The organism is Actinacidiphila sp. bgisy167, from assembly GCF_057707665.1.
Genome location: NZ_JBYIQP010000062.1, coordinates 1 through 43526 on the forward strand (window position 1 = coordinate 1; position 43526 = coordinate 43526).

Below are 43526 nucleotides of genomic sequence, written 5' to 3' on the forward strand. Positions count from 1 at the left end.
CCGGAGCTGCACGACGATCACTCTACCATTGGCCTATGTCACCACGATGGGAACCGAATCCCGATATTCGCAGGGGTCGAACGGTCGTATACCACCTGCATGCGCACTTGGTCTTTGTCACGTACCGGCGCGGCGTCCTCGACGACGAGATGCTGACGAGCTGCGAAGAGGTCATGCGCAAGGTCTGCGAGGACTTCGGAGCGGAGCTGAAGGAGTTCAACGGCGAGGCAGACCACGTCCACCTGCTCGTGCACTACCCGCCGAAGGTCGCACTCGCCAGCCTGGTCAACAGCCTCAAGGGCGTCTCCTCCCGCCGCCTGCGCGCGGAGTTCACCGGCCGGGTCAACCAGGCGATCACGCACGGCCGGTTCTGGTCGCCCTCATATTTCGCCGGCTCGTGCGGCGGTGCGCCGCTCCAAATGGTCAAGGACTACATCGCGCAGCAGAAGCGCCCGGACTGAGCGCGGCCAAGCGTGGGCCCGGGTAGACCGTGCGGACCCGCGCCCACGGTTGAGGTCAGAGCAGTTCTGAGATGCGATTCACCCCCGGCCTGAAGGCCGGGGCGCTCTCGCAAGATCAGCGGTAGGGGCCGCCACGGCCCGCCCGTCCGCCCGGGCGCGGACGGTGCGGGCGCGCCGTTGACCTTGACGACCCTCCGGGCCGGGCAGGACAGCGTGCGGTCAGCGGGCTGCAGGGTCCCGGGAAGGCCCCTTGGGGACGGGGTCTGACGGTAGATCAACAGCCGATCGGGCGCGTGAAAGGCTCCCTGGCGTGGACCGACTCCGTCACGCCGACAGCCTTCTGCTCGGAACAGAGCCGTGACGTGTCAGCCGTTCCAACGGGAGTTGAGCCGGGCGGCCTGTCGGGTGAGGTGGTCGCGCTCGGCGAGGTTGGGTGCCTTTCGGGCCGCCTCCGCGTACAGCGTCGCCGCTGTCGCCAGGTCCCCGTCACGCTCGTGGAGGTACGCGGCAACCGCGGCGTACCGGGGCAGCGAGTCGTCCAGCGCCGCGAGCGCCGCCAGGCCGGCGCGCGCCCCGTCGGCTTCTCCGACGGCGACCGCGCGGTTGAGCCGGACGACCGGGCTGTTGGTCAGTCGTGCCAGCTCGTCGTACCACTCGATGATCTGCACCCAGTCGGTCTCCTCGGCGGTGGGCGCGTCGGCGTGGAGCGCGGCTATCGCGGCCTGTGCCTGGAACTCGCCCAGCCGGTCGTGGGCGAGAGCCGCTTGCAGGATCTCGACGCCCTCGGCGATCGCCCGGGTGTCCCAACGGCCGCGGTCCTGCTCGGCGAGCGGTACCAGGCTGCCGTCCGACGCCATCCGGGCGGCCCTCCGGGCGTGGTGGAGCAGCATGAGGGCGAGCAGTCCTGCCACCTCGGGGTGGTCGATCGCAGCCGCGAGCCGGCGGGTGAGGCGGATGGCCTCGGCGGCGAGGTCGACGTCGCCGGAGTAGCCCTCGTTGAAGACCAGGTAGAGGACGCGCAGCACGGTGGCGACGTCACCCGGCCGGTCGAGCCGCACGCCGGAGACGGTGCGCTTGGCCCGGCTGATGCGCTGCGCCATGGTCGCCTCGGGCACCAAGTAGGCCTGGGCGATCTGGCGGGTGGTCAGCCCGCCCACGGCGCGCAGCGTGAGGGCGACCGCGGACGATGGCGTCAGCGTCGGGTGGGCGCACAGGAAGTACAGCTGGAGTGTGTCGTCCGCCGAAGGCGCGGGCCCGGGGGCCGGTTCCTGGCTGAGGAGGTCCTCGCGTCGGCGGCGGGCGGTGTCCGACCGCGTCGCGTCCAGGAACCGGCGCCAGGCCACGGTGACCAGCCAGCCCTTCGGGTCCCTGGGCGGGTCGGCAGGCCAGACGCGGACCGCCTCGACCAGGGCGTCCTGCACGGCGTCCTCGGCCGCCGCGAAGTCTGCTCCGCGGCGGACGAGGATGGCGAGGACCGCGGGTGTGAGGCTGCGGAGCTGGGCCTCGTTCATGGGAGCGGTCATTCGGTGATGGTGGGCGGGGCGGTGAGGAAGGGGCGGACCTCGAGCCATTCGTGGATGGGCTTGCCGCCGGCGCCTGGGGCGGCGGAGAGTTCGCCGGCGAGTTCGAGGGCGCGGTCGTAGGTGTCGACGTCGATGATCATCCAGCCGGCGATGAGGTCCTTGGTCTCGGCGAACGGGCCGTCGGTGACGGGTGGCCGCCCTTCGCCGTCGTAGCGGACCCAGGCGCCTTCGGGGGCGAGGGCCTGGCCGTCGACGAATTCCCCGGTCTTCTCCAGGCGGGCGGCGAAGTCCTGCATGTACTGGACGTGGTCGGAGATCTCCTGGGGCGTCCACTGGGTCATCGGTACGTCGTTCACCGCGGCCGGTGCGCCGCGGTAGTGCTTGAGCAGCAGATACTTGGCCATCGTGGTTCTCCTCGGTGCTGGTGCGGCCCATTGTGGTCGCCTTCACCACGGGGACGGAGCCAGCCGCGGGTTCTCGACATCACCGCCCCAAGATTTTTCGAGGCCGCGTCGATGAGCCGGTACGCCGGAGTGGGCTTTGGCGTGCTCCCTGGCCTGAAGTCCAGGGAGCACGCCAACGGGGCCGACCTTCGGTCCCAGTGGTGGACAGCGGCGAAGTCTTCGTAGAGCCGCGTGGTCCAGCGGTCCAAAGCCTCACGTGCGAGGTTTGGTCTCCCGGCCGGGCCCGGCGCGCGCTAGGGTCCCCGCTCGGAGCGTCCCGGCACGGACTCGTGCAAGCGTCAGAGCCGACCGAGGGGCCCCGCCACGACGACCGTCAGAACTCAAGGACGCCGTGGCGGGGCCTCGGCCCTGGGCGTTCCGGACGGGCGGCCGGCTGTGTCTTTCGCTCCCGTCCGGCGGATTCCCCCAGCGCGTCTGGCCTCACCGTGTCTCCGGCCCCGGACTCCCCCGTTGTGGGCAGTGACGCGCATCATGGGCATGGCCGGGCATGGATGCCGCGCGGCGGCCGCTGTTGTCTGTCGGTATGAACGAAACCCCCGATGTTCCCTTCCCGGCCCCGTCCCACTGGATCGGCGGCCGCGCGGTCCCCGGTTCCGGTCCTCTGATCGACGTCATCAACCCGGCCGACGACTCCGTGGTCGCCACCGTCGCCCAGGGCACTTCCGAGGACGTCGACAAGGCCGTGGACGCGGCGCTCGCCGCCTTCCCCACCTGGTCGGCGACCGCGCCCGAGGACCGCATCGCCGTGATCCGGCGCGTGGCCGAAAGGATGCAGAAGCACTCCGAGGAGATCGCCGCAACGATCACCCTGGAAATGGGCGCACCGATCACGTTCTCGCGTCAGGCGCAGGCCGGCTTCCCGGTGGCGTCGACCCTTGCCGCGATCGTGACGGCCGAGCGGTTCGAGTGGACCGAGACGGTGGAGAACTCGCTGATCATCCGCGAGCCCATCGGAGTGGTGGGCGCCATCACCCCCTGGAACTTCCCCCTCCAGCAGCTCGTGACCAAGGTCGTCCCGGCTCTGCTGGCCGGCAACACCGTGGTCCTCAAGCCGTCGGAGCTCTCGCCGCTGAGCGCCCGGATGTTCGCGGAGATCGCCTCCGAGGCCGGTCTGCCGGCCGGTGTGCTGAACGTCGTGCAGGGCACCGGTCCGGTGGTCGGCGAGGCCATCTCGCGGCACCCGAAGATCGACATGGTGTCCTTCACCGGGTCCACGGCCGCCGGCAGGCGTGTCTCGGCCGCCGCCTCCGAGACCGTCAAGCGCGTCGCACTGGAGCTCGGCGGCAAGGCCGCTCACATCATCCTTCCCAACGCCGACCTCGACTTCGCCGTCAACCGCGGACTGGCCTACGCCTGGGCCAACGGCGGTCAGGCCTGCGGCGCCTACACGCGGATGCTCGTACCCGGCCACCTGCAGGAGACCGTCGTCGAGAAGCTGCGCGCCGCCGCCGCCGCTTACACCGTCGGCGACCCCGCCGACGAGGGCACCCGTATCGGCCCGCTCGCCTCACAGGCCCAGCGCCAGCGCGTGGACGGCTACATCCGTCGCGGCATCGCCGACGGCGCCACGCTCGTCGTCGGCGGCGCCGGCCGCCCCGAGGGCTTCGAGACCGGCGCGTACGTCAAGCCCACGATCTTCGCCGATGTCGACCCCGACTCCGCCATTGCCCAGGAGGAGATCTTCGGCCCCGTCCTGGTGGTGATCCCCTACATCGACGACGACCACGCGGTCGAGATCGCCAACAACACGGTCTACGGACTCAACGGCGCCGTCACCGGCGACGAGGAGCACGCCATGGCGATCGCCCGGCGTCTTCGGGTCGGGCAGGTCGACGTGAACGGCGGGCCCCACAACTTCCAGGCGCCGTTCGGCGGTTACAAGCAGTCCGGCAACGGCCGGGAAATGGGCCGGGCCGGGCTCGAGGAGTTCCTCGAGACCAAGGCGATCACCCGCTGACCGACGCCGCCGATTGCCGCGGACGCTCACCGGAACGTCCGCGGCCCGGCGGCCGCCACCGGGGAGGGCCGGCGGCGCCGGGTTACCCTGCGCTGTGGGCGGCCCGTACCCCACGGACGATGAAGGACGGGAGGGCCACATGACGGACCGAGCCGGGCTGGCGGCGTTCCTGCGGGCACGCCGTGAAGCCCTGCAACCCGAGGACATCGGGCTGCCGCGCGGCCGGCGCAGGCGCACCGGCGGGTTGCGCCGCGAGGAGGTGGCAGCCCTGTGCGACATGTCGGTCGACTACTACAGCCGGCTGGAGCAGCCGCGCGGCCCCCACCCCTCGGAGCAGATGCTCGCCGCGATCGCCCGCGGGCTGCACCTGTCGCTCGAGGAGCACGACCACCTGTTCCGGCTCGCCGGCCACGCCCTGCCGCGCAGGGTGCGCCGCGGCGACCACCTCAACCCGGGCATGATGCGCATCCTTGACCGCTTGGAGGACACTCCGGCCCAGGTGATGAACCACCTGGGCGAGACCTTGAAACAGACCCGCCTGGCCGTCGCGCTGCTCGGCGACCAGACGGTCTACACCGGCTGGTCCCGCAGCGCGCACTACCGCTGGTTCACCGATCCGTCCTCGCGCCTGGTGCCCGAGATCGACGTTCCCGAGCAGAGCCGGCTGATGGCGGCGGACCTGTACGGCGCGTACACCCGCGACGGCGGCGACTCTCCGGTCGGCGAACTCGTCGACGCGCTCCACCAGGCCAGCCCGGAGTTCGCCGCACTGTGGCGCGAGCATCCCGTGCTGGGTCCCTCCTGCGCGGCGAAACGCTTCCAGCACCCGCAGGTCGGACTCCTGGAACTGCACTGCCAGACGCTCGTCGACCCCGACCAGTCGCAAAGGCTCCTGGTGTACACCGCGGTGCCAGGCACGGAAAGCCACACCAATCTCCAGTTGCTCTCCGTGCTCGGCCAGCGACCGCCCGGCCAGGCGGTCCTGGAGCGTCACGCCCCCGGCACCCATTGACGGCTCACCGCGATCGGGTGGGGCGGATGAGCGGCGTTCGACGCCCCTCGGACGTCGGGCCCATGCCGGCGAACCGCGTGACCAGCCTGGTCAGAGGGGGGACGGCCGTGAGAGCGCGGCGGCCGCTGTGGCACCCTGAAGCCCGCGCAACGACGAATTCGACTGGTCCGTGCCGCCATGTCCCTCTCCCTCATCGCCGTGGTGGCGGTGGTGACATCGCTGGCACTGGTGATGTCGGCGGCCACCAGGGGCGCCGACGGGGCGGGATCGGGCATCGGCCCTTCCCCTCCCCCGGATTTCGTCGACATCCACGACGTGCCCCGCAACGCACCGCCCGTTCCGGGACCGGGCGCCTCCACCGGCACCTTCACGGAGGACTGCGGCCGCAACGCGGAAGGGCACCGCAACGCGGACAACCTCGTAACCGGCCGCCTGCGCCGCCGGGCCCGTGCCCAGCAGGGCACACAGGCCCAGCAGCACGAGCACCACGGCCCGTACCACCCGGCGGCCATCGTGCCGGGTGTCGCCGCCCGTGGCCCCATTCCGAGGTGTGACCTCGGTGCCTTCCCTCATCTGTCCCACCTGTGAAAGTCGTGATGCCCGGTCCGTCCGCCGCCCGCCGGCGTCCGCGCGGGATCACCCGGCGGGCGGTGGCTCACCCTTCACACGGCACCGTCCCGGAAAGAGTTCGACGATCGGTTGAACGGTGCCCGCACCCCGGCACGTGTGGGACGTGGATGCAACGCACCGGGGGAAGCCGGGCAGGTCGAGACCGGCCGCGGCGACGCGATGGACAAGCTGCGCAGCCGTATCAACGACCTGCCCGACCTCGTCGAGGAGGGTGCGGTCATCGGGGGCAAGGTGGGCGCGACAGCGGCCCAGGGCGGCGACGTCCAGGGCGCGTTCACCGTGGAGGCCACCAACTCGGCGGGGAAACTCGCGGTGGGCCCGGTGGGCAAGGCGCATGCCAACAGCGCGTTGGGCGGCCTGGCGGACAAGATCCCGATCAAGGGCTCCGGGGGCGGCGCGTCGGCGGGAGGCGCATACCCGAGCCCGCCGGCCTCACCCGCCACCGGATCGCCCCGCCCGACAGACCCGGCCGACGTCCCGCTGCCCCCGTCGCCCACCACCTCCACCGGCTCCCACTCAGCCAACGACCCGGCCGACGTCCCACTGCCCCCCTCCCCCACATCCCCCACCAGCACCCACACAGCCAACGACCCGGCCAACGTCCCACTGCCCCCCTCCCCCACAACCCCCACCGGCGCCGGTGACGGGCCCGCACCCCAGCGGCCGGAGACCACCAGCGAGTGACAGGCCCCGTGACAGGGCACCGCCAGGTGCCGCGCGCCCGTCGCCCGCAGCACCCCACCGCACACCACACACGAAGAAGGACACCAAGCCGTGCGATTGAACGTCAGCGTCCTTGATCCGCTGGTCGATCAGGCGCCCACCACTGTCGTCGTCGACACCGAACCCGCTGTGCAGGCGGGCCGGTTCGCGGCTGAAGTGGCGCGTGCCGTCGGCCACGCGGGCGACGGCGGCGCGGGGGCACCGACCCTTTACATAGGTCCGGACCCCGTCGACGCCGAGGCCACCATCCAGTCCGCCGGGGTGCGCGACGGCATGACCCTCGGGCTCGGCACACCGCTGCCGCACGTGCCCGAGCCCGAGGGCAGGACCGAGCTGAAGGTGGTGTCGGGCCCCGGCGCGGCCATCGTGTTCCGGCTGGTACCGGGCGACTACGACGTCGGCAGTGACGGCACCTGCCGCATCAGGCTGGCCGGGGACGCGCCGCCGGTCGCGGCCCGGGTCCGGGTGCGCCTGGACGGCACGGCGGAACTGATCCCCGACGTGCTGGAGTGGGAGCCCGCGGCGGCGCCCAAGCCGTCCGCCGAACGCGAGGCGGCCCTGCCCGCCGTCGCGTACGGCATGGTCGACCTGCCCGCCCAGCAGAGCCGCTCGGCCCTCACCTTCGACCTCGACCGGGCCGGCCACCTGCACATCATCGGCTCGCCCCGCAGCGGCAGGTCGCAGGCACTGCGCACCTTGGCCGCCGCGCTCGCCCAGGCCCACGGCGCCGACGACGTCCACCTCTACGGCATCGACTGCGGCAACGGGGCGCTGAACGCGCTGACGGCACTGCCCCACTGCGGGGCCGTCGTCGACCGCAACCAGACCGAACGCCTCGGCCGCCTCCTGGACCGGCTCTCCGCGGAACTCACCTTCCGTCAGGGTGTGCTGGGATCCCGCGGCACCGCCGATCTGGCCGAACTGCGCCGCATGTCCGAGCCGGGTGAGCGGCTTGCGCACATCGTGCTCATGGTCGACCGGTTCGAGGTCTTCGACCGCGAGTACGCCGCCTTCGACAACGGCAGCTACCTGGAGCGCATGATCAGGCTGCTGCGCGACGGCGCGGGCGTCGGCATCCACGTGGTCCTCGCGGGAGACCGCGTCCTCGGCAACAGCCGCTTCGCGGGCACCACCGAGGACAAACTCGTCCTGCGGCTGAACGACAAGGCCGACTACTCCTCGGTGGGCGTCCCCACCAGGTCCGCCCCCGGCGACCCGGCCCCCGGCCGCGCCCCTGCGCACCCAGGACCTCAGCGAGGTCCAGCTCGCGGTGCTCGATCCCGACCTTTCCGGCACCGCGCAGGCTGCGGCGCTGGCGGCGCTCGGCGAGGAGATCACCCGGCGCGAGGCCGCGGTGCCGGCAGAGCGCCGCGCCGCACGCCTGGACGTCCTGCCCGAAAGGATCGGTTACGAGCAGGCGGTCGCCCTGCGCCCGCAGGCGGGGCCCATGCGCCCGCTGGTGGGGGTCGGCGGCGACACCCTGGGGGGCCTTGCCCCCGACCTGTCCGAAGTGCCCACCTTCGTCATCGCGGGGCCGCCTCGCACAGGGCGCAGCACGGCGCTGCTGAGCGCCGCCCGTTCGGTGCTCGACGCGGGGGCGGGCCTGATCGTCCTGGCGCCGCGCAGGTCGCCCCTGCGGCGGTCGTTCGAGGGACGGCCGGGCGTCGCCGCGGTCATCACCGACGCCGACGTGTCGGTGGCGGACTTCCGCCAGGTGCTGGGCAGCGTCCCCGAGGACAACGCGGTCATCGTGATCGACGACGCCGAGCTGTTCATGGCAGTTCCACGTCGATGTCCGCGGTCACCCGGGTCACCTCGGTGCCGGTGACCCGGGCGACGGTGCCCACCTCGGGGATCCGCACCGAGGTGACCGCCCTGTCCTTCGGCGCCTTCCCGCTCGCCGACGCCACCCCCATCTGCGCCGAGATCAGCGGCAGGGTCAGCTCCACACCGTCGGGCGTCGACACGGCGAAGACCATCGCGTAGGCCATGAACAGGCCCTCGTCGTACTGCGTGACGGTGCCCGCCGACAGCAGCGCCCCGTGGTTGCGGGCGGACCTGAGCAGGTCGCGCCCCTGACGGAACATGTCGTTCACCTGCGCCCGGGCCACCGGGTCGTCGATGCGGGACAGAGCCTCGGCGCGGGCGGCCGCCATGGCGCCGCCGCTCATGTCGACCTCGCCCCACAGGTCGGGGACGTCCAGCAGGAAACGCTGCGCGGTGCTCACTGGCCGCCCCCCGATCCGCTGTCGAGGTTGGACACGGCGTCGTCGTCCGTCTTGGTGAAACTGTCCATGATGCTGTCCATGGCCTTCTTCAGGTCCGCGACCTGTTTGCGTAGCTGCTTCTTGCCGTCGTTCCACTTGTTCTCGAAGTTCTGGGCGGCGCCGTGTCCGGACAGCTCGGGGCCGAAGGCCTTCTCGAAGTCGAACGTGTGATGCCCGATGTCGATGTTGTCCTCCACGAACCCGAGGGCCTTGCGCGCCGCGTCCAGCTCGTCTCCGGGAATGAAAATGTCTCCGGACACCTGACTCCCCACATGGTTGACGGTCGTTGCGAACGGTTTCCATGACGCACACGTGGGGGGTCCGCCGTTCGTTCAGCCCGGGGCGGTTCCGCCGTGTCCGCCGGCGTGATCGAGCTCACTTCCCGATCTGCGTGAACGATTCCGGATCTGCTGTCGTGTGGAGGATGTGACTCTCCTCCCCATCTCGCAGCGGACGGCCTCTTCCGTCCGGCGGCACGGCGGTGCCGCCCTGGTCGCCGCCCTCGTCCTGTGCGGTGCCGTCGGGCTGACGGCCTGCGGCAAGACCTTCTCGGTGAGCGACAGCCCCCGCAGCGCCCCGTCGGACGGCGTGCCCGCCCCCGCGGCCTCCGCGCCCGCGCAGGCCCCGAGCCGGCCTTCGAGCAACGCCACATAGCAGGTCGTGGACAGCACCGCCGCCCAGGCGGGCAGGACGGGCACCGGCGGCACCGTGATCGGGGCCGCGGTCCAGGAGCAACCGCCGCAGTGGGTCCAGCTCTCCGCGGTGACCTCCGCGCCGCTCACCTCACCCCACCTGATCAACATCAACCAGGCGGCGCTGTACCGCTTCGACAACGACACCCCTGGTTCGGGCCAGTCCGCCTGCAACGGCCGGTGCGCGCAGCAGTGGCCGCCGGTGACCATCAAGGAAGGCGGCAATGTCTACCTCGCGGGTGTGGACCAGAAGCAGGTCGGCGCGATCCGGCGGCAGGACGGCACGGTCCAGATCACGGTGGGCGGTATGCCGCTGTACCGCTTCGCGGGCGACTCCAAGCCGGGAGACCTGAACGGTCAGGGCGTACAGGGCACGTGGTTCGCGGCCGGTCCGGCGGGCGAGAAGGCCCTGCAGTGAGTGTGCCGGTGACGAGCGGCGCGCGGGCGTCCCGCCGTGGCCTGGACGGCCGTCACAGCAACGGCGATCACCCGGCTGCCACATCGCGGCGTGGGTCGAGGCCGAACCGGCGCGGGATGCGCCGGGCCGCCACGTCCACCGTGAGCCGTGCCGTCTCATGGCCGTCCTGCGCCGCCATCCGGTCGGCCGAGGGGTGAGGACCACCCGGCGCTGCGGGCGGTCCGGAGGCGGACCTCAGCCGGTGCGCGTCCTGGACCCGCAGTTCGGTTGAGGTCGCCCTATTCGGCGCGGCGCGCTTTGTGCCGGTCGACGTCGAAGCGCGCCCGGGTGGGCAGTTCGGTCAACCCGGTGCACTCGCGTGCGTGCGCCACAGGGCCGCGACACAGCGCCTGCAGGGCTGGGGCGGGTGTGGCGTGATCCGTCAGCGTGACAGCGACGTCGAGCCGCGGGTGCGCCGGGCGTCCGGTCATATGGGCGCCCGCCCGCGCGACGCCCGGCAGAGCGCCTGCTTCGGCCGCGACGGCTTCACCGAGTGCGCTGCCCCGCAGTTCGACACCATCGGGCGGAGGCGTTCCGCCCAGGTGCACCGAGCCGGCACGATGGCGACGGAACTGAGCGAGCAGCCACAGGAGAGCCAGGACGGTCGCCAGGGTGAGGGCGGCGATGACGGCGGGCCACCACCACCAGCCCTGGTCGCTCCAGCGGGTCCGGTCGGCGTTGCTGAGCAGGACGTCGTCGGACGTGGTCAGCGGCCAGCCGGCGGGCAAAGCCACGTGGAGCCGGCGGTAGACGTCAAGGCCGGCGGTGAGGATCAGCAGCCCGCCACCCAGCAGCACCAGGCCGCTGATGGCCAGGAGGAGGCGGTTGAGTGTGGATCGGCCGTTCATGGCGCACTCCCGGGGCGTCAACGGGTGTGGTGTCGCAGGCGGATCGCCAGCCGTGGGGCGTGTGCCAGGGCGAGCTGGCGGCACTGGTCCCGCAGAGCCTGGGTGAGGTCCTCGCGGACGGTCTCCGGGTCGCGGAAGCGGACCTCCGCCCAGGCGATGATGCGGCGGCGTCCGACCCGGACCTTGGCTCGGGCTATGCCGGGGACCCGCATCGCGGCATCGCGTAGCACCAGTTCGGCTCCCCGGCGGTCCAGCCAGGCCTGCAGTCCGGAACAGCCGTCGGGGGCCCGTAGCGGCAGCATTCGACGCAGGCCTGGGGTGAGTGCGAGGAAGAGCAGCCACAGACCGAGGAGGACGGCGACGGCGGCGCCGAGCAGCATCCACAGGTCGTCGATCGGGCGGCTGGCCAACTCGTCGGCGAGACCGGTGCGCCACGCCCCGGCGGGCTGCCCGGCGCGCACTGCGATCACGTCGTACAGCGTCACCCCGAAGGCGCAGGCTGCCACCAGAGCCAGCACGGTGGCCGGGATGCGGCGTGCCGACCACAGGCGAGGTGATTTCACCCCTCGGCTGTCGCGCGCCGGCGACCTCGCCGCGGGAGCACGGATGCCGGGTCGGCCCGAGTCCGCGTCTTGTTCGGTCGTGGGCCGCGGTGCATGGCGACCGGGCGGTGCGGTGCGGGAGGGGAGAGTCATGGGGGGTTCCTTGATCGGTGCGTGACGATCGGCTGGTTGCGTGCGGCGATGAGGCGGCTGGGGTCACTGAACGCGCCCGGGGCCGCCGAAAGTGGCCAGGCGCCGGATGGTCAGCGTGACGTCGCGGACGTCCAGCCCCGTCAGTCGGGCCACCCCTTCGGCGACCTCGTGCTGCAGCCGCCGGCAGGTGACAGCGATGTCAGCGGGGTAGGGGAGGTCCACCGTCAACGCCAGTTGTGCCGTCTCGCCGTACGTGGTCGCGCGGGCACTGGGTGCGGACAGATCCGCGCCCGCCCGTCGGGGGCCGATGAGCCGGTGGAGCGTTTCGCTTGTGACGCGAGTGGCGATGCGGGCTACGACCCGGTCGGGTATCGCCGTCGCGCCACGCACGGCAGGCGGCGGGAGGCTCTGGCCGTCGTCCGTAGACCCTTCACGCGGGCGCTCGGGTGATTCGGCGGGACCAGCGGTGCTGCTCACGGTGACCGCCGTCCGGCCACGTCCCGCCGCCGGGTGAAGACATCGGCATCGCCCTGCAGGACGAGGCCTGCGGCCAAACCGATCGCGCCCAAGGCCGCCACCAGGAGGAAAGCCCAGAAGCCGCCGAAGTAGCCGGCGAATCCCAGTGCCATGCCGGCCGCCAGCCCTACTGTTGCTGCATTCATTCTCCCTCACCTGTCCTACGCTGACGTTCGCCATCGCTTCAGGGCGTGTGCTTCGTTCCCGGCCGGGGCGGCCGGGAAGGCAGACGTCACGTGTCGCCGGACGTCATCGGACGCGGCCTTCGGCCGGTTCGCCCTCGGCTTCCTCGTCGGGCAGCTTCACGTCGTCGACGACGAGGTTCACCTCGACGACCTGCAGTCCGGTCATGCGCTCCACGGCGGAGATGACGTTGACACGGACCTCACCGGCCACCTCGACGATGGGGTATCCGTACTCGACGACGACATCGAGGTCCAGTGCGGCCTGGCTCTCGCCGACCTCCACGCTGACGCCCTGGGTGATGCTGGTGCTCCCGGCTCCGGGGACGCGTTCGCGCATGGCGCCGATCGCGCGGGCCATGCCCGCACCGAGCTTGTGGATACCGGGCACCTCGCGGGCAGCGGTTCCCGCGATCTTCGCGACCACGTTGTCGGCGATGGTGGTCTTGCCCCGCGTTTCGGGGGACGCGTCGGTGCCGGTGGGTCCCTTGAGCTTGCTACCGGTCCTGGGGGAGCCGTCCTGCCCATTGGTGGGACGGCGATCGGTGGTCTCCGTCATGGCTATCGCCTCGATCAATCGCTGCGGACACCGGTGCGGCGCCTGTCAACAGATTGGACACACCCCAAAGGCAAAACGTCACACATCAGGAGAACCGACATCAAGCATCAAAAGTCGGGCACGTGTAACACCGCAGGGAGGAGGTGCGGTCATGAGGCACGGCGGCCCCGGCGCTCCCTCGAGCCAAGCAGCAGCCGGCTCCGGCCCCTCCGTGCAGCCGCTCGCCCAGGCCAGGGCCGACACCTTGCAGTACGCACCGGACGATCTTCTGGCGACGCGCGCCGGGGAAGGCGATGACGAGGCCTTCGCGATCCTGGTGCAGCGCCACAGCCGGCCCTTGCTCGCCTTGGCATTCCACACCCTGGGCAACGCCCAGGACGCCGAGGACGCCGTCCAGGACGCATTCGTCAGCGCCTGGAGACGCCTGCCCGAGTTCCGCCACGCCTCGGCGTTCAGTACCTGGATGTACCGCATCACCGTCAACCGCTGCTTGAACGCCCTGCGCCGCCGCCCGGTCCCGGTACCGTTGAACTCGGTGGCCGAACCCGCCGCCCCCGGCGTGCGCAATTCACCCGCGCGGGCCGCGGAACAAGACGCCCTCACCGACGCGCTGGTGAACGCTCTTGCCGCGCTGGAACCGAGGCAGCGGATCTGCTGGATCATGCGGGAACTCCATGGCCTGTCCTATGCGCAGATCGCCCACGCGACCGGCACCTCCCAGCAGACGGTCCGCGGGCGGCTGTATCGATCTCGGACAGCCCTGAAGGAGGCGCTGGGCCCATGGCAGTAGACGACCAGCCTCCCCCGCCGCCGCAAGAGCCGGCAGAGAACTCGGCTCTCGACGAGGTCCGGCTGCGCACCGGTGACGAGGTGCTCACGTGTGGGCGAACCCTCCGCCACGCCTGGGAGCAGGCCAGGGACACCAGCCACCCCGCCGATCCCCACATCGCCGGCTGCCCTTACTGCCGCGACGCGATCGAAGGGCTCGCGGCATTGGACCAGGCGACCAGAGCGCTACGAGACCAGGAACCACCCAGCACTCACAGACTCGTCTCCCGCATCATGGACATCGTTCGTGACGAAGTGCGACGAGGACCCCTGCTTCGCCTCGACGACCCCACACGCACTCTGCAGATCGCGGAGCAGACCGCCGCCGCCGCTCTGCGGCGCGCAGCAGATCAGGTTCCCGGCGTCACCACAGCCAGTTGCCACCTCGCCCCTGCCGAACCAGGAGAAGGCGTGCACGCGAACATGACCATAGCCGCCGGTTTGAACCGCCCTCTTCCGGAGACGGCCGAACACGTACGCCGTGCGGTAGCAGAAGCCGCCGACCACGAACTGGGGCTGGTGCTGGCATCCATCGACATCAAGGTGATCGAGGTTGCCCCCACGCCCGAAACGCCGTACTTCCCGGGCCCCGCCCACCATGCATCGGACGAGAACCCATGACCGCCTGCAGCCCTGCACGCATTCGCCACGCCACCGCTGAGGCCGCACTGGCCGTCAACGGCGTCCTCGCCCTACAGCCCAGCCTCGCGAGCCGTCTCGCCCATGCCGCCTCACGCGCGATCCCGGGAACCACGGACGACGGCATCACCTCACCCTCGTCAGGGGTCCTCGTCCACCATGACCCGGACCACTCCGTCTGGCAGGTGGAGATACGTTGCGTTCTCGCCAAGGGGCACCGAGCCGTTGACGTCGCCCGCACGGTCCACGACCGGGCCCGTACCTCCCTGGCCCCTCTCCTTGCACCTCACGACACCGCAAACGCCCTCCGTGTGACCGTGACCGTCACTCAGATCACCAAAGCACCAGCTGACACAAGACCCCGTGATGACGACGTCAAAGGCTCCCGCCTCGAGATGCCGCCTACTCCCTTTCCGCGATGACGTACATCCGGCAACGGCCGGTACCGTCCGGCAGGTCCACCATCGAGCTGCTTGCGTTCTTTGGCCGGCTCGGCGCGTTCGGCGGTCTTTCCGACGTCGTGGTGCGTGGCGCCGTGCCCGTTCTCGGAGCCAGGCGGTCGTCCAGGGCCGTCCCGTGTGGGTTTCGGTGCGGCCGCGGAGCCGACCGGTCGGCGAATTCCTGGAGTCGGCCGGCCGATGACCTGGGGGGCGTCGTCCGCCCGGCCCAGCCGGACCGCGTCCAGGAGAGCGACCCCGACGCTTCACGTCCCGGCACATCGACGGGCAAACGCATGGGCAGCGGCCGCTCTCCTGTACTTCGTGAGTCGACCTCTCGAAGCGTGGAGAACGGCCGTTCCCGCTGCCCCGGGGAAAGTCCGCAGGACGGGTGACCCGCGAGGGTGAGCGTCGAGCTCAGGCAGCTGAGGGCTTGCCAAGCCGGTCCGTCGGCAGGTGACGGGTGGACGGGAAACCGGCGAGCGCGATGCCGGCGGTGGCGAGGACGGCGGCTTTGAGGCTGCCGAGCTGCGCGTCGGCGTACTCGGCCACGAGAGCGTCGATCTCAGGCTTGGCCAGACCGGTGCGCTCTGCCGCGGCTCGCACCTGGTCGGTGCCGACGAAGCTGACGCCCGTCTCGATGGTGATGCCGACCTGCTGACGTGCCGCGCTGGAGATCTCCGGGTTGCCTTCGATCCGCGCAGTGAACACGTGCACGAGTGACCCGATGAGAAGCGAGCCGATGAGGGCGGTTCCCAGGGAGGAACCCAGGTTCTGAGCGGTGTACTGCAGACCGCCGACCTCGCTGCGCTCCGACTCGCCGACGCTGGATTGGACGACGTTGCCGAGCTGGGAGGCGAGCAGGCCCATACCCGTGCCGAGCAAGGCCATCGCCCATGCGAACGAAAGGTCTTTGAGGGATGGGGTGATGGTGGCCAGCAGCCAGAGAATCGCCGCGATGAGAACCAGCAGAGCAGTACGGACCACCGTGCGGGGCGAGGCGATCCTGCCGAGCAGGGGGCCGCTCATGGAGACCACGAGCATGCTGATCGACACGGGTAGCAGCCGCAGCCCGGTCTCGAAGGCGCTGAGTCCCTGGACGATCTGAAGGTACAGAGGGATGACGAAAAACAGGCCCAGCAGGACGAGGTTCTGACTGAGCAACGCGGCAAGACCGGCCCGCAGAGCGGGCACGCCGAACAACGAGAAGCGCACGAGGGGCTCATGCTCATGTGCCTCCCGCTGTCGCTCCCACCACCGGAACAACCACAGCACGACGGCGCCGGCAGCGATGACGAAGACGGTGAGGGAGAAGCCGAAGACGGTCACGGGGGAGTTGCGGGGCCGCAACCAACCCCAGTTGCTGCTTTGCAGGACGCCCAGCACCACCAAGGCCAGGCCGACGGTGGACAGCACGGCCCCGACCTTGTCGAGATGCGGTCTGGAGCCGCGGTGGGGTTGTTCCTCGATCCAGCGCATTCCCCAGAGGATGGCCGCCACCAGCACGACCTCGGCCGCGAAGACCAGACGCCAGGTCAGGTAGGTGGTGACCCAGCCGCCGACCAAAGGCCCGACTGCGATACCGGCTCCGGCCAGGCCGCCCACGACCCCGTAGGCGACGGCCCGGTCCCGGCCCTGGTATGTTCCGGCCACGAGGGCGGCAAGTGCCGGAAGGACGAGCGCCGCGCCGAGTCCCTCGATCACGGACCAGCCGACGGTGAGCACCCACAGGACCGGGGCCACAGCCGTGAGGGCGGAGCCCGTGGCATACACGATCAGGCCGACGCCGAACACCCTGCGGCGTCCGAGCATGTCCCCGAGTTTCCCGCCCGTGATCATGAGGGCTGCCATGACCAGGGTGTAGAGGGTGATGACGGCCTGGATCGAGGTGACGTCGGTGTCGAAGTCCTCCACCAACTGGCTGATCGAGACGTTCATGACGGAGGTGTCGAGAACCATCAGGAACTGCGCGGTACCGAGGATGATCAGAGCCCGCCATCGCCTCACCGCTTACACCTCCAGAGCCTCCGGTGTGCGTCACGGCTTGTCCGCGCGACCCCTCCGGTCACCATGAAGCAGACATATACCTGATTCGGTGCAGCGGAAAACGGATGTCCCGCCGGACCGCCCCCGAGCCGCCGGAATCTGCTTCCGTCCAACCCGAGTCGCTCAGCGCAGGATCTTCTCCTTGGCACGCCGGAATTCCTCGTCCGTGAGGTCGCCCTGGGCCCTGATCTCGGAGAGCCTCGCGAGTTCGTCCATCGTGCTCGGCTTGGCGGCGCCGGCGGTCTCGCGGATGTAGCTGTCGAAGGCCTGCTGCTTGGCCTTCGCCTGCTCCGCCTCACGAAGACCCATGCCCTTGCCGCGGGCGATGAGATACGCGAAGACGCCGAGGAAGGGCAGAACAAGCACGAAAATGGACCACCCCGCCTTGGCCCACCCGTTCAAGGAGTCGTCACGGAAGATGTCCATCCAGATCCGGACGAGAAGGAAGATCCATACGACCCACAGGAAGACCCACAGCATGGTCCAGAAAGCGCCGAGCAGTGGATAGTCGTAGGCCAGGTTCACATGACCAGTCATGTCGCTTCTCCTCTTGCATGCCGGAGCTCATCACGGTCAGCACCCGGCACCCCACGACAACGCGGGGGCGTCCGAGGTCGGATGAGCAGGCGCCGAGGGGCGAGGCCCCGAGCATCGCACCCGAGGCCTCCACGGCGCCGTCCCTCTGCCGGCTGCCGCCGGTGTCAGATCTCCGTCTCGCTCACGAGGTCGGCGAAGCCGAGTGCGCGCAGCACGCTGCCTGCCGCGTCCACCACTCGCGCACTGCCGACGATCGGCGCGATGGCCACACACACGGCCTTGGCATCCTCGACGGTCAGTCCGGCCTCCTTCGCCACGCTGAGATTCGCCACGTACGAAGCCGGGGCCGCATCCATCGCTACGAGCGCAGCGAGCCGGACAAGGTGGTACGTACGTTCGTCGAGGCCAGAGTTCGGCAGCGTCTCGATGTTCATGCGCGCGATCTGCTCGAAGACTGGCCACTCACCATGCGCCATCGCACCCAGGGTGCGCTCGGGGGCTTCTGCTGTCATGATCGGCGACCTTCTCGTTCGGTGCGTCATTGGACACACATGTGGGGTCATCCGCAGCACTTTGGGCCCATGCATCACAGATGTCCCATCTAGTACCTTCTGAGTGATTCCTCCCTGTTGTGGTCGTAAACCCCAGGGGGTGAACCGCCGGTGGGCCCTCGTGCACGACCGCCGGCGGTCCTCGCACAGCACAGGATGCCGATGCGTGGTGGGATCGGGGTGGTCTCGGGCGGCTCCCCGGCGGCCGTCGGGGAACTTCGCCCCCCCAGTCCGAGCAGATCGGGCGCCTGGCCCTGGCGCTCGGCCTCGCGTTGCTGCTCGGCCTGGTGCCGGGCGCGGCGTGGGCGGCGTCCTTGCGGGGGGTGCCGCCCGCGTCGGTGAGGGTCTGCATCCGGTCGCGGCCGAAGCGCCGGAAGACGGCTCCGGCCGGGCCGCTCCGAGGGCAGTGGAGCCGGGAGCGGCATCGGCGAACGTTACCCCGCGCAGCCGCCGGCTCAGGTGGGAATCAGCTCCGTGGTCGTCACCGATACCGCGCGCCGTCTGTCACCAGCGGCAGGCGGAGCGGAGTCGATGCCACCGCCTCCGCGTCCCGTGGCAGGAGCCCGGCTCAGTGGCCGTCACAGGGCTCCGGCATCCCGTGCCGTCCAGACGCTCGGGTAGATCGGCCGGAAGCCGAGTTCCCGGCGGATCCGCTGGTTGGACGTGATCCCGAACCACGGGTCGGGGTCCGCAAGCTCGTGGATCGCGGCGGGCACGTCGACGCCGTTGAGCTGGTACAGCTCGACCGTCGTGACGGGAGCGTCATCGGCGATGTTGTAGATCCGGCCGGCGATACCCGGCGCGTACAGCAGACGCATCAGTCCCTGGGCGACGTCCGCGTGGTGGGCCATCTGCAGGCGCTGGTGCGGTGCCCAACGGGCGGCCCAGGTCAGGACGTTGGCGAGGTGCGGGTCGCCCTCGCCGTAGACGAAGGGGAGCCGCCCGATGCGTACGTCCAGGTCCTCGAGTGCGAGCAGTTCGCGCTCGGCCTCGGCCTTGGACGCGGGGTAGGCGCCCCACATCGCGCCGCCCGGCCGGCTCTCGTCCTCCTCGGTCAGCGGGCGGCCCCGCCCGACGCCGTACACATTGTTCGTGCTGACCTGCACGAACCGCTGCACGCCGGCGGCCTGCGCGGCGCGGCCCAGAGCCACCGCGGCGTCCCGGTTGACGGCCCACGCCTCCTCGTCCGGTACCCCGCGGAAGGAGGCGGCGACGTTCACGACGGCGTCCACGCCGGCGAGCGCCTTGCCGAGGGTCTCCTCGTCGCGCATGTCCCCTACGGCGAGCTGGGCGCCCAGCTCCGCGAAGCGCTCGCCGCGGGCGGCGTACCGCACCAGGACTCGCACCTGCTCGCCCGGCTGTCGCTGGGCCAGCAGCCTCGGCACGAAGCGGCGTCCAACCTGTCCCGTCGTGCCGGTCACCAAGGTCAGCATGATGTGCTCCTCACGCACTGTGTCACCTGTCGTCGACGACCACCCTCGGCGGATGCGGAAGCGACCGGGAGAGACCTTTCGATCAGGGGATCGGGAGTCCCTGGATGAGCCGGACGGCGTCCCGCACCCTGGAGAGGTGAACCGACCCGAACTCGCCGACTTCCTGCGCCGCGCCCGCGCCCGCCTGGACCCCTCCGACGTGGGTCTCACGGCAGGCGCCCGCCGCCGTACGCCGGGGCTGCGCCGCGAGGAGGTCGCCCAGCTGGCCGGCATGTCCGTGGACTACTACACGCGGCTGGAACAGTCCCGGGGCCCGCGCCCGTCCCGCCAGATGCTCACCGCGCTGGCCCGCGCCCTGCGCCTGACGGAGGACGAACGCGACCACCTCTTCCACCTCACCGGTGAAGAGCCGCCGCGCCGGGAGGCGACCAGCACGCACGTGCGCCCGGGCCTGCTCCTGGTGCTGGACCGTCTGCACGACACCCCGGCGATGGTGGTGACCGACTGCGGCGAGGTCCTGGCCCAGAACGCGCTGTCGCGGGCGCTGAGCGGAGACGTCCTCGCCCGTCCGCCCCGAGAACGCAACATGATCCGCCGTTTCTTCCTGGACCCGGCGACCCAGGAGCTGTTCCCGCCCGAGGACCGCCCGGAGCGTGCCCGCGAGCAGGTCGCCGGTCTGCGAGCGGTGGCCTCGGCCCGCCCCACGGACCTTGAACCTGCCTCCCTCGTCGCAGAACTGTGCGCCGCCAGCAAGGAGTTCGCCGACCTCTGGGACGAACACGAGGTCGCCGTACGTCGCGCCGCCACGAAACGCTTCCGGCACCCGGCGATCGGCATCCTCGAACTCGACTGCGAGATCCTCGTCACCTCCGACCACAACCAGCAGCTCGTCATCCACACGGCCCGCCCGGGCACGGAGTCGTACGAGCGCTTGCGGTTGCTGCGGGTGGTGGGCTTGCAGGACCTGACGCCGACGAGTTCCTGACCGTGTGCGCGCCAGCCTGCCCGGCCTTGTTCCGGTAGCGTCGCGCCCGTTGGCCTGGTGCCGTCCGGGTGCCGCTGCCTCCGGGCTGTCCTGCCTTCGGCCAGGTACCCGCCTGCTCTCTGAGAGGGTGCGCGCAAGCCCTTGCACGCGGGACGGCGACGTGGTCCTGGCTCGGGCGCGAGCGGGCCGGTGGGCGGTCGGGCCTGCTCAATCGGTGAGGGGGGTCCAACCGTCGCGCGCGTACCAGTAGCGCGGCAGGCCCCCGATGCCGCTGGTGCGGAACGCATGGCCGTGGTCGTCGATGCGTTCGGTGCCGGTGCGGCCTTGCGAGGACCAGTCGAGTTCCAGGTACCAGCGGCAGTCGCACGCGGCGGTTCGGGCGTCGACCAGCAGTACCTCCGGGTCCTTCGAGGACACCCGGTAGGGCATGCGCATTGCCGGGGTGCTCGCTTCGTGCTCACTTCCCTGGACCGGGTGGGCGATCGGCCGGCGCATGTCCAGGTCCACGGCGAACGAGCGGGGGGTGATGTCGCTGCCACAGCCCTGGCCTGTGGAATAGACGGTGCCCTTCACCGGGTCGGCCCGTCCCACGACGCGGACCCGCAGCGCTTCCAGGACGACGGCCGCCTCGGTGCGCCCCTGCACGGAAATGCCCACGAGTGTGTGGCCGCCGTGCACCGCGCCTTGTGTACGTGCCCATGGGGCGGCGTCTTGTGGGGCCGGGGGTGGCGGCACCTGCCCGGGCGCCTTGTCGATGACGTAGTCGTGCTGGCAACCGAGTTCCCAGAGCTGGGAGTCGGCGGTCCAGGTGAGGGGCGGGGCGGCGGGCACGGCCGTGGCGGAGGGGTTCGTGGACGGGCCCGGCGAAGGGTCACCCGCAGCAGCGGGCGCCTCCGGCGAGGGCGCACCGGTCGATCGGCGCCGCGTGGCGGAGGCGGGTACGGACGGTGTCGTGGAGGTCTGCCGTGCGCCCGCGGTCTTCGCGGTGGCCGTGCCGGACGCCTGGTTGTCACCGGTGGTCCAGGGGAGCCCGGACGGCAGGGCGGACAGGCTGACCAGGGCGGCGATCAGTGCGGTCACGGCGGCTGCGGTGACCGCCATGCGGCGCCAGGGCCAGGGCTGTCGCGCGGCGGGGCGTGACGCTGCCACGGGCGCCGGGTCGGCGGCTGCCGCAGGCAGCGGGCCGGCGGCTGCCGCGGGAGCAGGTTCGGCCGCCCCACCGGCCGAGAGGGCCTCGCCGCCGGCCTGGCGGGCTCCGGCGTCTTCCGGCAAGGACGTGGCCGCAGTCCGGGACCGTTGCCGTGCCGCCACCGCCAGGACCCACCGCCGGTGCAGCTCGATCCGTTCGGCCGTACTGGCCTGGCACATCGCGGCGAACCGTTCCACAGGTGCGAAGCCGAGCGGTACGGCGTCCCCCGCGCAGTACCGGTGAAGCGTCGAGGCGTTCATGTCGAGGCGGCGGGCGAGTGCCGCGTAACTGCGGCCCGTGCGGGCCTTCAGCTGCCGCAGCAGCGCCGCGAATTCCTCCACCTCGTCCTGGGCCGGCACCGCTTCCCCTCCCCGCCACGCGCCCCAGGACGGCATCCCAGGCACTCCCTGTAAGGAGAGGTCAACAGGCCTGGGACGGTTCCACCGTTGCGGATGGTGCGCCGTCCGTTGTGCCCGGACGGTGCTGCCGCCGACGCTCGTGGTGTCGCCGGAGCCGCCCCGCACCACGAGGGTCGAGGAGGCCGCCCGCACTGCGACGCACATCCGAACCCATCGAATCGGGGGAGCTCACCGATGAACAGCAACACGACCGCCCGCAAGCACGTCCGCCGCACCGCTTTGATCGCCGGGCTGGTCGCCGCCGTGGCCCTCCCGCTGGGGCTCACCGCGTCGGCACGGGCGTCCGTCCCTGCCCCCGGCAAGGCAGCCGCCGTCGCGCCGCGGTCGGTCAGCGGCACGCCCGGCCAAGCGATGACCCGGGTCGCCGACTTCTACGGCGCGTACATCGACGCGAAGGGCGACTACGAGGACCCGGACGCCGCCCTGGCCACGGTGCTTCGCACGCACTACCTGACGGTCGACTTCGCCCAGCGGCTGACGGCCTGGGAGGAGGAGAACGGGACGGACGGCGTCCTGCGTGCCCAGAACGTGCCGGCGCGCTGGACGGTGACCGACAACGGCGCTGTCGGCAACGGCCACGAGGTCATCGTCACACTGACCTTCGGCAGCGAGGGGACGACGCAGAGGACCAGGCTCTTCGTGCTGCTGGAGCGATACGACCGCATCGCCGACATCAGCACCGCGAGCAGCCGCTGACGGCACGGCATCGATGAGCCGCGGGCATGTGCCCTCACCGGTCGCCACCGCAGGACCTCTGCGCCGATCGACGAGGCGGTGCCCCGCACCAGCTGATCGACACCCGGGTCTGGGCCTGCTTCCGCGGCTCGGACGGTCGAGGTCGCCCGCCACCGGTCCGGGGCCCCGCCCCATGGGGCCCCGAACCGGCCGGTGCGCCGAGGCGGCCGGACCGAGGCATCGGCTCAGCGCCGGGGGCGGGCGCGAACAGAGCCGGGCGACCGGTGGGATCAGCGGGCCGCCCAGGCCTCCACCGCGGTCGTCACCGGCGCCCCCGTCAGCGCCGACTCGTCGACGGCCAAGGCGAGCAGATGGTCCTGGCAGCCCTCGGCCAGCGGATACGGTTCCGGGCCGGCGTCCCGGACCCATGCGCCCGTACGGCACAGCAGGTCCACCACGGCGAGGTCGTCCTCGGACAGGCTCGCGCCCAGATAGTCGTTGCGCCACACAACCCGTCCGTCGAACGAGATGTGGTGCATCTCCGCCCCTTCGAGGTTGAGGTCGGTGCCGGTGCGGCGACGCACCAGCGGGGACTCCACCGGTGTGCGCGGATCGGCCATCCGCACCACCGTGTCGTCCACGATCTCGCCGAGCGAGCCGCGCACCACGATCCGGCGGGCGCGCAGCGGATTCCACCACTGGTTGTCCGTGAAGTCGTACAGGCCCGTGCGGGCCCCGCCGAAGTCCAGGAGAGCGAGAGTGGTGACGGCGTCCTTGGGCGTGAGGTCGTCCGACCAACCGCCGGGGGACAGCGGGTCGGCGAGCGGGGCGGTGAAGGCGCGGGCCGTCACCGTCACGGGCCCGCAACCGACATCCAGCGTGTGCCGGATCAGCGACATCGCGTGATACATGTGGGTCGAGGACACCTGGACGGACGTGACCTCGCCGATCACCCCTTCTTGTACGAGGGCGATCCGAGCGGCGTGGCCGGGCATCCGTGTGTACTGCTCCGCGACCTGGACGAGTCCTCCGCCCCCGGCGCGCGTCGCGCCTCCCACGGCATCCCACAGGTTGCGAAGCCCGTTCACGTCGGGCGCCGGCGGTGTCTCCGCGAGGACGGGCACCTCGTGCCCGACGAGTTCCCGCACGACCTGGGGCGTCACCTCCCACGGCACCGACGGGATCACGAACTCCGGCTTCCTGTCGCACAGTTCACCGACCGTCCGGAAGGCGGGAACCCCCCACTCCGTCTCCACCCGGGCGGCTCGTTCGGCTGAGCGCGTCACCACGCCGGCCACCGCCAGCCGTTCGGGCAGTGCCCTCGCCAGCCGGGCGAAGAACTCGGCCCGCCAGCCAGTGCCCACGATGCCGAACCGTATGGGTGTCGCGCTCACGTGTCCGCTCCTTCCGCGTCCGGGGCGCGAGTCTAACCCGGCGACCTGTACCACGTGCCGACGCGACGGCGCACCCGCCCGGGGCGGCAGCCTGCCGCCGACCGCGCTGTCTCGCGTCGTTCCCGGCACACGACGACCGCGCGGGCCGGGCGGCCCTTGTGCGGCAGCGGGCGGCGCACCTCGGGCCCCCGTGCCGTGGCGGCGGGGGCCGTCCTTCAAGAGGCGTCCAAGATCGTCAACGGGTGCTCAGAAGAAACTGATCCCGCCGGGGCCACCGACACCGCCGGGGCCGCCCGGTCCGAAGACGCTACCGCCACCGCCGCCGGCCTTTCCGCCGTCGCCGCCGTCGCCGAAGACGCTGTTCCCGCCGAAGCCTCCGTTGCCGCCGCCACCGCCGGCGCCGAAGACGCTGTCCCCGCCGGAGCCCGCGCTGCCGCCGTTGCCGGCGTTGCCGAAGACGCTGCCGCCGCCGGACCCGCCGTTGCCGCCCCTGCCCCCGTTGCCGAAGACGCTTTCGCCGCCACCGCCACCGCCACCGCCGCCACCGCCGGGACCGAACACACTGCCGCCACCGGCCCCGCCGGACCCGCCGGACCCCGCGTTGCCGAAGACGCTGCCGCCGCCGGAACCGCCGGAGCCGCCGGACCCGCCGGGGCCGAAGACGCTGCTGCCGCCCGCGCCGCCCTCGCCGCCCTTTCCACCGTCGCTCACCACACCTGCCGCGGCGGTGGTGCTCCTGCTCATGTCCACCGTCGCCGCCGAGGCCGGCAGAGCGATGGCCCCGGAGATCACGCCAGCCGACGCGAACAGCACCACCGCTCGCAGTCCACGGCGCGCCGGACGGACCTGACCTGAACCCTGAGTTTTGTGAAACATGACGTAACTCCTTGGAGGGGGGAGGGAAAGGGAATGCCGGAGGAACATCCGGGCCGGCGACGGGAACGCCTGAGCGGGAAGTTCCTTCGGGCTGGGCCTGCCGGTATGTCCAGTCCCGCGAGGCCCGCATCTCCAGTAGGCCTGGCCGCAGCGCCCGGGTCACGTTCCGACAACACGGGACTTGACGTGAGCCGATGGAGAGGCCAAAATTCCGGGCCCGAAGACCCCGGTCGCCACGTCACCGCCGGCCGGTTCGCCGTCTCGACACTCGCAGACCTCGCGGGGAACGACGGCGGTGGTCACCGCGCACCGGCGCGGCTCCGCCCCTGTACGTGCGCCGCGCCTCCGCCCGACCACGGGCCGCGCGGCGGCCGCGACCCGCGCCGGAAGATCACGCCGGTCCGGCCTTGACGCAGAACGCCTGCGGGCCCCGGGGATCGTGTGACCGGGGAGCCGCGCGGCGGCCGCGCGCTGCCGCCCGATCCAGGATTTGCTTGACGTATCAAGTAATGCTTTGATGGCGTACGAGGGGTTCGCCCCTCGGTGGGGTCGCTCCGCCACCTGGCCGGGGAGGCCGGACGCGACATCGCGAGTCGGACTCGTCATGCCCGGCCCGGGCCCGGCAGAACCGCGTCGCGCTCTCCCGGATCGCCGTTCGCCTGCGTCACGGTCAGCCTTGCCCGCAAGCGGTGCTCGCGGGCCGACGCGCTCCGCGGAGCGCGTCGGCGGGGGCTCCTCCTCGCGCCGTCCCGCCGTCCCGCCGTCACTCGTTCTCGATCAGGAATCCATCGTGTACATAGCCGCTGTCATCCTCAGCGTTCTGCTCGCCCTCGTCTTCCTCGCCGCCGGCGCTCCCAAGGTGCAGCTCAAGGGCGCTGTCCCGGACGGCCTGATCCAAAAGGGGCTCAGCTCCGGTCTGGTCCGCTTCGTGGGACTCGCCGAGGTAGCCGCAGCTGTCGGGCTGGGCGTCGGCATCTGGTGGCAGCCGCTGGGGATCGCCGCCGCGGCCGGAACGGTCGTGGTGCTCATCGGTGCGATCAGCTTCCATGCCAAGAAGGGCGAGTACAGCGACAGCGCCACCCGCGGCGCAGCGATCACCCCCATCGTGCTGCTGCCTGTGGCCGTGGCCGCGGCTGTGACTCTGGCCGCGTCGTTGTGACGTCCTCCCGGGCCTCAGGGCCCGGGAGTCGACGTCGACCGCCGTGTCGATGTCCCGGCATGCGGCGGCTCGGGCCTCCTGGGCGCCCCATCATGGCGTGGCGGTCGCGGCGTGCGCGCTGGTATCAGGCCGCGCTGCCGGAGCAGCCGGTCCATGGCGGGCCGTGGCGTCGAGCAGCCCCGCCGCTCGCGATGCACGAGTTCGTCAGGCGTCGGCCAGGAGGGGGTCGTAGGGGGTGCTTGCGCGGCGGCCCGACATGAAGGAGAGGAAGTCGCCCACGAAGGCGCTCCGGCCGTAGGCGCCGTCGGTGGTGGTCAGGTCGCGGTGGAAGGCGGTGCGGAAGAGTGCGCGGTACTCGTCGGCGTCGATGGCTCCGCTGCCGTCCTTGTCGGTGACGTCGAAGAGGACCTCCGCGACACGGATGAGCGCCGGTCCGGCGAGGGAGGGGACGGCGGCGGCGTACTCGCCGACGCTGACGCGGCCGTCGCCGTCGGTGTCGAGGGCGGCCTGGAGTTCGCGCCACCAGGCGGCGAAGGCGTCGTAGAGCCGGGTCTCCTCGGGTTCGTCCAGGTCGAGGCGGGTGGCCAGTTCGCGGGCCATGGCGGCAAGGTCGGGCCAGTCGAGGTGGCCGTCGCCGGTCTGGTCCAGCACCTGGCGGAAGAACTGCTCCGCCGACCGCCGGCTCTGCCCTGTGTCCGGCGAAGGCGCCGGGTCCGGTGCGGGGCCGGCGTCGCCGCCCAGTGGTGTCAGGAGGCGCAGCAGGGCCGATGCCCGCTTCATGCGGGCACGCACAGCGGCCACGGTCCGGGCGCGGGGGTCGTCGCTGCCGGGTGACAGGGACAGGACTTCGATGATGCCTTCGGCGCTGATCAGGCCCTCGGGCAGGAAGCGGCCGAGTCCGGCGGCGAGGTAGGCGCCCTGCATCAGGGCCTGGGCGCCGGGCATCTCGGGCAGGCCGGCCCGGCGCCGGTACGACTCGGGGAGCGAGGCGACGGTGATCGTGCCGAGAAGCGGTCCGGCGACGGCCCGGCCGGCCGCCCACAGTGTCGGCATGCCCTTGAGCAGTGCCGGAGCGGGCAGGTGGTCGAAGAGCCGGTAGAGGATGACGCGGGCCGCCTCGGTGTTCTCCAGCTCGTTCTCGACGACGGTGTCGAAGTACCGCCAGAAGTCGTGCAGTTCCTCGGGAAGTTCCCCGGCGTCGCCGTCGAGCGCGGCGAGGTACGCGCGGTACTCCGCGTACATCCCCTCCATCGTGTCCTGGTCGAGCGGCTGGCCGCTCAGCCGGCACATGGTGACCGCGCTCTCGAAGAGGGTGGCGACCACCCAGGCGCGGGCCTGGCGGTCCATCGCGTCGTAGGCGCGCCCGCGGGAGTCGGCGCCGCTCATGCGGGAGTGCAGCCGGTTGAGCCGGGCGGCCTCCCGTTCGCGCACCGCCGGATCGGCGTCGAACATGCGCCGCATGCTGAGGAAGGTGTTGCGCAGCCGGCGCCAGGGGTGGGTGGTGAAGGTGGAGTTGTCGAGGAGGGCGGCGCCGATCTGCGGGTGAGCGGCCTCCAGCACGGTGGCGCGGATCATGGCGAGCGCCCAGCGCGGGTCGTCGAAGAAGGCGCTGAACCGCGACTGCGGGCCGAGCAGGGGCTGTTCGTCGGCCGTTCCCGTGGGTCCGGTCGTCATGGCGGATCTCCGATCGTGCGGGGCGGTACGCCGCCGAAGCGGCGGTCGCGGTGCTGGTAGGCGTGCAGGCAGGCGAGGAAGTCGGGGGCCCGGAAGTCCGGCCAGAGCACCTCGGGGAAGACCCACTCGGCGTAGGCGACCTGCCAGAGCATGAAGTTGGAGATGCGTTGCTCGCCGGAGGTGCGGATGACCAGATCCACGTCGGGAGTGTCGGGGAACGGCAGGTGGTCCGCGAAGAGCCTCTCGGTCACCTCGTCGGCGGGCGTTCGGCTGCGGATCAGCGACCTCGCGGCCTCGACGATGTCCCGGCGCCCGCCGTGGTCGAAGGCGACGGTCAGCGTCATCCTGCGGTTGTCGGCGGTCAGAGCCGACACGTCGTCGAGATCCCGGGCCAGTCCACGGGGGATGCGCGGGTCGGCGGCCCCGAGGAAGCGGCAGCGGATGCCGCGGGCGAGCAGCAGCGGCGCGTGCTTGCGCACGACCCGGCGGACCAGGCGCATCAGGTAGTCGACCTCGGAGCCGGGGCGGTTCCAGTTCTCGGTGGAGAAGGCGTACAGGCTCAGCCACTCGACGCCGGCGGCCCGGGCCGCCTCGATGACGTCGATGACGGTGGTCTCCGCGGCCCGGTGGCCTGCCGTGCGGGGAAGAGAACGCCGTTGCGCCCAGCGGCCGTTGCCGTCCATCACGCAGGCCACGTGCCGCGGTACCGCACGTGCCGGCCGGCCGGCCTGCCGCTGTCCGTCGCCGTGCTGTCGCCTGCCCGGCCGGTCCTCGGCCGCCGCGCGTGCGCGCGGAACGCCGTGGTCCGTCGCACCCGGCCCCGTCTCGCCCAAAGCGCCAAGGTCGGTCCTACCGCGCTCGGTCACGCCCACCCCGTATCGCCCGTCCCCAACGCCCCGACCGGAGCGTCCCTTTCAGGAGTATGGCGACACGTAAGGGACCTCAACCGGCCGAACGGTGATCATCACCCATAGCTCACATGCCCGATTCTTCGTTTTCGGTATCGGGAAGCCGTCCATGCGGGGACTCCGCGCCGTGCTCGCACGCGACCGGCAGCGACCGGACATCCCCCGGCCAGGCGGCATACCGCCGAAGACCAGCGGGACGCTGGCGGCGGCGTCGACCAGACCGCCACCCGGGCCTTCGGCCCGAAGTGACACGCCGCACGTACGGGCGCTTGCGGCCGCCTCCCCGAGCCGGGGCGCCCTCGCAGCCGGCACGCCGGCGGCTTTGCCCATCCAATGATCTTGCTTGCGGAATTCTTTGCCCTCATACGGCAGGATGGAGAATCTAAATCCAGCGGCGAGAAAACGGATGCGCCGGTGCTGCCGCGTCCGCCAAGCCGCTATCTGCGGGGGCCTGGCGACCATTCAGCCGCTCTCGCGCGATCCAAGGTGGTTCTTCGATGAGCGTGACTCCCGCCATGGCCGATCGGTCGGAAGCTGATTCGCTGTACGACCTGGTCGTCGACGGGGCGCCGACGGCGTTCCGGGCCGAACTGGGACGGTGAGGAGATCGTCGGCGGCGCCATCATGTTCCTCGGAGTCGAGACGGCCCACTGCTACGCCGACTTCACGGCCCCGCAAGCACGAGGACGCGGGGGCCAGACCGCACTGCTCGCGGCGCGCGCCCAGGCAGCCAAGGCGGCCGGCTGCCGCTGGCTGGTGTCCGAGACCGGCGCCGAGGCCCCGGGGGAACACAACACCTCGCTTGCACAACATGCTCCGGATGGGCTTCGAGGTGGTCTACGAGCGCCGCAACTGGGTCCTGCCCTCCGGCATCTGAACGCCCGGCACACGGGCTGTGGGCGTTCCGCGGCCGACGCGGGGCACCCGCGACGGGGGCGGGCGTCCGGCCGGTCTCCCGCCCCATGGTCTGAGACCGGCAGGGCCGTCCCGCCGCACCGAGCACACTCCGTACCAGGGAGGACATCGCCGTGGCCCGCTCCACGAGCAGCGCCGCCCCCACGGTCCGACCGTGCGCCGCGGAGCGGGCCGTCTTCGGGCAGTTCACGACCGGCGTCACCGTCGTCACCGCCGGCGGGCGCCACGGAGCCCCGTACGCACCGCGGACCCCCGGGTTCCGGCATGGACGGACCGCGGCCGACGCCGACCGCGCCGTCGCGTCAGGGACGTATGGCTTGCAGGAAGAGCTCGCCGTAGCGCTGCCAGCGCGCCGGCTCCTGCTCCGAGATCCGCATGAGCTGGAGGACCGGGCCGCACAGCATGGTCCGCAGGTCGCGGACGTCGGCGTCGGAACGGATCTTCCCCGACTCCTTCGCCGCTTCCATGGCCGTGGACAGACGCTCCAGCAGGGTGGCCGCGGCGGGCGACTGCGGGTCGGCCAGGACGTCGGCGAGCAGCCGGTCGCCGGCCAGGGCGTGCATGAGGGCGAGGACCTGTCCTTTGAACTCGGCGTACGCGTCCGCGGTGGGGACGCGCGCGCCCTGGGACTGCTCGTACACGGCGAACCGGTGCCGGACCACGGCCTCCACCAGGTCGTCCCTGGTGGGGTAGCTGCGGTACACCGTGGCCTTGCCGACCCCGGCGCGCTCCGCCACCTGCGGCACCGTGGCCTGGAGCCCCCGTTCACCGAAGATCTCCAGGGCAGCCGCGAAGACCCGCTCGTGGTTGCGTCGCGCGTCGGTGCGACGGAAGTGCACAGCCTCCGGCTCGACGGTCTCCAGGTTCCGGGCAGCAGTCATCCCCCAATTGTGCACGTCCCCCCGCAAGGAGCTGCGCCGCGGCGCCCTCGCGGAATGCCGCCTTTGAGGACCGGCGCCGGGGCAGCGGACGCGCCCGGCCCCGGAACCCGGTCCGCCGCCCGGCCGTCGCCTCACGGATGCGGAACAGACGAAACGAACTCTCGACGTGGGGTGCGGGAACGACACCGGTCCCGTTGCCGGCTCCCGTCCGGCCGCACCGCCTCAGTCCCGGGGACCGTCTTCCTCAGCCGCGTCACGCCACCGGCGTCCCTCGGCACATGCCGGAAGCGCCCTCGGCGCGTCACCACGCTCGTCGTCGCGTCCGTCGGCGCCGCGGCAGCACTCTGCGCGCACGACGTCCGACCCGAACACGGGCTTCGAAAGTCGCACCAAGGCCACTCGACGCACGGGTCGTGCATCGTGGCCATCACGCAAAGGACAGACACCGCATGACCGCAGCATCGAACGAGACCGATTTCCCCCTCGACCGAGCCGTCCAGGACGCGCAGCGCGTGATGGCGCAGCGGAGGTCCGGGTGCCCGGTGGGTCACGTGCACGCGGGATCCGCGCACGGCGACGGCTGGCTGGTGACCCGTTACGACGAGGTGATGAGCCTGCTGACGGATCCCCGGGTGAAACGAGACCAGCGCAACGTCCCCGAGCTCGACACGCGCGACGGTCACGACAGCCTCCTCTACCTCGACCCGCCGGACCACACCCGCATCCGCCGCCTGGTCAACAAGACGTTCACCCCGCGCTCCGTGGAACCCCTTCGCCCCAAGATCGAACAACTCGCCGACGAGCTGCTCGACAGCATGGCGGCACAGGGCGAGGTCGACCTCGTCTCCGCCTTCGCCCTTCCCATCCCGCTGCTGGTCATCTCCGAGCTGCTCGGCGTACCCGAGGAGGACCGGGAGGCATTCGCCACCTTTGCGGACGCGTTCAACGGGACCCAGCACGACCCCGAAGTGGCGCGGGAGGCCCACGCCTACCTGGAGAAACTGGTGGCAGGCAAGCGGGCCGAACCGGCCGACGACCTGCTCTCCGCGCTGGCTCTGGCGGCCGCGGAGGACGGCGGCACGCTGTCCGAGACGGAACTGCTCCACAACGCCACGCTCCTGCTGGTGGCGGGCTACGACACCACGGTCTATCTGATCGCCAACACGGTCCTGGCGCTTCTGCAAGCGCCGCAGCAACTGGCTCAGGTCCGCGCGAACCCCGCTCTGCTGCCCGCGGCCATCGAAGAGGTCCTCCGCTACGACAGCCCCGTCAACATCAGCAGCCCGCGATGGGCGGCCGAGCCGATCACGCTCAGCGGCGTCACCGTGCCGGCGGGTGAGCCGCTGCTCATCTCGATCATGTCCGCCAATCGCGACGCCGACCATTTCGACGACCCGGACCGCTTCGACATCCACCGGGACCACAGCGTGCGGCACCTGGGTTTCGGCCACGGCATCCACTACTGCCCCGGTGCCCCACTCGCGCGCATGGAGACACTCGTCGCCGTGGGCAAGTTGATCGAACGCTTCCCCGAACTGCGGTTGGCGGTGTCGCCCGACACGCTCACCATGCGCGACAGCCTGCTCATGCACGGTCCCGCCAGCCTGCCGGTGCGCCTGTCCTGAGACCGTCTCCGCGAGGCCGGGAGCGAGCGCTGTTCCACCCACCGCGTGCGGACCCGCTGCCGGTCGTCCGCTGCCCGCGGGGCGGGGCGTTCGCCGGCGGCTCGGACGCGGCAGGCCGGGGCCGGTGCGGCGGCCACCGGCCGTCCGGCCTCGCTGTCGGCCGGCGCGAGGGCGGGGCTCTGGATGCCTTCCGCCGTCTCCCCTGCCATGTCTGCGGCCGCACCGCCGACGTCGACTGCCGCCGTGTGCGGGTGCCGTTGTCAGTGCTGCTCCATCCATTCCTGTTCGTGGCCGGGTTCGGGCAGGACGTGTCCGGCCTCGACCGCGGAGCGGGCGGGACTGTCCTGGATGACCACCAGGACCCGCTGCTCGGGGATCGCGGTGATGCGGGAGGCGGCCGCGGCCACCTCCAGGGCCAGGCGGGTCGTCTCCTCCTGGGGATGGCCCCGGCGTGCCCAGCCGCCGATGAGCAGGGGGGCGCCGGGCTCGCCCCCGACGTAGACGCTGTCCTGGGGCAGTTCGGAGAAGACCACGTTGACGTAGGCCGGCGGCACGTGGTTGATCTCCGCGTGGATCCGGGTGATCTCCCCGGCCAGTTCGCGCTTGACCGCGGGCGTCAGCGTTCCCTCGGCGGTGGTGCAGGTGTAGATGGGCACGTCGGCTCCAGACGGGCGGAGCGGGGGCCGTGCCCCCTCCCGTCGATGGGGAGGCACGGCGCCCCGGGGTGGGGACGGGGGTGGTTGATGGGGGTGCGTGGGGTGGTCAGTTGCTGTGGTCGGCGAGGGTCTTGAGGTCGGTGACGGTGTAGGCGAGGTCGAAGTGGAAGCCGCGGCCGGTGCGGCGGACGGGCAGGTCGGCGAGTTCCTCGCCGTGGGCGGGCAGGAACGCCAGCTCGCCGGTGCCGGCCCAGGCGTCGGCGACGGCGGCGTTGTCCAGCACCGCCATGACCAGTTCGTGCACGGCCGGCTTGTCGTGCTGCCCGGCGGCCAGCCGGGGGAAGTGACGCAGGTTGACCAGCGGCCGGCCCATCAAAGCGGTCGGGTCGGGCACGGGCTGCTCCAGCGTGACCCGGGCCTCGGCGTGCGCTGCCCGCCGGAGGACGCGGTGGCCCCGAACTGACCGCCCGGCCCCAGCACCGGCGTCCCCGGCCCACCGACGGCGTAGGCGCGGGTCTGGTGGACCGCGCCGAGCTTCTTCGGGAAGCCCTGCACCCATCCGCGGGCCATGGCCGAGTCGTTGTCGACGTAGATGTACGGGCACCAGGACACCGGGGTGCCCTGGTAGTGGGCGTCCAGGGTGATGAAGAACTCCCGGTACTGCGCGCGGGCCGGCTCCAGGTACTCCAGGTTCGTCGAGGAGTACTGCCAGTCGATGAACAGCGCCACCCCGCGCCCGGCCGAGTCCGGGTCCAGGGTCAGCCCCTCGGGCAGCGTCGCCGCGGCGGCCTGCGGGTCGGTGAAGAACTCCACGCCGACCGCGGTGCCGGCGTAGTGCCACGGCGGGGCCGGGGCCAGGTTCGCGATACCACGGGGAGACAGGGGAACGGTGTAGCCCTTCATGACACGAGCTCCTTCAGCAAGAGGACCAGCTCCGAAACGATACGTATCGTTTCGCCGACAGGGACGACAGTAGCAGACCCTGGCGCCAAAGTGAAACGATACGTATCGTTGCGGCATGGGACTGGAATTTTCCGAAGGCACGGCCGCCACCGGCGAGCCGCGTTCTGCTTCAAAGATCCTCGCCTCGGCACGCGGTGTCCTGTCGAGCCACGGGTACCCGGCGCTGACCATCGAGGCCGTCGCGGCGGCCGCAGGCGTCGGCAAGTCCACCATCTACCGCTGGTAGCCGGGCAAGGAGGCGCTCGTCACCGACGCGCTCGCCGAGATCTTCCGCGCCGAACAGATCCCCGACCTCGGCGACACGCGAGCCGAACTGCGCTACGCCGTCGACATGACCATCGCCAACCACGCCGACGAGAACCTGGCCGCCGCACTCCCCGCCCTCGCCGCCGGCCTCCTCCCCCACCCGGCGCTCATGGCCCGCTTCCGGCAGTCCTTCCTCCACCGCAAACGCGAGAACATCACCGCCGCCCTGCACCGCGGCATCGACCGCGGCGACCTGCCCGCCGACCTCGACACCGACCTCGTCCAGGACGTCTGGGCCGGCACCATCCTCTACCGGCGACTCCTGACCGGCATCCCCCTCGACACCGACCTCGCCGAACACCTCGTCCGGTGCATCCAGGCCCAGGCCACGGAGTCGTCGTGTTCCGGCGGGCCTACCAGGGCTTCCTCGCCGCGCCGCTGATGACCGACTGCCGCGAGCGGGCCCAAAACGCCGCTCGGGGCGGCGGTCGAGGCCGCCGCGTTCCCCGGGGCACGCTGAGGGCATTCGCTTTTGCCGCAATCCCCCCTCGCCCCCCGTGGGCGACACCCTCGCCTGCCGCGAGTGAGTGGGTCACCAAGAGCCAGCCCACCCGCCAATCGCCCAGCAGCGAAACCGAGGTAGGAGTCTTGTGGCGCGGCCCACTTTCGAGTCGGGCGCGTCCCCCGGGCCGGCCACCGGCACTGCCGGGTGCTCAGCGGCGGGGCGTACCGCCGACCTGCCGCGACGCCGGCAGATGCCTGGTTCCGCTGAGCGGCGACGTGGCGGATGGGGGCCGCCGCCCGGCGGAAACCGTCGACCGGTGCTGTCACCTCGGCGGTGTTCTCGCAGCTCTCCGGCTTATCACGACCACGGGTGTGCGGGGGACTCACGACCGACCGGCGGTATCAGCGCGCCCGGCGTCGGCGTCGGCGTCGGCGTCGGCCCGAACGTCGTAGAGCACGCGCCGCGTGAGTCAGGCTTCCTTGGCGGCCTGTTCGAGCTCGTTGCGGAGGATCGCCGCGAGCTCTGCCGGGCGTGACAGGAAGGGGGAGTGACTACCAGGCAGGGAGAGCACTGTGTCCCCGGCTCGTTCGGCGAGGTTCTTGAAGAAGGGCGCCATGACTTCGTCTTTCGCGTAGATGGCGGTGACGGGGACACCGGTGCGCCAGACCGCCTGCGTCACAGTCTCGGTAATGGACGCCACGGAGGTCGGGCCGAGTGTCGCGGCTGCGGCGGCGGCATCCTCCTCGGACAGGTCGGCGTAGAAGATCTCCCGGGGAGAGGTCATGTCGTACCAGCCTCCTTCCTGCTCCGGCATCCACTCCGTGGGCTTGCCGCCGATGACGGACAGGAGGGACTCGCCCACGTCGAGGAGCCATCCGCAGATGGAGACCACCCGGCGGAGGTTGGCCGCGCCCGGCAGCCCCTGCGTCACGGGGACCGCACCATACGAGTGGGCAGCCACCACATATGGCCGGCCGATGGCGTCCACTGCGGCGCGAACGACCTCCGCGTCGTCGTAGAGGCCGCCGAGCCGCTCGGGCGGGACAGGGGCGCTGGAGGGCAGCTGTACCGTCCTGACGTCGATGCCGGGCAGCTCGTTGATCAACTTCCCCCACGTCTCCTTGCGGTGCCACGCGCCATGCACGAGGAGAAGCGTGGGGAGATCCGACTTCCGCATGGTCTTCCTTACAGATCGTTGGACGAACGTTCGCCCCACACGTTAGACGAACGTCCGTCCAAACAGCGACCCGGGTGCTCTGGGCGACCCCCTGGGCGCCGGAGGCAGCGGTCGAAGCGGGAGTGCTCTAAACTGGACGGTCGGTCGTCCAAGAGGAGCTGATCATGTCTGCTGAGGCGACAGGGACTCGCGCTCGCCGTACGCGGAGCAATGGGGAGCGGAGCCGACACGCCGCGCTGGCCGCAGCACCCGCAGAAGCGACCGTGCACGGCCTCCAAGGCCTCACCATCGGAATGCTGGCCGCCAAGCTAGGCATGAGCAAGTCGTCACTGCACGCACTCTTCGGATCCAAAGAAGAGCTGGAACTGGCCATCATCGAACAGGCTCGTTTGGTTTACGACAAACAGATCGTCCAGCCCGCTCTCCAGGAATCCGATCCTCTGAAAAAGCTCCTCGCTCTGTGCGAGAACTGGCTCTCCTTCGTCGAACGGGACATCTTCCCGGGCGGCTGCTTCTTCGCCGCCGCGAACGCGGAGTACGACACCCGCCCAGGAGCCGTCCGCGACCAGCTCGTACTCCTCCACGGCCGCTGGACCGAATTGGTCAACGCCGCCGTCGTGGAATCACAGGAAGCCGGCAGGCTGTCCGGCGAGCAGTCACCGCAGGAACTGACCTTCCAGGTCCTCGCCATCCTGCGTCAGGCGAACGACATGTACCTGCTATATCAGGACGCGAGCCACATCGAGATGGGCCGCACCGTCCTGAGACGCCTCCTGGGCATCGACGTGCAGGCCGGGCGATGACGGGATCGTGGAAGTGCACTTCAAGCTCAACGCCTCCACCGGCCATCCCAAAGCCACCGACCGATAGCACTGGCGGCCCAGACGGCTGGTAGCACGAAGCAGAGGGTTTCTCCGAGGGTCCTTCGGCAGTGTCACCGAGAAGTCGTCCGCACTCCTCGGCCGCCAGTCGTGGCGTGCCGTCACACCGGAATGGACGCACGCGACCCGGAAAACCGTTCCCGGCACCTATGCGTATGCGGCGAGGACAGGGCGCTGCCTCAGGGTGTTCGATTTCGCAGAGCGCGGGCGCACCTCGACGGCGCTCCCGAACCCTCACCGCGCTCCCCCGCTATCCTTCGGCCCGGTACGCGGCCCGCACCTCTCCCTCGGCGAAGTCCCGGCGTGGCAGACGCAGACCGAGCGACTTCTCCAAGGCGTGGAAGTACAGCTCGAACCCGTCCGTCAGTTCGGGGTGGTCCAGCTCGGCACGGCGCACGGCCCGGTTGAGGAAGTCCAGCTCGCCGCCCCTCAGATAGAGGGCACGGCCCTCGCTCGTACCAGATCAGCTCCAGCATGCCCCAGGCCTGCTCAGGCCAGGACCTCGCGATCCAGGCGAGCCCCTCCAACGGGTCGCGCCCGCACGCCTCGACCGTCCCCGTGCCGTCCAGGCCACCGGTGTGGAACCGTCTGCCCCACTCCGGATCGATCCGCTCCAGCGCGACGGCCGTCTCCTCGGGGCTGCCGCTGCGCCGGCTCAGCGCGGCTTCGGCGATCAGGTACAGCGCCCGTCCGAGGTCTCGGGTCGCGAAGACCTCCCGGTAGGGGCCGTGACGTCCGCGCACCGAGCACGTCCTCGCCGCCTTGAAACCCGCCTTCGGGCATTACCGATGTAAGGATCGGTAATTTTTCGGTATGGCCCCCGTGCGCAAACTGCGAGAAACGGGCACACACGGGATGCGGGTGAAGCAAACGTTAACGGCGAGTACCTCCGGGTGAACTGCGTCACGTTGACCCCCCTGACGGCCCGTCTCTAATCTCGCACCCATGCACCCGGCCCTGTCCGCCAGGTATTCGGGGGCAGTTCACCCATTACCCAATTCCGGAGGGAGACGCCATGAAGGCCATGCGTTCAATCACCAGGAAGTTCAAGGCCGAGAAGAGCCTGAAGGCCTACGCCTGGTACATCTGGTACTGATCCGCGGACATTCCGATCCGCTGAGTGACGTCTGTGCCCGGCATGCCACGGCTGCCGGGCACAACGTTTGAGCAACAGCATTCCCACCGCCAAGAGAGGACACCCATGCGCCGCCCCACCGCCACCGCCCCGGGCGGTCGTGTCACCGTGTTCACGCCGAGGATCGACGCGCTCTTGCGTGAACACCGCGGCACAGGCCTGTTCCGCCTGGACTCGGACACCGTGGGAGTCTCCGATCCGGAACTCATCGACGCCCTGTTGCGTTGCCGCCCGGCCAACAAGTTCGAACGCCCCACCTTCAAGCCCTTGCAGGGCCGCACCATCACTCGCCCGGAGTCCTCGGCCGTGATGCGCGCCGTCTCCAAGGACGTCAAGAAGGCACTGGCCGACCCCGCACGCTTGGACGCCGACCTGACCGGCATATGGCCTCACGTGCCGCACAACCACTTGCGGGACATCGTCTTCGGCGACGACCCCTACCGGCTGAAGGTGATGGTGGACCGGCGGCTGGAACTCACCCCGAAACTCACCTGGACCGTGATCGCCGCCGGCGCCGCGCTCCCCTCGTTCCGCCGGTCCGGCAAGGCACCCACCCACCTCGGCGCGATGCTCTCGGAAGCCCGCACCTACCAGGAACGGCGTCACGCCATGGGTCTGTACCGCCGTGCGGCAGCACCTGTGTGCTTCACCGTCGCGGCACTCGTCACCGGCGCACTGTGGCTGGGAGCGCCCTTCGACGACGACGTGCCCAACCGGCACATCATCCACGAGACACTGCGACTGCTGCCCGTGTCGTGGAACCTGCTGCGTATGGCGTCACCGGAATTCCACGCGGTCGACGGCCGCATCGGACCCGGCGACGACGTGCTGATGCTCCCCCTGCTGACCCACCGTGACCCCGAACTGTGGGAAGCACCGGACGAGTTCCGCCCCGAACGCTGGGACAGCCTCGATCCGGACAACCACCCCGGCTACCTCCCCTTCGGGCACGCCAACGAGCGGTGCTGGGGACGCCACATGGTCATCCCCCTCGCCGAGCGCCTGCTGGACATCGCGCGACGCGGCAACCTCACCGTCGACCCCGACCAGCGATCAGCCCACGTGCCGCTGCACGGCCTCCTCGGCGTCACCGGTGTGCGAGTGGTCGACAAGCGATAGGTCTCCGCGCGCGGTACAGGTGTATGCGCCCCGGCGAAGCAGCGGCAGACGGCCTGACCGGACAGGACAGCACCCACGGGTTGGAGATGCGCTCCGGCGCGGTGGTCAGACGGTTCCTGTCGTGTGGCCGCGGTGAGCCGCAGAGCGAGTGGCGGGCGCTGACGCTGCCGGCCGGGGACGCCCCCGGTCGGGCTCCGCAGCCTCTCGAGGCGGACGTGGAGGGGACCCGCCGGCCGCGGTGAGGTCCCGGCTGCCCGGGCGCCCACTGCGCAGCACTCTCGTCTCCGGTCGCAGCGCGGCCGCCCTGGCGGAAGCTCTGGTCGCTCGCGGTGGTCGACAGCGCCGGCGCCCAGCAGGCAGGGGTCTGCAGCCGTGGTCGCCGGATCACCCGCCGAACGCGAGGCTGTCGCAGGTCCTGCCGGAGCGGCGGCTGGCGCGCTGCGCCAACCCCGAGCACGCCGAGGTCAGCCGGGTCGGTCGGGCCCGGACGCCTGGGGCGGCGTGGAGAAGGAACAACGGCACTTCGGCAGATCCGCGAGCGCGAGCTCAGTCGGAGGGCGTGATCGGGGCCCGCAGGCCGAGCCACTGATCGGCGTCCCAGGCCCGGAACCGCTCTACTTCGGTGAAGCCCAGCTTTGCCGCGAGGCGCATCGAGCCGGCGTTGGCGGTCTGGGTGGCGAGCACCACGGGCTCGCCGGGAAGGACGCTTTCGAACCAGTCGAGTGCCGCCGCGCACGATTCGGCGGCATACCCGAACCCCCACGCCCGCGGCAGGAACAGGTAGCCGAGATCGGCCTTGCCTGCGGCGGCTGGGCGATGGTGCTCCGGCGCTCTCCGAAGCAGGATCTGGCCGATCATCGCCCCGTCGAGATCGACGACGAAGCTCCCGGGCCACCGCTCGGGCACCTCGGGCAACCCGCGCTCAAGCTCGTCACGCGGGCGGGGTCCGCCGAGGTAGGTGTGCACCTCTGGCGATGCCAGCAGCTCGATGAACGCCGCACGGTCCCGGGCCTGGGGCTCACGCAGCACGAGCCTGTCGGTCCTGATCGGTGCAGGCGGCCAGGCGACGGGTCCGAGATCGGTCATGTCGGCCAGCCAATCAGCCAGCTCAGCAGTGATCAAGACGTGCGGAAGCACTGACGCGGTGGGTTGCCCCGGACCGCGTCGGCGATCGCCCCGAGGCCGGCGGGAGTGATCGAATCGAACCGGCCCGACCGGCTTGCCGCCGAACGTGTCGTGCGGCCCGCAGCGAAGGCCGATACACGGCGGCTACACGACCGAGCCGGTTTTGAGCCTTCATGGACGGCCGGCGGAAGCGGGCCGTAGACCTGCGCCGTCGACCATCGGCAGCGTCCCCGCGAAGTCCGTCGCGGACCTTCCGATGGAGCATGCATGACCGACCAACGTCTTCCGGTCCCCGAGCCGGACCGGCACGGCAACCGGCTTTCGGGCCATCGGCGACGCGCCGCCCGGGCCCGGGCCGCGGTGCCGTCCACCCGGTCGCGGGCACGCCGCCCGCTGGTGACGGCGGCCGTGGTCCTGGCGGTCCTGGGGACCGGCTCCGCCGTCGCCTATCGGAATCTGGACGGCAACATCGCCTCGCAGGACGTCGACGGGCAGCTCGACGCCAAGGCCCGGCCGGAGCGCACGTCTGCCGGCGCGCTGAACGTGCTGCTGCTGGGCTCGGACTCGCGGTCGGGAGCCAACCGCGCTTACGGCCGGGACGCCGGCGGCGCCCGCTCCGACACCGCCATGGTCGTCCATGTGGCCAAGAACCACCGGTCCGCCTCGGTGATCAGCATCCCCCGGGACACCCTGGTCGACCGGCCGTCCTGCCCCACCGACTCGGGTGACGCCCCGGCCGCGCGGTCCGTCATGTTCAACTCCGCCTACACGACAGGGGGTATGGCCTGCTCGGTCGCCACCGTCGAGGAACTGTCCGGGCTGCGGATCGACCATGTCGCGGAGATCGACTTCAGCGGTTTCACGAAGCTGATCGACACGCTCGGCGGGGTCCGGGTGGACGTCCCGCAGAACATCGACGACCACTACAGCCACGCCCATCTGTCCAAGGGAGCACAGCGCCTCGACGGCGAACAGGCCCTCGGTCTCGTACGGACCCGGCACGGTGTCGGCGACGGCAGCGACCTCGGCCGGATCGAGCTCCAGCAGATCTTCATGAAGGCCCTGATCGGTCAGCTGCGCTCCGCCGGCCTGCTGACGGATCCCGTCAGGCTCTACCGGCTCCTCGACGACGTCACCAGCGCCATCACCACGGACAGCGGCCTCGGCTCGCTCGCGTCGCTGACGTCCCTCGCCCACTCGCTCGGCGCGCTGGACCCCGACGCCGTCGACTTCCGCACCCTGCCGGTCGTCCCCGCCCCGCAGGACCCCAACCGGGTCGTTCCCGCGGCGGCACAGGCCGACGCCGTGTGGAAGGCGCTGCGCGACGACCGGCCGCTGCCCGCCCGCGGCCCGCGGGGCGGGCAGCGGTGAGCGCCGCGACCATGGTGCTCGAGCGCCCCGTCGTCGACCAGCGCGGTCCCGCCCCGCGCCCGTACGTGCACGGACTGGACGGCGTACGGGCCGTGGCCGTCCTGCTCGTCGTCGTGTACCACGTCGACCCGTCCTGGCTGCCCGGCGGCTTCCTCGGCGTCGACGTGTTCTTCGTCCTCAGCGGCTACCTGATCACCGACCTGCTGTGTTCCGAACGGCACCGCACCGGCCGGATCGACCTCCCCCGGTTCTGGCTGCGGCGGGCCCGCCGGCTGCTGCCCGCGCTGATCACCCTCCTCGTGACCGCGACCGCGGTGGCCGCGCTCTGCCGCCCGGCACGCGTCGACGCCTCAGGGCACGACATCCTGTCGGCGCTCACCTTCACCAACAACTGGTGGCAGATCAGCACCCACGCCTCCTACTTCGCCTCCTTCGGTCCGCCGCCCCTCTTCCAGCACCTGTGGACGCTGGGCGTGGAGGAGCAGTTCTATCTGCTGTGGCCCCTGGCGATGCCGGCACTGCGGTGGGCGCCCCGCGCCCGGCTCCGCGCGGCCGCCGTCCTGGCGGCGGCGTTCGCGTCCCTGGCGCTGATGGCGCTGCTCCACCAGCCCGGCGAGGACACCTCCCGCGCCTATTTCGGCAGCGACACCCACGCCTTCGGACTGCTGCTCGGCGCCGCCCTGGCGTTCGCGGCGCCGCCCGGGCGTGTGTGGAAGCACCGCTGGGCACCCGGGGTGTGCGGGGCGGCCGGGGTGGCGGGATGGATCGTGCTGTGCGTGCTGGCCGGCGCGGTCCACTCCGACTCCGCCGGCCTGTACCCGTGGGGGTTCGCCGCCGCGGCGGGGGCCGCCGGTGCCGTCGTCCTGGCCGCCGCGCAGGCCGACTCCTTCTTCGTCACGGTGATGAGTGCCTCCTGGCTGCGCTGGGTCGGCCGCCGGTCCTACGGGATCTATCTGTGGCACATGCCGCTGATCGCCCTGGCCGTCCCGAACGGGCGCACCGCGCACGATGTGCCGTTCCGCGGCCTGTGCGCCGCGGCCCTGGCAGTGGCCGTGGCAGCGGCCTCCTACCGCTGGGTGGAGGAACCCCTGCGCCGCCGCGGGGTGCGCCAGGCGGCCGCGGTGGCGCTCGCCGCGCTGGCCGGCAAGGACGGGCGGGCGGCGACCGCTGCGTTCCGTGCGGACGGCGGCTCGGGTGCGGGTGCGGGTGCTTCCCGGCGGCACGGGGCCTCGGGCGGCCGGGCCGCGCAACGGGTTTCCCTGGTCGCCCGGGTGCTGGCCGCCGGCGCGGGTGTGGCCGTACTCGTCGCCGCCTGGGGCATCGCCACCGCCGGGGACGGCAACAGCGCCGCCGGCCGGAGGCCGGCCGCGCACGACGGTGGTGCGGCGAACCTGTCGCCGCGCCACCCGGGCGAAAGCGTGACAGCTGTCGGTGACTCCGTGATGCTCGCCGCCGCCCCGGAACTGCGGGAGGCGTTCCCCGGCATCGCCATCGACGCCAGGGTCAGCCGTCAACTGTCCGCCGGCCCCGACGTGGTGCGCGCTCTCGGTGAGCCGAGCCGGCGCAGCCAGGTCCTGCTGATCGGCCTCGGCACGAACGGCGTCGGTGGCCGCCAGGATCTCGAACAGATCGTCCGGGAAGCCGGTCACCGCACCGTCGTCCTGGTCACCGTGCATGGCTCCCTCTCGTGGAAGGACCAGGTCAACACCGCCATCCGGCAGACCGCCGCGGCGCACCCGAACGTGCTGCTCGCGGACTGGGACCGTGCCGTCCAGGGCAGGGACGACCTGCTCGCGGACGACGGCATCCACCCCGGGCCCGCGGGCGGCGCACTGTACGCGAAGACCGTCGCGCAAGCCCTGGACGCACGGAAGCGGACGTGAGGGGCCGATTGCCGGTGGGCACTCCTGCGGGCGCAACCGCATGAGGCTCGCCGTCCTACGGCAGGGGCGGCCTCATGCGGTTCCGACGGTCCGTCTCCGTGATGTCGGCGTACTACCGCGCCCGGTGTACGTGCCTTAACGGGCACGTGGTACCGCCCGATCGCCCTCGGTACGCCGGAAAGGACATCGTCACGGCCGCCGTCCATCAGGGCCCGCACGATCGGGGTGAAGCTGATGGTGCCTCCGCTGAGGTGCGGGCCGCCACCGAACGGATGGAAGGCTTGACATCCTCCCGGGCTTGAAGGCCG

44 protein-coding genes and 2 pseudogenes are annotated in these 43526 nt (G+C 71.3%); 22 read left to right on the forward strand and 24 right to left on the reverse strand.

What is annotated here, in order from left to right; genetic code table 11:
- Positions 1 to 35 precede the first annotated feature (35 nt).
- Positions 36 to 461 carry an IS200/IS605 family transposase gene (gene tnpA, locus AC3ET4_RS21855; protein ID WP_431951949.1) on the forward strand — a complete coding sequence of 142 codons (426 nt, stop codon included), beginning with the start codon at positions 36 to 38 and terminating at the stop codon, positions 459 to 461.
- Between the two features lie 365 nt (positions 462 to 826).
- Here the strand turns inward: tnpA and AC3ET4_RS21860 are convergent, their stop codons facing one another.
- Positions 827 to 1972, reverse strand: coding sequence for an RNA polymerase sigma factor (locus tag AC3ET4_RS21860; protein WP_431952029.1), 1146 nt, complete (start codon positions 1970 to 1972; stop codon positions 827 to 829).
- Positions 1973 to 1980: 8 nt separating this feature from the next.
- Positions 1981 to 2388, reverse strand: coding sequence for a YciI family protein (locus tag AC3ET4_RS21865; RefSeq protein WP_431951951.1), 408 nt, complete (start codon positions 2386 to 2388; stop codon positions 1981 to 1983).
- A 583-nt stretch (positions 2389 to 2971) separates the two neighbouring features.
- On the opposite strand from AC3ET4_RS21865, the gene AC3ET4_RS21870 reads away from it, so the two are divergent.
- The 6 genes and pseudogenes from AC3ET4_RS21870 to AC3ET4_RS21895 all read left to right on the forward strand — a co-directional run bounded on the left by AC3ET4_RS21870 (position 2972) and on the right by AC3ET4_RS21895 (position 8598).
- Entirely contained in the window at positions 2972 to 4405 is a 1434-nt protein-coding gene (locus tag AC3ET4_RS21870; protein ID WP_431951953.1) for an aldehyde dehydrogenase family protein, read from the forward strand.
- A gap of 139 nt (positions 4406 to 4544) precedes the next feature.
- Positions 4545 to 5417 carry a helix-turn-helix transcriptional regulator gene (locus tag AC3ET4_RS21875; RefSeq protein WP_431951955.1) on the forward strand — a complete coding sequence of 291 codons (873 nt, stop codon included), beginning with the start codon at positions 4545 to 4547 and terminating at the stop codon, positions 5415 to 5417.
- A 177-nt stretch (positions 5418 to 5594) separates the two neighbouring features.
- Positions 5595 to 6005, forward strand: a complete 411-nt coding sequence (locus AC3ET4_RS21880) for a hypothetical protein (protein WP_431951957.1) — start codon at positions 5595 to 5597, stop codon at positions 6003 to 6005.
- Between the two features lie 138 nt (positions 6006 to 6143).
- Positions 6144 to 6731, forward strand: coding sequence for a hypothetical protein (locus AC3ET4_RS21885; RefSeq protein WP_431951959.1), 588 nt, complete (start codon positions 6144 to 6146; stop codon positions 6729 to 6731).
- Positions 6732 to 7349: 618 nt separating this feature from the next.
- Positions 7350 to 7799, forward strand: a pseudogene (locus tag AC3ET4_RS21890) (FtsK/SpoIIIE domain-containing protein); the annotation flags it as partial.
- 241 nt (positions 7800 to 8040) lie between these two features.
- Positions 8041 to 8598 carry a hypothetical protein gene (locus tag AC3ET4_RS21895; protein ID WP_431952035.1) on the forward strand — a complete coding sequence of 186 codons (558 nt, stop codon included), beginning with the start codon at positions 8041 to 8043 and terminating at the stop codon, positions 8596 to 8598.
- On the opposite strand, the gene AC3ET4_RS21900 is transcribed toward AC3ET4_RS21895, so the two are convergent.
- Together AC3ET4_RS21900 and AC3ET4_RS21905 are read right to left on the reverse strand one after the other, a co-directional pair.
- A complete protein-coding gene (locus tag AC3ET4_RS21900) occupies positions 8543 to 8998 on the reverse strand; it encodes a hypothetical protein (RefSeq protein WP_431951961.1) in 456 nt (151 codons plus the stop codon). The two genes, AC3ET4_RS21895 and AC3ET4_RS21900, sit on opposite strands and share 56 nt — an antisense overlap.
- On the reverse strand, positions 8995 to 9297 hold the full coding sequence (locus tag AC3ET4_RS21905; protein WP_431951963.1) for a hypothetical protein: 303 nt from the start codon (positions 9295 to 9297) through the stop codon (positions 8995 to 8997). The genes AC3ET4_RS21900 and AC3ET4_RS21905 overlap by 4 nt, the downstream gene beginning before the upstream one ends.
- 166 nt (positions 9298 to 9463) lie before the next feature.
- Between AC3ET4_RS21905 and AC3ET4_RS21910 the strand changes: the two genes are divergently transcribed.
- Entirely contained in the window at positions 9464 to 9691 is a 228-nt protein-coding gene (locus AC3ET4_RS21910; RefSeq protein ID WP_431951965.1) for a hypothetical protein, read from the forward strand.
- A 6-nt stretch (positions 9692 to 9697) separates the two neighbouring features.
- A complete protein-coding gene (locus AC3ET4_RS21915) occupies positions 9698 to 10147 on the forward strand; it encodes a COG4315 family predicted lipoprotein (RefSeq protein WP_431951967.1) in 450 nt (149 codons plus the stop codon).
- A 278-nt stretch (positions 10148 to 10425) separates the two neighbouring features.
- Here the strand turns inward: AC3ET4_RS21915 and AC3ET4_RS21920 are convergent, their stop codons facing one another.
- The 5 genes from AC3ET4_RS21920 to AC3ET4_RS21940 form a co-directional block, all read right to left on the reverse strand.
- Complete coding sequence (locus AC3ET4_RS21920; protein ID WP_431951969.1) at positions 10426 to 11034, reverse strand: alkaline shock response membrane anchor protein AmaP; 609 nt, start codon at positions 11032 to 11034, stop codon at positions 10426 to 10428.
- 17 nt (positions 11035 to 11051) lie between these two features.
- Complete coding sequence (locus tag AC3ET4_RS21925; protein ID WP_431951971.1) at positions 11052 to 11597, reverse strand: DUF6286 domain-containing protein; 546 nt, start codon at positions 11595 to 11597, stop codon at positions 11052 to 11054.
- Positions 11598 to 11792: 195 nt separating this feature from the next.
- Entirely contained in the window at positions 11793 to 12206 is a 414-nt protein-coding gene (locus tag AC3ET4_RS21930) for an Asp23/Gls24 family envelope stress response protein (protein ID WP_488175951.1), read from the reverse strand.
- A complete protein-coding gene (locus AC3ET4_RS21935) occupies positions 12203 to 12391 on the reverse strand; it encodes a hypothetical protein (protein ID WP_431951975.1) in 189 nt (62 codons plus the stop codon). Before AC3ET4_RS21935 ends, AC3ET4_RS21930 begins: the two co-directional genes overlap by 4 nt.
- Positions 12392 to 12494: 103 nt before the next feature.
- Positions 12495 to 12986 carry an Asp23/Gls24 family envelope stress response protein gene (locus AC3ET4_RS21940; protein ID WP_431951977.1) on the reverse strand — a complete coding sequence of 164 codons (492 nt, stop codon included), beginning with the start codon at positions 12984 to 12986 and terminating at the stop codon, positions 12495 to 12497.
- Positions 12987 to 13197: 211 nt separating this feature from the next.
- Here AC3ET4_RS21940 and AC3ET4_RS21945 point away from each other — a divergent pair, with 211 nt between their 5' ends.
- Complete coding sequence (locus AC3ET4_RS21945) at positions 13198 to 13776, forward strand: RNA polymerase sigma factor (protein WP_431951979.1); 579 nt, start codon at positions 13198 to 13200, stop codon at positions 13774 to 13776.
- Positions 13767 to 14435 (forward strand): Asp23/Gls24 family envelope stress response protein, encoded by a 669-nt coding sequence (locus tag AC3ET4_RS21950; protein ID WP_431951981.1) that lies wholly within the window; start codon positions 13767 to 13769, stop codon positions 14433 to 14435. Before AC3ET4_RS21945 ends, AC3ET4_RS21950 begins: the two co-directional genes overlap by 10 nt.
- Before the next feature lie 872 nt (positions 14436 to 15307).
- On the opposite strand, the gene AC3ET4_RS21955 is transcribed toward AC3ET4_RS21950, so the two are convergent.
- From AC3ET4_RS21955 to AC3ET4_RS21970, 4 genes are all read right to left on the reverse strand, one after another.
- On the reverse strand, positions 15308 to 16897 hold the full coding sequence (locus tag AC3ET4_RS21955; protein ID WP_431951983.1) for an MFS transporter: 1590 nt from the start codon (positions 16895 to 16897) through the stop codon (positions 15308 to 15310).
- Positions 16898 to 17059: 162 nt separating this feature from the next.
- Positions 17060 to 17473, reverse strand: a complete 414-nt coding sequence (locus tag AC3ET4_RS21960) for an SHOCT domain-containing protein (protein ID WP_431951985.1) — start codon at positions 17471 to 17473, stop codon at positions 17060 to 17062.
- A 164-nt stretch (positions 17474 to 17637) separates the two neighbouring features.
- On the reverse strand, positions 17638 to 17985 hold the full coding sequence (locus AC3ET4_RS21965; RefSeq protein WP_431951987.1) for a carboxymuconolactone decarboxylase family protein: 348 nt from the start codon (positions 17983 to 17985) through the stop codon (positions 17638 to 17640).
- A 617-nt stretch (positions 17986 to 18602) separates the two neighbouring features.
- Positions 18603 to 19457, reverse strand: a complete 855-nt coding sequence (locus AC3ET4_RS21970) for an NAD-dependent epimerase/dehydratase family protein (RefSeq protein ID WP_431951989.1) — start codon at positions 19455 to 19457, stop codon at positions 18603 to 18605.
- A 136-nt stretch (positions 19458 to 19593) separates the two neighbouring features.
- Here AC3ET4_RS21970 and AC3ET4_RS21975 point away from each other — a divergent pair, with 136 nt between their 5' ends.
- Entirely contained in the window at positions 19594 to 20442 is an 849-nt protein-coding gene (locus AC3ET4_RS21975; protein ID WP_431951991.1) for a helix-turn-helix transcriptional regulator, read from the forward strand.
- Positions 20443 to 20649: 207 nt separating this feature from the next.
- Here the strand turns inward: AC3ET4_RS21975 and AC3ET4_RS21980 are convergent, their stop codons facing one another.
- Complete coding sequence (locus AC3ET4_RS21980) at positions 20650 to 21990, reverse strand: helix-turn-helix domain-containing protein (protein WP_431951993.1); 1341 nt, start codon at positions 21988 to 21990, stop codon at positions 20650 to 20652.
- Between the two features lie 234 nt (positions 21991 to 22224).
- On the opposite strand from AC3ET4_RS21980, the gene AC3ET4_RS21985 reads away from it, so the two are divergent.
- Complete coding sequence (locus AC3ET4_RS21985; protein ID WP_431951995.1) at positions 22225 to 22746, forward strand: hypothetical protein; 522 nt, start codon at positions 22225 to 22227, stop codon at positions 22744 to 22746.
- Positions 22747 to 23015: 269 nt separating this feature from the next.
- Here AC3ET4_RS21985 and AC3ET4_RS21990 read toward each other — a convergent pair whose 3' ends face one another.
- The gene (locus AC3ET4_RS21990; RefSeq protein WP_431951997.1) at positions 23016 to 24119 is read right to left on the reverse strand and encodes a Gfo/Idh/MocA family protein; all 1104 of its coding nucleotides are present in this window, start codon (positions 24117 to 24119) and stop codon (positions 23016 to 23018) included.
- Between the two features lie 246 nt (positions 24120 to 24365).
- A complete protein-coding gene (locus AC3ET4_RS21995) occupies positions 24366 to 24995 on the reverse strand; it encodes a hypothetical protein (protein ID WP_431951999.1) in 630 nt (209 codons plus the stop codon).
- Positions 24996 to 25785: 790 nt separating this feature from the next.
- On the opposite strand from AC3ET4_RS21995, the gene AC3ET4_RS22000 reads away from it, so the two are divergent.
- The gene (locus AC3ET4_RS22000; protein ID WP_431952001.1) at positions 25786 to 26154 is read left to right on the forward strand and encodes a DoxX family protein; all 369 of its coding nucleotides are present in this window, start codon (positions 25786 to 25788) and stop codon (positions 26152 to 26154) included.
- 204 nt (positions 26155 to 26358) lie between these two features.
- Here AC3ET4_RS22000 and AC3ET4_RS22005 read toward each other — a convergent pair whose 3' ends face one another.
- The 3 genes from AC3ET4_RS22005 to AC3ET4_RS22015 form a co-directional block, all read right to left on the reverse strand.
- Positions 26359 to 27828: an oxygenase MpaB family protein gene (locus tag AC3ET4_RS22005; protein ID WP_431952003.1), complete on the reverse strand. Its 1470-nt coding sequence runs from the start codon at positions 27826 to 27828 to the stop codon at positions 26359 to 26361.
- Positions 27825 to 28523: a polyprenyl diphosphate synthase gene (gene uppS / locus AC3ET4_RS22010; RefSeq protein WP_431952005.1), complete on the reverse strand. Its 699-nt coding sequence runs from the start codon at positions 28521 to 28523 to the stop codon at positions 27825 to 27827. Before uppS ends, AC3ET4_RS22005 begins: the two co-directional genes overlap by 4 nt.
- 1430 nt (positions 28524 to 29953) lie before the next feature.
- Positions 29954 to 30532, reverse strand: coding sequence for a TetR/AcrR family transcriptional regulator (locus tag AC3ET4_RS22015; protein ID WP_431952007.1), 579 nt, complete (start codon positions 30530 to 30532; stop codon positions 29954 to 29956).
- 449 nt (positions 30533 to 30981) lie between these two features.
- On the opposite strand from AC3ET4_RS22015, the gene AC3ET4_RS22020 reads away from it, so the two are divergent.
- On the forward strand, positions 30982 to 32157 hold the full coding sequence (locus AC3ET4_RS22020) for a cytochrome P450 family protein (RefSeq protein WP_431952009.1): 1176 nt from the start codon (positions 30982 to 30984) through the stop codon (positions 32155 to 32157).
- Between the two features lie 260 nt (positions 32158 to 32417).
- On the opposite strand, the gene AC3ET4_RS22025 is transcribed toward AC3ET4_RS22020, so the two are convergent.
- Positions 32418 to 32813 (reverse strand): tautomerase family protein, encoded by a 396-nt coding sequence (locus tag AC3ET4_RS22025; RefSeq protein ID WP_431952011.1) that lies wholly within the window; start codon positions 32811 to 32813, stop codon positions 32418 to 32420.
- A gap of 106 nt (positions 32814 to 32919) precedes the next feature.
- Positions 32920 to 33833: pseudogene (locus AC3ET4_RS22030) on the reverse strand (acetoacetate decarboxylase family protein).
- Between AC3ET4_RS22030 and AC3ET4_RS22035 the strand changes: the two are divergent.
- Both AC3ET4_RS22035 and AC3ET4_RS22040 read left to right on the forward strand, forming a co-directional pair.
- A complete protein-coding gene (locus AC3ET4_RS22035) occupies positions 33832 to 34002 on the forward strand; it encodes a TetR family transcriptional regulator (RefSeq protein ID WP_431952013.1) in 171 nt (56 codons plus the stop codon). The pseudogene AC3ET4_RS22030 and the gene AC3ET4_RS22035 overlap by 2 nt on opposite strands.
- 57 nt (positions 34003 to 34059) lie before the next feature.
- Positions 34060 to 34464: a TetR-like C-terminal domain-containing protein gene (locus AC3ET4_RS22040; RefSeq protein WP_431952031.1), complete on the forward strand. Its 405-nt coding sequence runs from the start codon at positions 34060 to 34062 to the stop codon at positions 34462 to 34464.
- Positions 34465 to 34996: 532 nt separating this feature from the next.
- On the opposite strand, the gene AC3ET4_RS22045 is transcribed toward AC3ET4_RS22040, so the two are convergent.
- Positions 34997 to 35704, reverse strand: a complete 708-nt coding sequence (locus tag AC3ET4_RS22045) for an alpha/beta hydrolase (protein ID WP_431952015.1) — start codon at positions 35702 to 35704, stop codon at positions 34997 to 34999.
- Positions 35705 to 35868: 164 nt separating this feature from the next.
- On the opposite strand from AC3ET4_RS22045, the gene AC3ET4_RS22050 reads away from it, so the two are divergent.
- Positions 35869 to 36507: a TetR/AcrR family transcriptional regulator gene (locus AC3ET4_RS22050; protein ID WP_431952017.1), complete on the forward strand. Its 639-nt coding sequence runs from the start codon at positions 35869 to 35871 to the stop codon at positions 36505 to 36507.
- Between the two features lie 328 nt (positions 36508 to 36835).
- Here the strand turns inward: AC3ET4_RS22050 and AC3ET4_RS22055 are convergent, their stop codons facing one another.
- A complete protein-coding gene (locus AC3ET4_RS22055; protein WP_431952019.1) occupies positions 36836 to 36982 on the reverse strand; it encodes a hypothetical protein in 147 nt (48 codons plus the stop codon).
- A 627-nt stretch (positions 36983 to 37609) separates the two neighbouring features.
- On the opposite strand from AC3ET4_RS22055, the gene AC3ET4_RS22060 reads away from it, so the two are divergent.
- Positions 37610 to 37681: a tryptorubin family RiPP precursor gene (locus AC3ET4_RS22060; RefSeq protein WP_431952033.1), complete on the forward strand. Its 72-nt coding sequence runs from the start codon at positions 37610 to 37612 to the stop codon at positions 37679 to 37681.
- A gap of 105 nt (positions 37682 to 37786) precedes the next feature.
- Positions 37787 to 38839, forward strand: coding sequence for a cytochrome P450 (locus AC3ET4_RS22065; protein ID WP_431952021.1), 1053 nt, complete (start codon positions 37787 to 37789; stop codon positions 38837 to 38839).
- Between the two features lie 546 nt (positions 38840 to 39385).
- Here the strand turns inward: AC3ET4_RS22065 and AC3ET4_RS22070 are convergent.
- Entirely contained in the window at positions 39386 to 39925 is a 540-nt protein-coding gene (locus tag AC3ET4_RS22070; protein WP_431952023.1) for a GNAT family N-acetyltransferase, read from the reverse strand.
- A 306-nt stretch (positions 39926 to 40231) separates the two neighbouring features.
- On the opposite strand from AC3ET4_RS22070, the gene AC3ET4_RS22075 reads away from it, so the two are divergent.
- Both AC3ET4_RS22075 and AC3ET4_RS22080 read left to right on the forward strand, forming a co-directional pair.
- Entirely contained in the window at positions 40232 to 41335 is a 1104-nt protein-coding gene (locus tag AC3ET4_RS22075; RefSeq protein WP_431952025.1) for an LCP family protein, read from the forward strand.
- The gene (locus tag AC3ET4_RS22080) at positions 41332 to 43218 is read left to right on the forward strand and encodes an acyltransferase family protein (RefSeq protein WP_431952027.1); all 1887 of its coding nucleotides are present in this window, start codon (positions 41332 to 41334) and stop codon (positions 43216 to 43218) included. Before AC3ET4_RS22075 ends, AC3ET4_RS22080 begins: the two co-directional genes overlap by 4 nt.
- Positions 43219 to 43526: the final 308 nt, after the last annotated feature.

Excerpts from the sequence above, each read along its gene's own strand:
- AC3ET4_RS21970 (WP_431951989.1), bottom strand. The coding sequence starts at position 19,457 with ATGCTGACCTTGGTGACCGGCACGACGGGACAGGTTGGACGCCGCTTC.
- AC3ET4_RS21960 (WP_431951985.1), bottom strand. The coding sequence starts at position 17,473 with ATGACTGGTCATGTGAACCTGGCCTACGACTATCCACTGCTCGGCGCT.
- AC3ET4_RS21870 (WP_431951953.1), top strand. The coding sequence starts at position 2,972 with ATGAACGAAACCCCCGATGTTCCCTTCCCGGCCCCGTCCCACTGGATC.
- AC3ET4_RS21920 (WP_431951969.1), bottom strand. The coding sequence starts at position 11,034 with ATGAACGGCCGATCCACACTCAACCGCCTCCTCCTGGCCATCAGCGGC.
- AC3ET4_RS21865 (WP_431951951.1), bottom strand. The coding sequence starts at position 2,388 with ATGGCCAAGTATCTGCTGCTCAAGCACTACCGCGGCGCACCGGCCGCG.
- AC3ET4_RS21965 (WP_431951987.1), bottom strand. The coding sequence starts at position 17,985 with ATGACAGCAGAAGCCCCCGAGCGCACCCTGGGTGCGATGGCGCATGGT.
- AC3ET4_RS21985 (WP_431951995.1), top strand. The coding sequence starts at position 22,225 with ATGAACAGCAACACGACCGCCCGCAAGCACGTCCGCCGCACCGCTTTG.
- AC3ET4_RS22070 (WP_431952023.1), bottom strand. The coding sequence starts at position 39,925 with ATGACCGATCTCGGACCCGTCGCCTGGCCGCCTGCACCGATCAGGACC.
- AC3ET4_RS22035 (WP_431952013.1), top strand. The coding sequence starts at position 33,832 with ATGGGACTGGAATTTTCCGAAGGCACGGCCGCCACCGGCGAGCCGCGT.
- AC3ET4_RS22005 (WP_431952003.1), bottom strand. The coding sequence starts at position 27,828 with ATGACGACCGGACCCACGGGAACGGCCGACGAACAGCCCCTGCTCGGC.
- AC3ET4_RS22045 (WP_431952015.1), bottom strand. The coding sequence starts at position 35,704 with ATGCGGAAGTCGGATCTCCCCACGCTTCTCCTCGTGCATGGCGCGTGG.
- AC3ET4_RS22065 (WP_431952021.1), top strand. The coding sequence starts at position 37,787 with ATGCGCCGCCCCACCGCCACCGCCCCGGGCGGTCGTGTCACCGTGTTC.
- AC3ET4_RS21950 (WP_431951981.1), top strand. The coding sequence starts at position 13,767 with ATGGCAGTAGACGACCAGCCTCCCCCGCCGCCGCAAGAGCCGGCAGAG.
- AC3ET4_RS21940 (WP_431951977.1), bottom strand. The coding sequence starts at position 12,986 with ATGACGGAGACCACCGATCGCCGTCCCACCAATGGGCAGGACGGCTCC.
- tnpA (WP_431951949.1), top strand. The coding sequence starts at position 36 with ATGTCACCACGATGGGAACCGAATCCCGATATTCGCAGGGGTCGAACG.
- AC3ET4_RS22075 (WP_431952025.1), top strand. The coding sequence starts at position 40,232 with ATGACCGACCAACGTCTTCCGGTCCCCGAGCCGGACCGGCACGGCAAC.
- AC3ET4_RS21875 (WP_431951955.1), top strand. The coding sequence starts at position 4,545 with ATGACGGACCGAGCCGGGCTGGCGGCGTTCCTGCGGGCACGCCGTGAA.
- AC3ET4_RS22020 (WP_431952009.1), top strand. The coding sequence starts at position 30,982 with ATGACCGCAGCATCGAACGAGACCGATTTCCCCCTCGACCGAGCCGTC.
- AC3ET4_RS22050 (WP_431952017.1), top strand. The coding sequence starts at position 35,869 with ATGTCTGCTGAGGCGACAGGGACTCGCGCTCGCCGTACGCGGAGCAAT.
- AC3ET4_RS21880 (WP_431951957.1), top strand. The coding sequence starts at position 5,595 with ATGTCCCTCTCCCTCATCGCCGTGGTGGCGGTGGTGACATCGCTGGCA.
- AC3ET4_RS22015 (WP_431952007.1), bottom strand. The coding sequence starts at position 30,532 with ATGACTGCTGCCCGGAACCTGGAGACCGTCGAGCCGGAGGCTGTGCAC.
- AC3ET4_RS21860 (WP_431952029.1), bottom strand. The coding sequence starts at position 1,972 with ATGAACGAGGCCCAGCTCCGCAGCCTCACACCCGCGGTCCTCGCCATC.
- AC3ET4_RS21995 (WP_431951999.1), bottom strand. The coding sequence starts at position 24,995 with ATGTTTCACAAAACTCAGGGTTCAGGTCAGGTCCGTCCGGCGCGCCGT.
- AC3ET4_RS21935 (WP_431951975.1), bottom strand. The coding sequence starts at position 12,391 with ATGAATGCAGCAACAGTAGGGCTGGCGGCCGGCATGGCACTGGGATTC.